The sequence below is a fragment of the Polaromonas sp. P1_H6 genome, from assembly GCF_056405195.1.
In genome coordinates this window covers 1-53819 of sequence record NZ_JBFUCN010000025.1, presented here as the reverse complement: position 1 = coordinate 53819, position 53819 = coordinate 1, and the positions used below count along the sequence as shown (strand labels likewise).

Below are 53819 nucleotides of genomic sequence, written 5' to 3'. Positions count from 1 at the left end.
CATATCCTGGCCGCCGAAGGCGACAGCCAGTGGACCTTCTTCAACGGCAACTACCAGGAGTACGAAGCCGACAAAAAGAAGCGTTTGGGTGAAGAGGGTGCCAAGCCAAAACGCGTCCGTTTCAAAGCCCTGCACTAGGCTTGCGAGCTGTCATGACAGACCAGGAGGTCCTGGACAGGACCCGCCATTGGCTCGAAAAGGCCGTGATCGGGCTCAACCTGTGCCCGTTCGCCAAGGCGGTCTACGTGAAGAACCAGGTGCGCCTGGTGGTGAGCCGTGCCCGGCATGCGGACGACCTGCTTGAAGAACTGGATCGCGAACTGGACTTGCTGGCGGCGACGCCGGCCGAAGAGGTCGACACCACGCTGCTGATCCATCCCACCTTGTTCGAGGACTTCCTGGATTTCAATGACTTCCTGGAAATTGCCGAAGGCGTGGTGGATGAACACGGCCTGGAAGGCGTGATCCAGCTGGCCAGCTTTCACCCGCAGTTCCAGTTTGACGGCACCGAGCCCGACGACATCGGCAATTACACCAACCGCGCGCCCTTCGCCATCCTGCATTTGCTGCGCGAGGAGAGCGTCGAAAAGGCCGTGGAGGCATTCCCCGAGGCCGAGGCCATCTTCGAGCAGAACATCGCGACGCTTGAAAAACTCGGCCACATGGGCTGGAAGGCGCTGGGCCTTTAACCGCGAGTGCCGGCCCTATTTGGGCAAATACTGTTTGAGCACCGCCTGCAGCTGGGCGAAGTTAAAAGGCTTGGTCACATAGCCGCTGGCACCCAGACGCAGGGCTTCTTCGAGCCGCTCCGACTCCGCGCTGGCCGACAGGAACACAAAGGGCACCTGCCTGAGCGCGGGCTCCGCCTGAAGCGCGGCCAGTACTTCCATGCCGTTCATCTGCGGCATCATCACGTCGCAAAAAATCAGGTCCGGCAGCTGCTCCCGGGCCAGTTGCAGGCCGGCTTGGCCGTCCGCGGCGGACAGGCCTTCATGGCCCTCCAGCCGGACGAAGCGCAGCAGGTTGTCCCGTATATGGGACTCGTCTTCAATCACCAGGATGCGCGCCATTTTTCTTTCGCATTGAAGGCCCCGCTGTCATTGTTGGAGGGGCGGATATTCCCTGTGCCGCCAGCCGGCGGGCTGTGCCGCAGCGCCGGTCTGGTGGCCCATCTTATAGCGTTGCCGGGCTTGAATGTTCAAATCGTGACGGTAAAGCGCGTGCCCTGGCCCACGGTGCTGGCAACTTCGATGCGGCCGCCGTGCAGGTCGACGGAATTCTTGACGATGGCCAGGCCCAGGCCCGTGCCCTGGATTTCGCCGACGTTGCTGGCCCGGTGAAACCATTCAAACAGGTGGGGAAGTTCTTCGGCCGGAACCCCTATGCCCTGGTCCGAGACCTCAAAGGCCACCCGTCCTTCCGAAGAAAAGACGCGAAACAGGACTTTCCCGCCCTGCGGCGAATATTTGATGGCGTTGGACAGCAGGTTGCCGAAAATATGCCGCAGCAGCTTTTCATCGAAGAGCCCGATCGCCGGACTGGCCTCGAATTCCAGGGCCAGCTCACAGCCTCCTTCCGAATGCTGGATGCGGGCATCTTCGACCAAGTCCTGGCACAGCGTTTGCAGGTTGACCTCGGCCGGCTGGAACTCCAGCATTTGCGCCTCCACCTTGCCCAGCAGCAGCACGCGGTCCAGCATCTGGGTCATGCGCTGCACGCCGGTTTCTATGGTGGCGATGACTTCGGTTTTTTCGGGTTCGGGCAGGCGGTCGCCATAGTGCTTGAGCAGCTCGGCGGACGACAGGATGAAGGCCAGCGGCGTGCGGAATTCATGCGAAGCCACCGAGATGAAGCGTGACTTCATGTCGTTGAGTTCGGTCTGCCGCTGCAGCGTCTGGCGCTGCGTCAGCTCGGCCTGCAGGCGGGCGGTGGCGTCCACCACGAAGATCAGGGTCGCCTCGCGCTTGCCCCATTCGATCTGCACGGCGGAGAGCTCCAGCGAGCGCACCTCGCCGGCCTGGGTGATCACGCGAAAACCGTACATCGAGTCGACCTCGTCGCCCCGCAGGCGGCGTTCGTGGCGCTCCCGCATCACCGGCAGGTCGTCGGGGTGAACAGTCGCGGTGTAGGGCTGGGACAGCAGGTATTCCCGCGGATGGCCCACGATGCGTTCCAGGCTGGGGTTGGCGAACACCATGCGGCCGTCCTGCACCACCACGACGCCGACGCCGACGTTTTCAATCACCGTGCGGTAGCGCTCTTCCGATTTGCGCAGTTCGTCGAGCGCCTGGTAGCGCTCGATGGCGCTGCTGACGTGATTGGCCACGAAGGAGAGGATGTCCGCGTCCGAATCACTGTAGGCCACGCCCGGTTCATAGCCCTGCACCGCGAGCACGCCGCCTATGGTGCCGCGTATGTGCATGGGAACGCCCAGCCAGGAACTGAAGGTCATGTCGCCGCTGCCTTCCGTCACCTGGCCGCCGGCTTCGAGCAGCTTGAGCCGCGCCGCATCGATGATTTGCGGCCGGCCGGTGCTCAGCACGAACTCGGTCAGCCCGCGACGGTAGGGCACGTCGCTCAACTGCAGGGTGTCGCCGTCGCGCTCGTCCACGTAGTAGGCGAAATTCTTGCGCTGTTTTTGCGCGTCGTAAAGGCAGACGTAGCAGTTCTTCGCATACAGCAGTTCGCCCAGCAGGCCGTGCACCGATTGCAGGAAGTCATAAAAGGACAGGTCGGCCGCGGCGCGCTCGGCGATGCGGTAGAACACCCGCTGCAGGGTTTCGGCTTTTTTCTGCTCCAGCGCCTCGGCCTGCAGCTCGCGGGTGCGCTGCTCCAGCCACAGCGTGGCCGAGGTTTCCTGCTTCTGCTTTTCAAGTTGCAGCTCGCGGTAGTCGGCCTGCAGCGCCTGGTGTTGCTGCTGCAACTGCTTGAGCTGGAGTTGCAGGTCGGCGTCGGACGGCATGGCGCGGCTTTTGTGCTCGGGTGGAGTGACGGGCCGCCGTGCCGGCATCAGGGTGTGCCCAGCCCGTCCACCGTCTGGAACATGGCCTCGCGCGCCTGCGCCACGATCTGCGTGCGCCATTCGTCGGTGTCGACGTAGAACGCGTCCATCATCTGGCGCTTGATCGCCGCGTGCACCTCGGGCGGCGCTTCGGGGTGCTTGTGCAGCCAGTGGTCGGCGCGCAGCGCGCCTATCATTTCGAGGATGGGCAGCGTGCCGTATTCCATGGCCATAGCGGTGTATTCGGCCCGCGGGCACTCGTCGTGCGCGGCGTACGACATCAGGCCCGTGAGTTTGGCCGAGGTCGAGGAGCCGTCGTAGAAAGAGGTCACGGGCGTGGCGCCGCCGCCGTCCCACCAGGCGCGTGCGCGCGCCAGGGATTTAGCGTCGTCGTTGCCGGCAAAGATGCGCTCGCCCAGGCCGCTGGGGCCCAGGCCCGTGTGCAGATCCATCCAGGCGATGCGTGTGGCTTGCTGCGCGAAGGTTTGCAGCACTTCGCGCAGGGTGCGGTTGTTCCAGGTCGGCGCGGTGCCGCCGAAGAACATGCCGTCGGCGTATTCATGCTGCCCCTGCGACACCGCCGCCTGGTAGCGCGTCACGCCGTGGGTGTCTATATAGGCCGCGATGGCGGCCTCATTCGCTGCCGTGGGCGGCCATTGCTCGGGCAGCAGCAGGTCGTGGACTTCGCGGTAGGCTTCGTTCTCGGGCAGGGGCTGGCTGAAGTCATGGAAGTTGCGGTTCAGGTCCACGTTTTCATGCGTGGTGCGCCGCGCGTACGAAAAGCCGTGCGGGTTGAGCGCATGGATGTATAGCACCGCCACGCCGCCCGCGCGGGCCCTGGCGCGCCATTCGGCGTCGTGCGCGGCGTACACCTGCACGCCCGAGCCGCAGTAGCCTTCCACGCCGTGGCAGGCGCTGCTGACCACAAAGAGGCGTTCGGCATCGGGTTCGCCGTCCAGGGCCACGTCCATGGCCAAGGTTTCGCCGTCGCGGCCCTTGAGCGGGTGTTCGTACGAACGCAGCGCCATGCCGGCGGCGCCGGCCGCCTCGAGGAATTTGGCGCGCGCAGCCGCATAGCTGGCCGAAAAAGCCGCATGTATGTTCATGGTGTCGTTGTTGGAGGTCAGGGTCAGGCCCTGGCAGCCGTGCCCAGCCAGCGCGTGGCCAGCTGGACCCAGTAGGTGCCGCCCAGGGGGATCAGGTCGTCGTTGAAGTCGTAGCTCGGGTTGTGCAGTGTGCAGGGCCCCCCGCCGTGGCCCATTTCGCGGTGCGCGCCGTCGCCGTTGGAAATGAAACAGTAGGCGCCGGGTTTAGCCTGCAGCATGTAGGCGAAGTCTTCGGCGCCCATGGTGGGCTCTTGCGCCAGTACGTTGGCCGGCCCCACGATGTCGCCCATCACCCGGCGCGCGAAGTCGGCCTCGGCGGCGCTGTTGACGGTGGGCGGGTAATTGCGCGTGAACTTGAACTCGCAGCGCGCCTCGAAGGCGGCGCAAGTGTGTTCGGCGACTTCCTTCATGCGTCTTTCGATCAGGTCCAGCACCTCGATGCTGAAGGTGCGCACCGTGCCCTGCAGCTCGCAAAAATCGGGCACCACGTTGGTGGCTTCGCCGGCGTGGATCATGGTCACCGAGATGACGCCCGCGTCGACCGGCTTTTTGTTGCGGCTGATGATGTTCTGGAAGCCCTGCACCATCTGGCAGGCCACCGGCACCGGGTCTATGCCGGTGTGCGGCATCGCGGCATGGCCGCCCTTGCCGCGTATGGTGATCTTGAATTCGTTGCTCGACGCCATCACAGGCCCCGCGCTGACGGCGAAAGTGCCGACAGGCGCGCCCGGCCAGTTGTGCATGCCGAAGACGGCTTCGACGGGAAATTTTTCGAAGAGGCCGTCCCTGATCATCTCGCGCGCGCCGCCGCCGCCTTCTTCGGCCGGCTGGAAGATCAGGTAAACCGTGCCGTCAAAGTCGCGGTTCTGCGAGAAGTGGCGCGCCGCGGCCAGCAGCATGGCGGTGTGGCCGTCGTGGCCGCAGGCGTGCATCTTGCCCGGCTGTGTGCTGGCATGGGGGAATTTGTTGAACTCCTGCATGGGCAGGGCGTCCATGTCGGCGCGCAGGCCCACGGCACGGCCGCAAGCGCCGCCGTCGCGCCCATGCACGATGCCGACCACGCCGGTCGTGCCCATGCCGCGGTGAACCGGGATGCCCCAGGACTCGAGCTTTTGCGCGACCACGTCGGCGGTGCGCACTTCCTGGAAACACAGTTCAGGGTGGGCGTGGATGTCGCGGCGCACGGCCGCGATGTCGGCCGCTCCGGCCAGGATGGATTCAATGATTTTCATGATGATGTCCCCTAAGAGTACATATTACCCAAGCCGGTTCCGCTTTGCATGACAGTGCCTGGGTTCCTGGTATTAGTGCCTAAATCCGGCCTTCTTCGACCGCATGGCAGGCCACACGAACGCCTTCGAGCGGCAGGAACTCCGGCCTTTCGCTGCGGCAGCGTTCGTTGGCATGCGGGCAGCGCGGGTGGAAGGTGCAGCCGCCGGGCGGGTTCAGCGGATTGGGCACTTCGCCCGACACCGGGGTGCGGGCGCGGCCGGTGTCGTGCATCTTGGGGATGGCGTCCAGCAGCATGCGTGTATAGGGATGGCGCGGCCTGTCGAACAGGCTGTGCTTGTCGGCCAGTTCCACGAGGCGGCCCAGGTACATCACGCCGACCTGGTCGCTGACATGGCGCACCACCGCGAGGTTGTGCGAGATGAAGAGGTAGGTCAGGCCGCGCGTGCGCTGCAGGTCCTTCATGATGTTGAGCACCTGCGCCTGCACGCTCACGTCGAGCGCCGAGGTGGGTTCGTCGCAGACCAGGAATTCAGGCTCGGTGGCCAGCGCGCGCGCGATGGAGATTCGCTGGCGCTGCCCACCCGAGAACTGGTGCGGGTACTTTGGCATGTCCAGCGGCGACAGGCCGACTGACTTGAGCAGCTCGCCCACGCGCTCCTTGAGCGCGGCGCCGCCCTCCAGGATGCCGTGCTCGCGCAGCGGCTCGGCGATGATGTCTTCGATCGTCCAGCGCGGGTTCAGGCTCGCGTACGGGTCCTGGAAAATCATCTGGATACGGCTGCGCAGTTGCTGCCCGGCCGGTGTCTTGAACACCGCATGGGCGTTCTGGCCGTCAAAGGTCAGGCCGCCGCGCGTGGGTTCATACAGGCCCACCAGCAGGCGCGCCACGGTGCTTTTGCCGCAGCCCGATTCACCGACGAGCGCCAGCGTCTTGCCCTTTTCAATCTCGAAGCTCACGCCGTCAACGGCCTTGAGCAAGAGGCGGGGCTTGCGTTCCAGCACGCGGTTCAACCAGGGAGGCGATACGTCGAAGGTCTTGGCCAGGTCATGCGCCTGGACCAGCGGGGCCTCCGCGCTCGTTGCGCTTTGCAATGTTTCGATATTCGGGATCCCGCTCATGCCACCACTCCCGCATGCGCATCGTGCAGCCAGCACGCGGCGCGCGTGGCGCCGGCCGGCATCAGGTCGGGCCTGTCCTGTCGGCAGCGGTCAAAAGCCTTGGGGCAGCGCGGGTTGAAGGCACAGCCCTGTGGGATGGCGTTCAGGCGCGGCATGGCGCCGTCGATCTGGTAGAGGCGCTCGCGCTCCACCGCGATGTCGGGAATCGCGGCCATCAGGCCTGCGGTGTAGGGGTGCGACGGGTGGTTGATCACCTGGTGCACCGGGCCTATCTCGGCGATACGCCCGGCATACATCACGGCCACGCGGTCGCAGGTCTCGGCGATCACGCCCATGTCGTGGGTGATCAGCATCACGGCGGCGCCGCGCTGCCTGCAGATGTCTTTGAGCAAGGTGATGATCTGCGCCTGGATGGACACGTCGAGCGCGGTGGTCGGCTCGTCGGCCACGATCAGCTTGGGCTCGGCCGCAAGTGCCAGCGCGATCACCACGCGCTGGCGCATGCCGCCGGAGAACTGGTGCGGGTAGTGGTCTATGCGCTGCGCGGCCGCCGGGATGCCGGTGTCGTTGAGCAGCTCGATGGCGCGCGCCCTGGCTTCCCGCGCCGTCACTGGCAGGTGGGCCTGTATGGTTTCCACCAGTTGCCGGCCTATGGTGTAGAGCGGGTTCAGCGAGGTCAGCGGGTCCTGGAAGATCGCTCCTATCTTGCGTCCGCGGATGTGGCGCATGCGCTCGTGCGGCAGGTTGTCGATGCGCTCGCCTTCCAGCAACACCTGGCCGCCGGCCACGCGCCCAGGCGGCTCCAGCAGGCCGATGATGGCGGCGCCGGTCAGCGATTTTCCCGCACCCGATTCGCCCACCACGCCCAGAATTTCACCGGGCGCGATGTCGAAGGAAATGTCGTCCAGCGCGCGCAGCGTGCCGCGCCGGCCGGGGAACTCGACCACCAGGTTCTTGATTTGTAAAAGACTCATTGTGGGATTCGCTTTTACCGGAGACGCGGGTTCAAGGCATCCCGCAGCCAGTCGCCCAGCAGGTTCACGCTCAGCGCGATCAGCACCAGCATCAGGCCCGGGAACACGGTGATCCACCACTCGCCCGAGAACAGGTAGTCGTTGCCCACGCGGATCAGCGTGCCCAGCGAGGGCGAGGTGGGCGGCGCGCCCACGCCCAGGAAGGAGAGGGTGGCCTCGGTGATGATGGCGGTCGCCACCTGGATGGTCGCCAGCACCAGCACCGGCCCCATCACATTGGGCAGCACGTGGCGGCGCATGATGCGCAGCGGCGCCACACCGGTGACGCGGGCGGCCTGCACGTATTCCTTGCCGCGTTCCACCATGGTCGAGCCGCGCACCGTGCGCGCGTACTGGACCCAGCCCGACTGGCCCATGGAGATCGACAGAATCAGCACGCCCATGGCCAGCAACTGGCTGGCGTCGGGAAACACCGCGCGCCCCACGCCCGCAATCAGCAACGCGACCAGGATGGGCGGAAACGAGGACATCACGTCGCAGACCCGCATCAGGGCCGAGTCAATCCAGCCTCCGCGAAAGCCCGCAAGCAGGCCCAGCGAAACGCCGGCCAGCATGGACAGGATGACGGAGGCGAAGCCCACGACCAGCGAGATGCGCGCGCCGTACATCAGCGCCGACAGGATGTCGCGCCCCTGGTCGTCGGTGCCCAGCAGGTATTTGGAACTGCCCTGCGCGCTCCAGGCCGGCGGCAGGCGCGCATCGCTGAGTTCCAGCGTGCTCAGGTTGAACGGGTCATGCGGCGCCACCCAGCCGGCAAACACCGAGCAAAAAATGCAGACCAGCGCAATGGCCGCCGCCACCATCGCAACCGGTGATGTGCGAAAGCTGTGGCCTACATCACTGTCAAGCCAGCGCGCAAGGGTTTTTTTCATCAGAAGGAGCGTGCAGTCAGTGTCATCAAGGGCGAATGAAGCGAGACCCGTGCCAGCCAGCAACAGCGCGGAACCGGCTTTGCCGGGCCGCAGCTGTTGTCCCCTGCAGGGGAGAGGCCGCTACGCGAAGCGAGAAGGCAACAGGGGGGTGGTTACTTGCCCTGTATGGGAGAGGCCGTTACGCGCAGCGAAAAGGCAACAGGGAGTGTTTATTTTTTTATGGTCATCCACTTGAAGAACATGAAGTTGTCGGCCAGCTGGACCAGCTCGATCTTCTTGCTGGTGCCCCAGGCCAGCGACTGCTGGTGCAGCGGCAGGTGGCCGACGTCGGCATTGTGGATGTCGAAGGCTTCCTTGATCATCGCGTTGCGCTTGGTCTTGTCGGTTTCGGACTGGATCTTCTTGGTCAGTTCATCGACCTTGGGGTTGCAATACGCGCCCAGGTTGAACTGGCCGGCGCCCTTGTCGTCCACGCAGGCGACCAGTGCATTGAGCGCGTTGTGCGCGTCATAGGTGGCCGGCGTCCAGCCCAGCAGGTAAAAACTGGTGTCGCGGCGCAGCACCTTGGGGAAGTAGGTGCCCTTGGTTTCGGCCTGCAGGTTGATCTTCACGTTGATGCGCGACAGGTTGGCGGCCACGGCCTGGCAGATGCGGCTGTCGTTCACGTAGCGGTCGTTCGGGCAGTTCATGGCCACTTCAAAACCGTTGGGGTAGCCTGCCTCGACCATCAGTTTCTTCGCTGCTTCCGGGTCGTAGGGCAGGCGCTTGTTCTGCTCAGCCTGGAAGCCGTTGATGCCGGGGCCTATCAGAAGCGCCGTCGGGCTGGAGGCGCCGCGCATCACGGTCTTTTTGATGCCGTCGATGTCGATAGCTTGGTAAAACGCCTGGCGCACGCGCTTGTCTTTGAACGGGTTCTTGCCCTTGATGTTCGAATACAGCAACTCATCGCGTTTCTGGTCCATGCCCAGGAACACGGTGCGCATTTCCGGGCCGACCAGCACCTTGGTGCCGGCGTTGCCGTTGACGCGTTCGATATCCTGCACCGGCACCGGTTCCATCACGTCGACCTCGCCCGACAGCAGGGCGGCGACGCGGGTCGCGTCGTTGCCGATGGGGGTGTAGATCACTTCCTGGACGTTGCCGTCAATCTTGCCCCAGTAGGTGCCGTTGCGGACAAAGGTGGTGCGCACATTGGGCTGGCGCTCGCGTACACGGTAGGGGCCGGTGCCGTTTGCGCGGAAGGACGCCGCGTTTTCGATGCCCTTGCGGCGGTCCACCGGCCGGGTCGCCTGGTTGGTCTCGCACCACTTCTTGCTCATCATGTAGACCAGCGAGATCACGTCCGGCAGGATGGGGAAGGGCGTCTTGGTTTCGATTTCGACCACATGGTCGTTGATCTTGCGCACTTCCTTGAAGTCGTTGGTGTAGCTTTTCATGTCCGAGCCCTCGGCCTGGGTGCGGTTGAAGCTGAACACCACGTCGTCGGCCGTGAACGGCGTGCCGTCATGGAATTGCACGCCCTTGCGCAATTCGAAGCGCCAGACAGTCGGCGAGGTCTGCTTCCACGAGGTGGCCAGGCCCGGGGCCAGGCTCAGGTCCTTGTTGCGGATTACCAGGCCCTCGTAGGCATTGCCGGTCACGCTGAGCTGCAGCGATTCGTTGAGCGAATGCGGGTCCATGGACAGCGAGTCGCCCTGGTTGGCGACCCTCAGGGTCTGCGCGGATGCGACAAAGCTGGTGGCCGCGAAGGCGCACAGCAGGCTGGCCGAGAGCAGTTTGGACTTGAATTTCATCGGGAACTCCTGGTGGAAGGGATGAGGGCTTGCGGGGTAAAAACGGAAAAAAAAGCGGAGGAAAAGGGTGCGGACTGAGGTGTCAGTGGCCCGCCGCGTTGCCGACGCGCAGCCTGGGGTCCACCGCGAAGTACAGCAGGTCGACGACCAGGTTGATGATGACAAAAATCAGCGCGATCAGGCACAGGTAGGCCGCCATCACCGGGATGTCGGCGAAGGTCACCGCCTGGATGAACAGCAGGCCCATGCCGGGCCACTGGAACACGGTCTCGGTGATGATGGCGAAGGCGATCAGGCCGCCCAGCTGCAGCCCGGTGATGGTCATCACCGGGACCAGCGTGTTGCGGAGCGCGTGGCCGAAGTGGATGACGCGGTCGGGCAGGCCGCGGGCGCGCGCGAACTTGATGTAGTCGGTGCGCAGCACTTCCAGCATTTCCGCGCGCACCAGCCGCATGATCAGCGTGAGCTGGAACACCGCCAGCGTTACGGCCGGCAGCACGATGTGGTGCCAGCCGTCGGCCTTGAAGAGGCCGGTGCTCCACCAGCCGATCTGCACGGTTTCGCCGCGGCCGAAACTCGGGAACCAGCCCAGGCCCACGGCGAACACCAGGATCAGCAGGATGCCGATCAGGAAGGTCGGCAGCGATACGCCCAGCAGCGAAATCGTCATGAACACCTGGCTCAGGAAACTGCCGCGGCGCAGCGCCGAATACACGCCCATGGGGATGCCGATCAGCAACGCCATCAAGGCCGCCACCAGGGCCAGCTCCAGCGTCGCGGGAAAGCGTTCGGCGATCAGGCGCGAGACCTTGGCGCCCTGGCGCAGGCTCAGGCCGAATTCGCCCTGCGCGGCATTCACGAGGAAATGCCAGAACTGCACGATGAAGGGCCGGTCCAGGCCGAGGTCGGCGCGCAGTTGGGTGATCTGGGCGGGGGAGGCATCCTGCCCCAGCAGGAACACCACCGGATCGCCGACATACTGGAACAGCATGAAGGCGATCAGTGCGACCACGACCATCACGATCACGGCCTGGATCAGGCGGCGCAGAATAAAAGCAAGCATCGGCCAAAGAAAAAAGTATCGGGCGATACTAGCAGAGCAATTGCTATGCCGACACAGGGGTTTACTTTAGGGTTAAAGAAACTGCGTAGGCCCCGCACTTGCCCTGAATCGGGCTTTTCACTGCCCTTTTAAGGTGCCGCGCGCCTCTTTGCGGCGCGATGGGCGCTAAAGCCGTTGCAGCTTTTTTCGCACCAGGTGGATATTGGCGCGCAGCGCATACAGCTCGTCGGCATAGGACAGCGGCACCGTGATCTTTTCGGCCCGGCGTTCCAGGTCGTTGAGTTCTTCCAGCAGGGCCTGGTTTTTGGCGCTGTTGCGATCGCCATCGCCGTTGCCGTCCACCCGGTTTTCGATGTCGCGCAGCCGGCCGTACCAGCGGAAGATGCGCGAACGCACGCGAAAGGCGTAAAGCGGCGGGATGATGCGCGACAGCGGCAGCATGATGGCGATGATGATGCCCATCACCAGCCACATGCGCTCGACCAGGTTGGCCACCCAGAAGGGGAGGTAGCGCTGCAGCACCGGCGTGCCGTTCTTGATGGCGCGCTCGGCTTCCTTGGAAATGGGCAGCTCGCTGTTGTCGCGGTTGGGGTATTCGCGGGCATTCTTGAACCAGCCGGCCCCGCCGTGGATGTCGTTGCCCGCCTGGGCCAGCAGCTGCTGCAGGGCGGGGTGGGTGCCGGTGCGCGTGATCAGCGAAGTGGTGGACGCCACCAGCCGCACGTCGTCGGGCGGGATGTTGCCGGCCAGGTCCACTACGCCGCGCGGCAGGCGCGTGGGCGTCAGGAAGGCAAAACGCCGGGAATAGGCCTCGCTCTGGGCGAAGTTCATCAGTTTCACGCCGGGCGTCTGCAGCAGCATCTGCACCATCAGCGACTCGGGCGCGGACGCGAACACGATGGCGTCCAGCTCGCCGCCCAGGAAGGCAACGGTGGCGGGCGTCTGCTCCAGCCGGGACAGTTTCAGCGTCGCGGCGTCAATGCGGTTGCTGTCCAGCAGTTTGGCCATCAGGCTGGGAACGCCGCTGCCGGGCGTACCCACGTTGACGCGCAGGCCTTGCAACTGCGTGAGCGATGCCAGGCTGGCGTCCTCCATCGGGTCTGCTTTGGCCGGTCGGCCGCCCGGATTCTTGGCCGCCCGCGCCGCAGCGGCCACCTTGCGCGCGGCGTCCTCGCGGTAGAACAGCCAGAGCGGCTCCACAAACAGGCTGCCGAGAGATGTCAGATCTTCCTCGTCCTGCTCTGTGTAGTCGCTGGTGCCGCCCTGGACAAAACCCACGTCGACCTTGCCTTCGCGCAGCAACTGCAGGTTGGCGGCCGAGCCCTCCGAGGGCTGCAGGACCACCTGGATGCCCTCGGCCGCCAGGGCCCTGGCGTAGCGTTTGCCGAATTCCTCATACGCGCTTTGCGCCGGGCCGGTGGCCAGCGTCACGCGCTTGGGCGGGTTCGGGTCCAGCCACCAGTAGGCCAGCGCCAGCAATGCGATGGCCAGCAGGATGAACGGGCCTGCGGAGACCCACAGGTCGCGCAGCGACAGCAGGGTGTAGCGTATGGTTTTGGACATGCGGGCAACCTTATCACGCTGGCGCAACGTGCTTATTCCACCCTTTTTTCAATCGCGGTCACCGTGAACCGGCCGTCCGCCTTACCGGTGTGGAAGCCAAAGCAGGGTGAGCAGGGCTTGTTTCAGATGTTTCATGAGGAATCCTTTCAGTTCACCGACTCATGCCCTGGCCTATGGATAGGGCGCCGGCAGGGGAATGGCCGCATGGCCGAAAATGGCGAATTGGACGTGAATTTTCTTTTTTGATTTTCAGGGGATCAGGCATTGAAGCTTTTGGCACGCTCTTTGAGCCCGGGTGTCGCGGCCGCGCTGGCATCGGCTTTGCTGTTCGGTGCGGGGACGCCGCTGGCCAAATGGCTGCTCGGCGAGATGAGTCCCTGGATGCTGGCCGGGCTTTTGTACCTGGGATCCGGCCTGGGCCTGTTCGTGTATCGCCGGATGCGGGGCGCCGCCCGCCCGCGCCTGGCCCCCGGCGAGATGCGCTGGCTGGCCGCCGCGGTGCTGTGCGGCGGCGGCATCGCGCCGGTGCTGTTGATGTACGGGCTGTCGGCCATGCCTTCCAGTCACGCCGCCTTGCTGCTCAATGCCGAAGCGGTGTTGACGGCGGTGCTGGCATGGATGGTGTTCAAGGAGAACGTCGATAGGCGGATCGCGCTGGGCATGGCCGCCATCGTGGCGGGCGCGCTGCTGCTCAGCTGGCCCCAGTCGGATCCATCTGATCCATCAACGTCCACATTTACCTTGCTGTGGCCGGCATCCGCGGTGCTGCTGGCGTGTTTTTTCTGGGCCCTGGACAACAACTTCACGCGAAAGGTGTCGCTGACGGATGCTTCATGGATTGCCTGCGTGAAAGGGCTGGCTGCAGGCGTCACGAACCTGTTGCTCGCTTTCCTGGTGGGGGCGGCGTTGCCGGGTCCTGGGAAAACAGCCATCGCCATGGGGGTCGGCCTGCTGGCCTACGGTGTGAGCCTGGCACTTTTTGTCGTCGGCTTGCGGCACTTGGGGACTTCACGGGCCGGCGCGTACTTCTCGACCGCGCCTTTTGTCGGGGCGCTGTTTTCCGTGGTGTTTCTGGCGGAGCCCGTCAGCTGGAAACTGCTGGCGGCCGCCGCGCTGATGGCGTACGGTATCTGGCTGCACCTGACCGAGCACCACGCGCATGTGCACACGCATGAAGTCCTGGAGCATGAACACGCGCACACGCACGACGAGCACCATACGCACGACCATACACCCGCGGTCGCGGGAACGCATTCGCATCCCCACAGGCATGAGCCCGTGACCCACAGCCATGCCCATTACCCGGACGTCCATCATCGCCACGGCCATGATGGCGGCCGTTAACCAACGGAGCTGGATCGCCCGGCAGCTTCAGGTTTTTTGAAGCTGCAGCCGGGCCTTGTCCAGCCACAGTTGCAGGCTGTCCAGCAAGTCCCCACGGCTGAAGGAGCAGCTTTCTTCGGTGAACAGCGCGCTGGACTCGAGCCGGTTCAGCAGCTGTGACAACACCTCACCAAAACGTTCGGGCAGGGCGGTCGCCAGGCTTGCCTGCTGCATCGCGAGCTGCGAAAAAGCGGCCACGCCCAGGGTGTCGTCGCGCAATTGCCGCAGGGCGATTTGCAGTGCGTCGAGCTGGTCCTGGGCTGTCATGGTTCGATTGCAGGAAAAGGTCTAGGCGGCCGCCGATGCCGTCACGCGCGACGGCATGCGGTCAAACACCAGGGTCAGCATGGCCAGCAGGCCGAAGGGCACGCCCACCCAGCCCAGTTGCGCAAAGCCCACCTGATCCAGCAGCGCGCCGCTGATCACCGCGCCCAGCGCCGTGCCCACGTAGAGCATGGAGCCGTTGAGGCTCAGCAGCAGCGGCGCCTGCGCCGGCGAGAGGCTGGCCAGCCGGCTTTGCTGCGGCGCCATCAGGCCGAAGCCCGCGATGCCCCAGGCCACCAGCACGGCCATGGTGGCCGGCACATTGCCGCGCGTGAGCGGCAGCAGGCACATCATCGCGACCAGCACGGCCAGCTGCACGCGCAGGGTGCGCAGCGCGCCGAAGCGGTCCGTCGCCCAGCCGCCCATCAGCGTGCCTCCCACACCGGCCAGGCCGAAGACGGCAAGCGTGGCCGAGAGTTGCGCCGAATTCATGGGGTTGAGCGCCTGCAGCACCGGCCCGACATAGGCAAACACGCTGAAGATGGCGATGAAGTACAGCAAGGTGCGGCCCCACACGCGCAGCACCGCGCCCTGGCGCGCGGCGGCCCGGAAGCCCGCGAAGCTGGTGCCGGCGCTGGCCATGTTGGCGGGAATCAGCCAGCTGGCCGCGACCAGCGCCGTCAGGCTTGCCGCCGCCGACAGCCACACCGGCACGCGCCAGCCGAACTCAAAACCCAGCCAGGCGCCTATGGGCAGGCCCACGGCGTAGCTGATGCTCATGCCCAGGAAGGTGATGGACAGCGCCCGGCCGCGCAGCGCGGGCACCACCATGCTGACGGCCAGCGCCGAGGCGGCGGCGGTGAACATGGCGCCAGCACCCATCAGCACGCGGCCCAGCAGCAGCAAGGGCAGGTTGGGCGCCAGGGCGCACACCAGGCAGCCCGCCGTGAACAGCGCCAGCGCCAGTTGCACCGCGCGTTTGCGGGGCCAGCCGGCCGTGAAGATGATGAGCAGCGGCGCCAGCACGGCGGTGGCCACGGCATAGGCCGTCATGGCCTGGCCGGCAGCCGCCACGCTGATGCCCAGCGAGAGGCTCATGGGCTGCAGGATGCCGCCCAGCACAAAGGCGCCGCTGCCTATGACCAGGTTGCACAGGGCGAAAAAATACAGGATGGGGGGCATGGTGTTCATCAAGGCGGCGTCGGGTCGGCGGGACAGCGCAAGTCGCCCAGGGGTGGCGGGCGCTAGCAGCGATCAAATCAGGAGCGGGTCAGTCTGTCCCCGCCATTGTGCGGGAAGCGGCCCGACCCTGCAGGGCCGGGGGCAAGTTGACGCCAAAAAAAGCCAGGCCTGGGCAAGCCATGGCCCTTTGACGCGCAGCTTTGGTGCGCTTTGCAGAGCCCCGAAGCCGGCCGGGGCGAGCTGGTCGCCCGTGCTTACTGGATCATGCCGAGGAACTGCTTGAGCTCGGCGGTCTGTGGGTTGGAGAACACCTCGTCGGGCGGACCGATCTCGTGCACGCGCCCCTGGTGCATAAAGACCACGCGGTCGCAGACCTTGCGGGCGAAATTCATCTCGTGCGTCACCATCAACAGCGTCATGCCCTCGGCGGCCAGGCTTTCCACCACCTGCAACACCTCGCCCACAAGTTCCGGGTCCAGCGCCGAGGTGATCTCGTCGCACAGCAGCACCGAAGGCTGCATGGCCAGCGCGCGCGCGATCGCCACGCGCTGCTGCTGCCCGCCCGAAAGCTGGTCGGGCCAGGATTCGAATTTTTCGGCCAGGCCCACGCGCTGCAGCAACGCGCGCGCATGCTCGGCGGCGGGGGCGCCGGCCGTCTTCTTGACCAGCGTGGGTGCCAGCATGATGTTCTTGCCGACCGTCAGGTGCGGGAACAGGTTGAAGCTCTGGAAGATCATGCCCACGCGCTGGCGCAGCTCGCGCATGACCTGCGGGTTGTCGTGCAGCAGGTGTTTGCCGTCCACGCGCAGCGTGCCGCTCTGGAAGACTTCCAGCCCGTTGATGCAGCGCAGCAGCGTGCTTTTGCCCGAGCCGCTTTTGCCGATGATGGCGATCACTTCGCCGGCCTTGACTTCCAGGTCTATGCCTTTCAAGACCTCATTGGTACCGAAGCTTTTGCGCAACTGGTTGATTTCGACCAGTGTCCTGTCGGCCGTGGCGGGGGATGGGATAGCTGTGGCGTTAGGGTTAGCGTCCATTTCTGGCTTTCCTCTCAAGCTTGCGGGCATACAGGGATATGGGGAAACACAGCGCGAAGTACATCAGCGCGACGCAGCTGTACACCACAAAAGGTTTGAAGGTGGCGTTGGTGATCATGGTGCCGGCCTTGGTCAGCTCGATGAAACCGATCACCGAGGCCAGCGCCGTGCCTTTGACTACCTGCACCAGGAAGCCGACAGTCGGCGGCACGGCGATGCGCACGGCCTGCGGCAGCACGATGTAGCGCAACTGCTCGCCGAAGTTGAGCGCCAGGCTTTGCGCGGCTTCCCACTGGCCCTTGGGGATCGCGTCGACACAGCCGCGCCAGATCTCGGCCAGGTAGGCGCTGGTGTAAAGCGTGAGCGCCACCGCGGCCGCCACCCAGGCCGGCACGTTGATGCCGAAGAGCGCCAGGCCGAAGTAGGCCAGGAAGAGCTGCATCAGCAGCGGCGTACCCTGAAACAGCAGCACATAGCCGTCGAGCGCGCGGCGTGCGATGCGCGCCGCTTTCTGCGCGCCCGGCACTGCGCGCGTGGCCGACAGCCGGCCCACCAGCAACAGCGCGCCGACAATGCCGCCGCCGATGAAGGCGACCAGCGAGAGAACGATGGTCCAGCGCGCCGCCAGCAGCAGGTTGCGGAAGATGTCCCAGACGGTGAATTCGATCATCGCAATTCCTTTGGATGTAGCGACGGGTAATGAGTGGCCATGGGGGCTTTCCACTCAGCAGGGGCCGCGGAACCGGCTTTGCCGGGCCGCAGGCGCAGCGCCCCCTCGGGGGGCAGAGAGCTACACGCAGTGAGCGAACGTGGGGGCATGTTTATCGACCGAACAGGAACTTCGGCCCCGCCCAGTTGAGAAGTTTGCGGACCGCGACCGACAGCACCAAATAAATCAGCGTGGCAATGATGAAAGCCTCAAACGCCCTGAAGTTGCGGCCCTGGATCAAGTTGGCGGCGTAAGACAGCTCTTGCGTGGAGATCTGCCCGCAGACGGCCGAGCCCAGCATCACGATGATGATCTGGCTCACCATGGCCGGCCAGACCTTCTTGAGCGCTGGCGGCAGCACCACGCGGGTGTAGATTTGCACCCGGTTGAGCGCCAGGCTTTCGGCCGCCTCGACCTGCCCGCGCGGCGTGGCTTCAACGCCGGCGCGGATGATCTCGGTGGCGTAGGCCGACAGGTTGATCACCATGGCCAGCACCGAGGCGGTTTCGGGCGAAAGCTTGAAGCCCGCGGCCGGCAGGCCGAAGAAGATAAAAAACAGCTGCACGATAAAAGGCGTGTTGCGAATCAACTCGACGTAAGCGCCCACCACCCAGCGCAGCCAGGTCGGCCCGCTGGCACGCGCCCAGGCAAAGCCCATGCCCATGAATACGCCCAGCACCGACGAGATCGCCGTCAGGCCCAGCGTCCAAGCGACGCCGATGGCCAACAGCGGCCATTGGCTTAATACGGCCATGAAATCAAGCTCGACACGCATGGGTCACATCCTTTGAAAGATCACCGTCGGTTCTTCCCTACCAGCAGCCGCCGTGGAACCGGCTTCGCCGGGCCACCAGCGGCGCCCCCTGCAAGGGGGGAGGCGGTTACGCGAAGCGAACCGCAACGGGGGTGTACAACTTACTGCGGCAAATCACCGGCGGGACGACCGAGCCACTTCATGGCCAGTTTGTCGAGGTCGCCTGATTTCTTGCCCTCGGCGATGATTTCGTTGACTTTCAGGCGCAGCTTGTCTTCGCCCTTGCCGACCCCGATGAAGTTGGGCGAGTCTTTCAGCAACAGCTTGTATTCGGTGTTGAGTTGCGGGTTCTTGGCCATCATGTTGCCTGCGACCGACGCGCCGGTAGCGATCAGCTGCACCTGGCCGGCGGTGTAGGCCGACACCGTGGTGTTGTTGTCTTCAAAGCGCTTGATGTCCGTGCCGGCAGGCGCGACCTTGCTCAATTCCTGGTCTTCCAGGGCGGCGCGGGTCACGCTGATGGTTTTGCCGTTGAGGTCGGCAAACGATTTGATGCTCATGCTCTTGGGGCCGAAGACGGCCTGGAAGAAAGGGGTGTAGGCGGCGGTGAAGTCGATGACTTTTTCGCGCTCCGGGGTTTTGCCCAGCGTGGAGATCACCAGGTCGGCCTTCTTGGTTTGCAGGTAGGCGATGCGGTTGGCGCTGGTCACGGGCACGAGTTCAATCTTGACGCCGAGTTTTTGCGCGATGTAGCCGGCCATCTCCACGTCCAGGCCCTGGGGCTTGAGGTCGGTGCCGACCATGCCGTAAGGCGGGAAGTCGGTCGGGATGGCGATCTTGATTTCCTTGGCCTTCATGATGTCGTCCAGCGCGGTTTGCGCATGGGCGCCGGAGGCGGCCAGCACGGCGGCTGCGGCGAGGGCGAAAGAGAAAACGCGTTTGCTGGACTTCATAGCAGGGCTCCAAGGTAGGTTGAGGAATCGTCTGGGGTTTTGGCCGAGGCACGGCCGGGCTTGCGAACACGGGAAGGCGGGGAAGACGCCGGTTTTTCGGCCGGGGCTTGCGCGGCCAGGGGGCTCAGCGCGCTGCGCAGTTGTGCCAGCGGATCGCCGCCGCCCGCCTGCAGCTTGAGCGCGGCCTGCACGCTGCCGATGTGCGCCTGCATGAGTTTTTCGGCTTTCGCCAGGTCGCCTTTTTCCAGCGCCTGCACGATGAGCACATGCTCTTCGCAGGACTGCGCCGCGTCGTGCGAGGACTGGTAAAGCATGGCGATCAGGGTGGTGCGCGCGGTGAAGTCGCGCAGGGTGTCGGCCAGCAGGCTGTTGCCCAGGCATTCAGCCAGGCACACGTGGAAGTCGCCCAGCAAAAAGCTGCGCAGGCCCACGTCGTCGCCCTTGATGGCGGCTTTTTCGCGGGTCAGATGGCTTTTGAGCTGCTTGATGGCGGCCTTGCTGACGTCGGTGGTGCAGCGGATCAGGCCCATCTCGATCACGCGGCGCGCCTCAAAGGCCTCGCGCGCTTCTTCCTGGGAGGGTTCGATCACATACCAACCGCGCCGGCTGCTGACAGTGACGATGCCACGCACCGCCAGCCGGGTCAGGGCTTCGCGGACGATGGTGCGGCTGCAGTCAAACAGCAGCGCGAGCTGCTGCTCGCCCAGTCGCGAGCCGGGCGCAAGCTTTTGCGCCATCACGGCTTCGATGATGCGATTGCTGATGTCGGGGGCGGTGGCCATGCACAAGCCAGTGCATATCCCGTGCCAACCCCTTTGTCTGGTTCAGCCAACTGGTATACAAGTTTTGCGCACCTGACTGGCGTGCCGGCGCACCGCCTTGTGGCTTTGTGGTGGCCGGGTGCACCACAAAGGGGAATATGGGGCCGGGTGGCTGCGTCATTTGTCATCTGCATTTATCCGCAGATTACGCAGATTTACACAGATTGAAGAGACGGCGTTTGTACTCAAGACTTCATCCTCACACCCTACGCCGGCTGCATGACTTTTCATCAAGATTGTCTTATCTGTGTAAATCTGCGTAATCTGCGGATATAAATTCTTCCTTAGATGATGATGCGGCTTGAAAACCGGACACTCACATTGTTGGGACAGATTGCTGACACGGGTCGCTCACGCGACAGTGATTTATACGGAGCTTCCCGGATGTGGCCGGCCCGGACTCGGGGTAGGCTGGGGCCCCAAGTCAGCACTTGCCTGGAGCCCTTCTTGATTCCTGATTCCGATACCGGCCAGGCCGTTCCCGCCGCGAACCCGCACACGCTGCACCACCAGGTCTGGCCCAAACGCCTGCCGCACAGCATCACGCCGCCGGCCACCTCGCTGTGGCACAACCTCGCGGTCAGCGCGCTGCGTTTCCCCGACAAGCCGGCGCTGGTCTTCTTCAACCGCGTACTCAGCTATGCCGAAGTGATGCGGCAAGCCGAACGCCTGGCCGCCACACTGCACAGCCTGGGCGTGCGCAGCGGCGATCGCGTGGTGCTCAACATGCAGAACTGCCCGCAGTGGGTGATCGCGCACTTTGCGATCCTGCGCGCCAACGCCGTGGTGGTGCCGGTCAACCCGATGAACCGGGCCGAGGAGCTCAAGCACTACATCACCGACCCCGATGCGAAAGTCGCCATCATCGCGGCCGACCTGGCCGGCGAATTGGCCAAAGCCAACGCGCAGCTGGAACCCGGCGAGCGGCTGGCGCACATGGTGGTCACGCACTACAGCGACGCCTTTGACATCGCCGCGGAAGGCGAGGGCGACGCGGCCATGCCGCCGGCCTGGCGCGACTGGCTGGGCACGCGCCATGCGCCGCCGGTGCTAGCAGGCGTCGGCGTGATGGACTGGGCCGATGCGACGGCGGGTACCGCGCAAGAGGCAGGAGAGCTACCCCCGCACACCGCCACGCCGCAAGACCTGGCCGTGCTGCCCTACACCAGCGGCACCACCGGCCTGCCCAAGGGCTGCATGCACACCCATGCCAGCATCATGCACAACGCGGTGGCCAGCTGCCTGTGGGGCGGCAGCACCTTCGAGAACGTGACGCTGTCCGTGGTGCCCATGTTCCATATCACCGGCATGGTGTCGGTGATGCATGCGTCCATCTACGGCAGCGCGACGCTGGTCATCATGCCGCGCTGGGACCGTGAACTGGCTGGGCGGCTGATCTCGCGCTGGCGGGTGACGCACTGGACCAACATCCCGACCATGGTGATAGACCTGCTGGCCAGCCCGAACTTTGCCGAATTCGATCTGAGCAGCCTGGTCTATATAGGCGGTGGCGGCGCGGCCATGCCGCAGGCCGTGGCCCAGCGCCTCTGGGAGCAATACGGCCTGCGTTTTGCCGAAGGCTACGGCCTTACGGAAACCGCCGCGCCCTCGCACAGCAACCCCTATGACGCCACCAAGCAGCAATGCCTGGGCGTGCCCTTCGTGAGCTGCGACGCGCGCGTGATCGATCCGCTCACGCTCAAGGAAGTGCCGCGGGGCGAGCAGGGTGAAATCGTCATGAGCGGGCCGCAGGTGTTCCAGGGCTACTGGAAGCGCCCCGACGCGACGGAGCAGGCTTTTATCGAACTCGACGGCAAGCGCTTCTTCCGCTCCGGCGACCTGGGCCGCGTGGACGAGCAGGGCTACTTCTTCATCACTGACCGGCTCAAGCGCATGATCAACGCCTCGGGCTTCAAGGTCTGGCCGGCCGAGGTCGAGGCGCTGATGTTCAAGCACCCGGCCATCCAGGAAGCCTGCGTGATCTCGACCCGCGACGCCTACCGCGGCGAAACCGTCAAGGCCGTGGTGGTGCTGCGCCCCGCCGCCAGGGGAAATACCAGCGAGGAAGACATCATCAGCTGGTGCCGGGATAACATGGCGGCATACAAATACCCGCGCGTGGTGCAGTTTGTCGATGCGCTGCCCAAAAGCGGCTCGGGCAAGGTCATGTGGCGCGCGCTGCAGGAAGCCGAGAAGCCCTGAACCTCCCGGCCGCCGCGCCTTGTTTCCGGAGAGTCCGTTTGAAAATCACGATTGGCGCGTAGCACCATGGCCAAAACCCCACCCGCTCCGTCCCCCGCGCAAGACCCGGAAGACAAGCCGCTGTTCGGCTGGCGCCTGCGCCTTTACACCATCATCTTCGAGGCCGACACCCGCGCGGGGCGCTGGTTCGACAAGGCGCTGATCGCCCTGATCCTGGTCAGCATCGCCGTGGTCATGGCCGACAGCGTGCAGGCCATCCATGCCTCGCACGGACGCGCTTTCGCGGTGGTCGAATGGGTCTTCACGCTGCTGTTCACCGCCGAGTACATCGCGCGGCTGGCCTGCGTGCGCAAGCCGCTGCAGTACGCCACCAGCTTTTTCGGCATCATCGACCTGGTCGCCGTGCTGCCGACCTACCTGGCTCTGTTCTTTCCGGAGCTGCATGCCCTCATCGACGTGCGCGTGCTGCGGCTGCTGCGCGTGTTCCGGATCTTCAAGCTCGCGGCCTATGTGGCCGAGTACCAGTCCCTGGGCCGGGCCCTCGCCGCCAGCGGCCGCAAGATACTGGTCTTCCTGTCGGCCGTGGTGATGATGGTGCTGGTCATGGGCACCGTGATGTACGTGGTCGAAGGGCCGTCCAACGGCTTCACCAGCATCCCGACCTCGGTCTACTGGGCCATCAGCACCGTCACCACCGTGGGCTTTGGCGACATCACGCCCAAGACCGACCTGGGCCGGCTGATTTCGTCTTTCATGATGCTGCTGGGTTGGGGCATCCTGGCCGTGCCGACCGGCATCGTGACGGCCGAGATGGCGGCCGAGCGGCGCCTGCAGCACCTCGCCCTGCCCACCACGCGCACCTGCCATGAATGCCTGACCGAAGGCCACCTGCCCGAGGCGGACTTCTGCTTTCATTGCGGTGCGAAGCTGCCGGTGTACCAGCATCAAGGCCAGCACCAGGATGCCAGGGCCGAGCCTTCCCGGGCGCCTTAGTTTTCCTATTCGCCTGCCGTCAGCCGCCGCGGCGTGATCTCTACCGATCCGAGCCCAGTGCTCATCCAAACCGTGCCGTCCTGCACCGTCACCTGCAACTGCATGCTGCGTTCGGCGAGCTTGGCCAGCGCCTGGCTTTCGGCCGCGTCTATCTGCCAGACCACGAGGTTGGCGGCGCGGGTGAGTTTGGTCTCGATGTTTTTCCACCAGACCGGCGTGCTGCTCGCGAAGCTGTAGACGCTGACGCGCTCGGCCCGGCCCGCGGCTTTCATCAGGCGCTTGTCGTCGGGCTGGCCGACGTCGATCCAGTGCAGGATCTGCTCGGTGTAGTCCTTGTGCCAGAGCGCGGCCTCGTCCACGTCCCATAAATCCTTGGCGAATTCGAGGTTGCCTTTCTTGTCGTCGGCCGGCACATTGAGCGCGAAGGCCAGCAGGCGGATCATCATGCGCTCATCGGCCTCCGAGGGGTGGCGCGCAATCGTGACGCTGTGGTCGGCGTAGATATTGCGGTCCATGTCGGATAACGCAAGCTGGGCTTTGTAGATAGTGGCTTTGAGTGCCATAGGGATGTACTTCTTTATCTCGGGTCTGGACGGGAACTAACCCTCTATTGGAACAGAGCCCGCAGTGCCGCCGGCGAAACCCCCGTCAAGCGCGGTTTATCGGCGCTGGCTATAGTCACCCGACCATGATCTCCCTCTCCGTCCTCGACCAGTCCGTCGCCGTCACCGGCCGCACGGAAGACGCCTCCATTCGTGAAACCCTGCAACTGGCCCGCCACTGCGAAGCGCTGGGCTACCGCCGCTTCTGGGTCAGCGAGCACCACAGCCATCCCAGCATCGTGGGCTCGGCGCCCGAGGTACTGATGGCCGCGATTGCTGCCACCACCAGCCGCATCCGTGTGGGCAGCGCCGGCGTGATGCTGCCGCACTATGCGGCGCTCAAGGTGGCGGAGCAGTTCCGCGTGCTGGAAGCGATTGCGCCGGGCCGCATCGACCTGGGCGTGGGCCGCGCGCCGGGATCGGACATGCGCACGGCGCGGCTGCTCAGCAGCGACCCGCGCCAGTCGGCCGAGAACTTTCCCATCCAGGTGCGCGAGCTGCAGGCCTGGCTGGCTGGTATTGATTTGCCTGAAGGCCACCCGGGCCGCGGCGTGACGGCCAACCCCATGGGGCCGAGCACACCCGAGATGTGGATGCTCGGCAGCTCCGATTACGGCGCACAGCTGGCCGCCCACTACGGCCTGCCTTATGCGTTCGCTTACTTCATCACCGACGGGCAGGGTGCCGAACAGGCGCTGGAGCTCTACCGCGCCAATTACCGCCCCAGCCCGCGCCACCCCACGCAGCAAGCCGTGCTCTGCGTCTGGGCGCTGGCGGCCGACACCGAGGCGGAGGCCTGGCACCATTTTTCGGGCCGCGAGCGCTGGAAGATAGACCGCAACCGCGGCGCGCTGGCGGCCCTGCCTTCGCCCGAAGAGGTGGCGTTGCGGCCCTACACACCGGCCGAGCAGCCAGAGGTCGACAGACTCAGGGCGAATGCGCTGGTCGGCAGCGGCCCGCAGGTCGCCGCCAAATTGCGGGCCTTGGCTAATACACTGGAGGTTGAAGAGCTGGTGGTGATCACCTGGGCGCACGACCCCGCCGCCCGCCGCCGCTCTTACGAACTGCTGGCCCGCGAGTTTTTCTGAGACCCCGGGCGGCGACCCACAATGATTGAGACAAGGAAAGAATCCCATGACAACGCCTTCCGCACGGCCGCTTTTCAGCGCCACCATCGCCGGCAGCCTGCCCAAACCCGCCTGGCTCTCCGAAACCAACAAGCTCTGGCCGCAATGGAAGGCCGAAGGCGATGAACTCAAGCAGGCCAAGGCCGACGCCACCTTGTTGTGGATCAAGGCGCAAGAAGACGCGGGCCTGGACGTGATCGGCGACGGCGAGCAGTCGCGCCAGCATTTTGTGCACGGCTTTCTCGAGCAGATCGAAGGCATCGACTTCGAGCACAAGGTCAAGATGGGCATACGCAACAACCGCTACGACGCCATGGTGCCGCAGGTAGTGGCCGCGCTCAAGCTCAAGGGGCGCGTGCATGCCGCCGAAGCGCGCCTGCTGCGCGCGCACACCGATAAAAAAATCAAGTTCACCCTGCCGGGCCCCATGACCATCGTCGACACCGTGGCCGACCAGTTCTACGGCGACAAGGTCAAGATGGCCATGGCCTTTGCCGAGCTGCTGAACCAGGAAGCGCTGGCCTTGCAGGCCGACGGCGTGGACATCATCCAGTTCGACGAGCCGGCCTTCAACGTCTATATGAAGGAAGCCGCCGATTGGGGCGTGAAGGCGCTGGAGCGCGCTGCGCAGGACCTCACCTGCACGACGGCCGTGCACATTTGCTACGGCTACGGCATCAAGGCCAACACCGACTGGAAGGCCTCGCTGGGCGAGGAGTGGCGGCAGTATGAAACCGTGTTCCCAGCGCTGGCCAAAAGCACCATCCGCCAGGTCAGCCTGGAGTGCTACCACTCGCACGTGCCGCCGCACCTGATGGCGCTGCTTGACGGCAAGGACGTGATGGTCGGCGTCATCGACGTGGCCAGCGACGAGATTGAAACGCCCGAGCAGGTGGCCGACACCATCGGTAAGGCGCTGCAGTACGTGCCCAAGAACCGTTTGCTGCCCTGCACCAACTGCGGCCTGGCGCCCATGGACCGGGAAGTGGCGCTCAAGAAACTGCAGGCTTTGGCGCAGGGCGCTGCGCTGGCACGCGAGCGCTACAAGTAAGCCTTATTCGGCATCGAGCAAGGCCAGGCACAGCCGTTCCATCTGGCGCGCCCATTCAAGGCTTTCTGCCTCGCTGAGACCTATCAGCAAGCCGTAGCGGCGTCCGCCCCAGACCGCCAGGTGCATGGCCTGGATTGCGTCGGCGGAAGGCCGCTTCGGCAGGTCGGTGCAAGCGTCAAAGACCCGCGTCCACGCGGCCAGCAATTCCTCGTGCACGCGCCGGTGGTGCTTGCCCTCGGCAATGCCGGTTTCGAGTGCCAGCATGCCGGCGTCAAACCAGGGCAGCTCGGGCGTGTCGGCGCCACAGGCCAGACGCACCAGCGCGCGCAGCCGCTGCTCCGCGCTGAGCCTGGGCGGGGTGACCGCCTGCTGTTCAATCGCCTGCAGCAGCTGCTCCATGCAGTGCCGTACATAACCCGACAGCAGAGCGGCCTTGTTGGGGAAATAGTCGTACAGCGTGCCGATAGCCACGCCGGTTTCCAGTGCGACCGCCCGTGTGCTCACGCCGTCCCAGCCGTCCCGCCGCCAAATCCGAACAAAGGCGTCGTAAATCGCCTGCACGGTGAACACCGCCCTGGCCTGCGTGGGGCGTTTGAGGGGCTTGGCGGCCGGTGGTTTTCCGAACCCGGCAGGAGGGCGGCGGCTATACATTGGTCATCACTCACCGATCAATTTTCCAAAGAAGGAAAGAAGACGCCATGAACAATCCGGCCCTGCTGACGCGGCTGCTCACGCGCAAAAATGCATTGAATCACACCCGGGTGGACCAGCAACAGCGCCCAGGCGACACCGCGGGCGAGGCCGTCCTGAAAATCCGGCGCGTGGCCGTCACCACCAACAACATCACTTATGCGGCCTTTGGCGATGCCATGCAGTACTGGGATTTTTTCCCGACCGGCGAGGCGGACTGGGGCCATATGCCGGTGTGGGGATTTGCCAACGTGGAAAGCTCCAGCGTGCCGGGTGTAGAGGTGGGTGAGCGCTTTTACGGCTACTTCCCCATCGCCAGCCACTTGCGTGTGCGACCCGAGCGTGTGACCGAGCGCGGCTTTTACGATGGCGCCGCGCACCGCAAAACCCTGACTTCGGCCTACAACCAGTACATGCGCTGCAGCGCCGACGCGGCTTACCGTCCGGAAGATGAAAACTACCAGATGCTGGTGCGCCCGCTGTTCATCACGTCGTTCATGCTGGCGGATTTCCTGCAGGACAACGCATTTTTTGGCGCGGAACAGCTCGTGTTCTCCAGCGCTTCGAGCAAGACCGGCTATGGCACGGCTTTTTGCCTGAGGGCCTTTCCGCAGATCAAGCGGATCGCGCTGACCTCGGCGCGCAACAAGGGCTTTGTCGAAGCCTTGGGCTGTTACGGCGAAGTGGCGAGTTATGAAGAGTTGCCGAAGCTGGACCGCGGCACGCCCACGCTGTATGTGGATTTTTCGGGCGACGAGAGCCTGCGCATTGCCGTGCACACGCATTTCGGCGAATCGCTGGTCTATGACTGCTATGCGGGTTCGGCGCAGAACACGCAGTTCCTGCGGCCGCTGGACATGCCGGGCCCCGAGCCGAGGTTTTACTTCGCGCCGGTGCAGATCCGCAAGCGCAACGCAGACTGGGGCCATGCCGTCGTCAACCAGCGTTTTAACGAAGCGCAGCTGGCGTTTATCCGCCGCGTCAGCGATACGGACCGGCCCTGGATGCAACTGCGCGAGCACCATGGTTTCGAGGCGGCGCAGGCCTTGATTGACGACATGCACGGCGGGCGCATGGACCCGCAGCAAGGGCATGTGGTGGTCCTGGACTGAATGCGCGCGGCTGGTGTACGCTGGCGGCATGAGCAACGATCCCACGCTTCCGCACCACCCGCACGACCACGACCATTCCCATGGCCCCGGGCACACGCATCCCCATGCCGAAGGCCAGGTCGACCCGCCGTGGAAACATGACGGCGTGCGCGTGATCGCGGGCAACCAGCTTGACAGCAACACCGCGCAGACGCCGGGCATGGACAGGCGTGCCGCGATCAACTTCGCCCGGGTAGGCGCGCAAAAACTGTGGGCCGGCACCGTCACCATCCATGCCGATGCCAAGACCGGCGCCCACCACCACGGCCACCTGGAAAGCGTGATCTATGTGATTCGCGGAAAAGCCCGCATGCGCTGGGGCGAGCGCCTGGAGTTCACCGCCGAGGCTGGGCCGGGTGACTTCATTTATGTGCCGCCCTATGTGCCGCACCAGGAAATCAACGCCAGCCCGACCGAGGTGCTGGAGTGCGTGCTGTGCCGCAGCGACGGCGAAGCGGTGGCCGTCAACCTCGACATCGAACCGGTCGAAAAACCCGATACCGTGCTCTGGGTGGACCCGACACACCCCCATGGCGGCGTGTAAAGCGCCGGTCAAGCCCTGGTGAGGCGGTCATAAAGCCGCGTTGATGTGCGGAAAACTGCACGGTTTTTGCAAGACGCGGAAAGCTTTCCTTACGAATGTCACCTCGTCCTACAGGATGTATCAAACGGCTTGGTTACAACTGGGGCTCACACAGAAGGAGTCCATCATGGATACCAACAACCAAGTCGTTAATGCCCCCGCTTCCCAACCGGGCCACCCGGGTCTTGCCCAGCGCCTGCAACACAGCAAGGCCCTTGTCGCCATCATCGCCGTGCTCGGCGTGACCGTCATGGCGCTGGCCGCAGCGCTGGTCGTCAACCGCTCCGACGCGCAGCCGGGTGTATCGGATTACGCCCCCGCCAATGAGCCCGCCAAGGTTGCCAAACTGGCAGATTCGCCCAAACCGCAAGCCGCCAAGCCGCACACCACCCCGACCGTCGTCGCGCAAGCCTCGCCACGCGCCAATGTCTGCGCGGCCTGCGGAACGGTGGAAGCCGTGACGCCGGTGCAACGCCAGGGCAAGGTCAACGGCGTGGATGTCGGCAACACCACCATCGGCCTGGGCACCGTCGCCGGCGGCGTGGTCGGCGGCCTGCTGGGCAACCAGGTGGGCGGCGGCAACGGCAAGACCGCCATGACCGTCCTGGGTGTCGCCGGCGGCGCCTTTGCCGGCAACCAGATCGAAAAGAACATGAAAAAGGTCACCGTCTACGAAGTGCGCGTGCGCATGGACGACGGCACGGTCCGCAACATGGAGCTGTCCAGCGCCGTGGCCGTGGGCGCCAAGGTGATTGTTGAGGGCAAGAATCTCCGTCTGGCCTAAATAGAGCCCCCACGTTCGCTCACTTCGTGTAGCTCTCTGCACCCCGGGGGGGCGCTGCGCCTGCGGTCTGGCAAAGCCAGTCCCGCGGCCCCTGCTGGTGAAGAGGGGGTTCCCTCGGAGCGCTGCGCCTGTGGCCCGGCAAGCCGGTTCCGCGGCCCCTGCTTGATGAAAGAGCATCGTCGCGCACGAACTGCTCCTAGAAAAGAAAGAAGACACCCCATGAAAGCACCCAAACCATTCCTGCTGGCCGGTTTTGTCGCGGCCCTGACCCTGTCGGGTGGCGCGGCCATGGCCGCTGGCCCTTATGCCACCGCCACCGTCGAAGGTGCGCTGTCGCCCGGTGTTTACGGCCGCATTGAAATCGGCAACGCGCCGCCCCCGCCGCTGGTCTATGCGCAGCCTGTCATCATCCAGCGCCCGGCGGTGGTGGTGCAGCAGCCGCCGATGTACCTGCACGTGCCTCCCGGCCATGCCAAAAAATGGTCCAAGCATTGCGCAAAGTACAACGCCTGCGGCCAGCCGGTGTACTTCGTGAAAGTCCAGGGCGATGAGGACTACGAGCGCGGCAAGCACAAGAAGAACAAGCACAAGGGGCACGGCGATGACCACGGCCGTGGCGAGAAGCACGGCAAGGGCCACGACTGACGGCCGGGCCCTCCACGCCTGCTCCCCCACGTAAATGCCGGTGCCCGTCACCGGCATTTTTTTGGCCGCCTTCCAGCCGGATTGCGCGCGGGCGGCGAGAATAAACCCCGGGTCCGCAGGGCCTCCTGCCGGGGGCGTAGCATTGGGCCCCTGTTCACCGCTATCCGCATCCGCAGAAAGAAATCCCCATGAAAGCCATCTGGAACGGCGCAGTGATTGCGCAAAGCGACGAGACCGTGGTGGTGGAAGGCAACCACTACTTCCCCGAGAGTTCGCTCAACCGCGACTACGTCACCTTCAGCAACCACCACACCATGTGCTCCTGGAAAGGGCAGGCCAGCTATTACTCGCTGCTGGTCAACGGCGAAATGAACACCGACGCCGCCTGGTACTACCCCGACCCCAAGCCCGAGGCCGACAACATCAAGGGCCACATCGCCTTCTGGAAGGGCGTCAAGATCGAGCCTTGAGGCGGGAGCGCCGGCGCGGCCATAACTCGAGGGCCGGTGATTCATTGAAGAGGGTGGGTTTACCCTTTGTCTTCCGTCGTTTGCCTGGAAAACTCCGAATGTAATATGTATACTTATTAAAAACGCCCTCCCGGTCGTTGCTAATAAGGAGACTCCATGACGCTTCCCGCACCCGATCCCGCACTCGTCGAAAAACTCGTGATGGCCAACCGCATCCTCTATGCCCAGGGTGTGGTGGACGGCTTCGGCCATGTGAGCGTGCGCCATGACAAGTCGCCCGGCCATTTCCTGCTGTCCTGCAACCGGGCGCCCGGCCTGGTTAAAAAAGCCGACATCCTGACCTACGACCTGAATGGCGACCTGGTGGTCGAGTCGACGCTGCGCTCCTACCTCGAGCGTTTCATCCACGGCGAGATCTACCGCGCGCGGCCCGACGTCATGGCCGTGGTGCACAGTCATTCGCCCAGCGTGATTCCCTTCGGCGTCACCGGCCAGCGCCTGCGCCCCATCTTCCACATGAGCGGTTTCCTGGGCAGCGGCTCGTCGCTGTATGAAATCCGCGAATCCAACGGCAACACCGACCTGCTGATCCGCGACATGGGCCTGGGCAAGGACCTGGCCAAGGCCCTGGGCCAGCACACTTGCGTGCTGATGCGCGGCCACGGCTCCACCGTGGTGGCGCCCTCGCTGGAGCGCGTGGTCTACCGCGCCGTGTACGCCGAGGAAAACGCCAAACTGCAGCTCACCGCCAGCGCGCTGGGCCCCATCGAATTCCTGACGCCCGAAGAAGCCGACAAAGCCATGAACACCAACGAAGGCCAGGTCATGCGGCCCTGGGAGCTGTGGAGCAGGGCGATCGGGGCCGTTGAGTAATTTCTTCACCACTCGCAACACCACACGAAAGCGAAAAGGCAAACCATGAAATTCCCCAGACTGCTGGCGCTGGCCGCCGTGATGTCCCTGAGCTGCCTGGGCGCGACCCAGGCGCTGGCGCAGGATTACCCCTCGCGCCCGGTGCGCGTCATCGTGCCTTATGGCACGGGCGGCGGCTCCGACATCCTGGCGCGCCAGATAGGCGCGCGCCTGCAGGCCATCTGGGGCCAAGGCGTCGCGGTGGACAACCGCGCGGGCGCCTCGGGCAACATCGGCACCGAAGCCGTGGTGCATGCGCCGCCGGACGGCTACACGCTGCTGCTGCAGAACAGCACCATGGTGGTCAATCCGGCCGTCAACGGCAAGCTCAACTACGACCCGGAAAAAGACCTGACGCCCATCATGCTGCTGGGCCTCACGCCGATCGCGCTGGTGTCGCACCAGAGCACCAACATCAAGAATCTCAAGGAACTGGTCGCCTATTCCAAGGCCAACCCGACGGCGCTGAACTACGGCTCCTGCGGTGTCGGCACGCCCCAGCATTTCGTGATGGAGCTGGTCAAGCAGAAGTCCGGCGTCGCCGCCACCAACGTGGGCTACAAGGGCTGCGCCCCGGCCCTGACCGATGTGGTGGGCGGCCAGGTGCAACTGGCCATCCTGAGCGCCAACCTCGCCGCGCCGCATCTCAAGACCGGCAAGCTCAACGCCATCGGCGTGTCGACGGCCGCGCGCTACCAGCTGATGCCGGAGGTGCCGACGTTTGAGGAGCAGGGCCTCAAGCCGCTGGATTTCTCCATCTGGTACGCGCTTATGGGGCCGGCCAAGATGAAGCCTGAAGTGGTGGCCAAGATCTATGCCGACGTGCAAAAAGTGCTGGCCGAACCCGCCGTGAAAGAAAACCTTTCGGGCGCCGGTGTCGAGCCGCTGTCCGGCAATGGCGCCGCGCTGTCCAAGCTGATCAAGGTCGACCTCGCGCGCTACGCGCAGCTGGCGAAATCGGCCAATATCAAGGCCGAGTAAGAAAAGCCGAATAGACAAGGCTGCCGTTTTCGGCGTCTTGTCTGACGGCGCCCCCGGGGCGCCCTGATCTATAAATGATGCAAGGCCGTTCCTTCCGGGCCGGCCGAGGCCGGCATTGACCCGGGAGGGGCTGGTGTCTGAGAATCTATCCAGGGTTTCAAGGAGCGCATCATGTACAAGCACATTCTCGTCCCCGTGGATGGCTCGGCAACCTCGCAAAAGGCCATAAGCAACGCGCTGGCCGTCGCGCAGGCGTTCAAGACCGAGGTGACGGTCATCTACGTCATAGACCCCTATGCCTTCACCGGAGTCGGCACCGACTTCGCTTACGGCCAGGCCGAGTACCTGAGCGCGGCCACCGCCGAGGCCAACGAGGCCATCAAGGCCGCCAAGCAGGCTTTCGACGGCGTGGGCATCGCCGCGACCGGCTCCGTTGTCGAAGGCCATGCGGTTTACCGCGGCATCCTGGACACCGCCGAATCGGTCGGCGCCGACCTCATCGTGATGGGCTCGCACGGCCGGCGCGGGCTTGAAAAGCTGGTGCTGGGCAGCGTCACGGCCCAGGTGCTCTCGCATGCCCACTTGCCGGTGCTGGTGGTCAGGGACTAAGCTGTCTTTTCCCCGAGAGATTCCCGCGGCGATCACCGGCCATACAAGGAGCTTCCCAATGGACTTGCTGAATCACGACCTGGCACACGAGTTTCCGGAATACCTGCAGAAAATGCGTAGCCTCAAGGTGTCCGACCCGCACTTTGCCAGCCTCTTCACCCAGTACGACGCCGACAACCACGCCATCACGCGCTACGAGCAGGGCGTGGGCGCCATCACCGATGAAGGGCTGGAAGACCTCAAGAAAAGGCGGCTCAAGGTCAAGGACGAGATCTACGAAATACTCAAAAAAACCTGACCCGATCCGCCGGGCTTTTTCATCAAACTGCCATGGAGGTCCGGTACGCTGGGGTGCGACCGGCTTTCGGTTTTTGGGAGAAACCCTTGAATTCAAGTGACGAAGACCTGATGCGGCGTATCCGCAATGACCTGATCGACAGCTTCGACGAAGAGCTGGAGATGGAAATCGAAGACCGCACGGTGGCCGAACTGATAGGCGAGGACAAAAGCCGCAGCCCGCAGGAACTGGCCAAGGACAAGGAATACCGCCGCCAGTATTTCCGCGAGCTGTTCCGGCTGCAGGCCGAGCTGGTGAAGCTGCAGGACTGGGTGGTCGCCACCGGCCACAAGGTCGTCATCCTGTTTGAAGGCCGCGATGCAGCCGGCAAGGGCGGCGTCATCAAACGCATCACCCAGCGGCTCAATCCGCGCGTCTGCCGCGTGGCGGCGCTGCCGGCCCCGAATGACCGCGAACGCACGCAGTGGTACTTCCAGCGTTACGTGTCGCACCTGCCGGCGGCCGGCGAGATCGTGCTGTTCGACCGCAGCTGGTACAACCGCGCCGGCGTGGAGCGCGTCATGGGCTTTTGCACCGACGAGCAGTACGAGGAATTTTTCCGTACCGTGCCCGAATTTGAAAAAATGCTGGGCCGCTCGGGCATACAGCTGATCAAGTACTGGTTCTCCATCTCCGACGAAGAGCAGCACCTGCGTTTCCTGGGCCGCATCCACGACCCGCTCAAGCAGTGGAAGCTCAGCCCCATGGACCTCGAATCGCGCCGGCGCTGGGAGGAATACACCAAGGCCAAGGAAATCATGCTGGAGCGGACCCACATTCCCGAAGCCCCCTGGTGGGTGGTGCAGGCCGTCGACAAGAAAAAGGCGCGCCTCAATTGCATACACCACCTGCTGCAGCAGATGCCCTACCAGGAAACCGAACACCCGGCCATCGTGTTACCGGACCGCGTGCGACACGAGGACTATGTGCGCAACCCTGTCCCCCAGGACATCGTCGTTCCTGAAATTTACTAAGCCGGGTCCCTGACGTCGGCCACCGGGTTGGTGCCGAAGTCGGGGCGGTCGAGGAAGGCAATGATGCGCGCCGCCGCATCGTCGGGCGAGGTCAGCGAACCACCGGTCTTCAAGCCTACAAACGAAGCGCGGTCGGGGAAGGCCTCGGCCGGCGCTGCGCGCAACTGTTCTTGCATGCCGGTGTCTATCACGCCCGGCGCGAGTGAGCAGACCTTGGCGCCCTGGGGCTTCAGGGCTTCTTCCAGAGCCAGGCAGCGCGTGAAATGGTCCATACCGGCCTTGGCCGCGCAGTAGGCCGTCTGCGAGGCCATGGCCTTGCGGCCCAGGCCTGATGAAATATTGAGGACTTTGCGCGGCGCTTTCCAGTCGCCGGTGGCGCGCAGGAAGGCGGCGGTGACCTGCATGGGCGCCTCCAGCCCGACGCGCAGCGCGCGGGCCAGGTCGCCGGCGTCGATATCACTCAAGGGGGCGATCTGCGGGATCACTCCCGCGTTGTTGATCAGGGTGGCACTGGCCCAGGGGCCTTTAGCCTGCGAATCCTTGAGCCAGCTTTCCAGCTTGCCGTTGAGGGAGCCGCTGTCGGCCAGGTCATGCTCCCACTGGAGCACCGTGGCGCCGACATGCCTGGCATGCGCGTCGAGATCGGGCACCGAAGTGCGGGAGATGCAAAGCACCGTGTGGCCGGCGCTGAGCAACTGGCGCGCCATGGAAAGGCCCATGCCGCGCGAGGCGCCTGTGAGGAGGGTGAGGTGTTTCATGGCTCGATGTTAGCGCCGGGACGCCCGGGCTGCTTGCGCAGCGGCCGGGCCCTAAAAGCCGGGACTGCTTTCAAACGACAAGGCCAGGCTGCTGGCCGGATGCGTGAACTGCAGCGCCGCGGCGTGCAGCAAAAGGCGCGGCGCCTTGGCCTGCACCTCGGCGGGGGCATACAGGGCGTCGCCCAGGATGGGGTGGCCCAGCGCCTGCAGGTGTACACGCAGCTGGTGCGATCGGCCGGTGACCGGTTCGAGCTCCACGCGCGTGGTGTTCGCCGCCGCGTCGAAGGCCAGCACGCGCCAGCGGGTCTGGCTCGGTTTGCCGCGTTCGGCATCGATGATGCGCAGCGGGCGGCGCGGCCAGTCCACGATGATGGGCAAGTCAATCACGCTCCAGGCCAGCGGATCGGCTGGCGCGGGCAGGCGGCCCTCCACCACGGCCACATAGCGCTTGCCGACTTCGCGGCTTTCAAAAGCCAGGCTCAGCGCGCGCTGCATGGCCGCCCCGCGCGCCATCAGCATCAGGCCCGAGGTGGCCTGGTCCAGCCGGTGCACGACCAGCGCGTCGGGGTAAATCGCCTGCACGCGCGCGCTCAGGCAGTCCTGCTTGTCTTCGCCGCGCCCGGGCACGGCGAGCAGGCCTGCGGGCTTGTCCAGCACCAGCAGGCTGTCGTCGGCATGCCTCAGCCCGAAACCGGTGGCCGCGGCGCCATTACCTGCCAGGTCATTGTTCTGCAACGGGCCGGCCTTCATGATTCAGTCATCGACAAAGTTTTTAACCAAGGAGAAAAATCATGACTGACGCAGGTGCCATTGCCATTGCATGTGGATTGATCATAGGCCTGGGCGCCATAGGCGCCTGCCTGGGCATAGGCGCGATGGGCGGGCGCTTTCTGGAGGGCGCCGTGCGCCAGCCCGAACTGATGGAGCCGCTGCAGGTCAAGATGTTCTTGCTGGCCGGGCTGATTGACGCCAACTTCCTGATCGGGGTAGGTATCGCCATGATGCTGCTCTTCGCCAACCCGCTTTGAACTGCTCATAAAACCCTCCTGGCGTTGTTGCGCCGCCTTGCCGCACTGGTGTGCTGTCTGCGGCGACGCGCCTAGCCAGGACCGCTTCGCTGGGTTTTCTGAGCAGCTCTTGAGAGCCGGGTCAGGCCTTGGGCTTGGGCGGCGGAAAATTGTGAACCGGCGGACTGCTGCGTTTGACCTCCCGCAGCATGAAGAGGTAAAGGCTTTCGACCTTCTCGCGCGCCCAGGGCGTCTTGCGTAAAAATTTCAGGCTGGACGCCACGCTGGGTTCGCTGGTGAAACAGCGGATATTGATGCGCTGTCCCAGCTCTTCCCAGCCGTAGTGGTCTGACAGCGCGGTCACGATCGCCTCCAGCTTGACGCCGTGCAAGGGATTGCCCGGCTGTGCCGGAGCAGCGGCCGGGATGTCCGCGGGCAGGTTTGCAGGCGAGTCGCCAGTGCCGGCCATCAAGGCTTATTTGTTCTTCAGCTTGCCGCGCAGCGGCACCTGGGTCACGATGGTCGGGCGCACCGCATCGGGCGACACCGTCTTGGGCGGTGAGGTGTCCTTCTTGGGTTTCTTGACCATCTTGTTGTTGTTCTGCTGTCCTTTTGCCATGGCTTTCTCCGGTGGATTGATAAAGGGGATGCCTGATTATCAGTGCAACTTGATGCGCGGGCGATAGGTCCGGTCCAGCATTTCGGACAGCGTGATCAGCGCGGTCTTCTTGAAACCGCCCAGCGCCAGCTGGTGCTGCTTGTGCAGGCCCCAGTACATCATTTTCGCCAGCTGGCCTTCGATGAAAAAGCTGCCCTTGGTGAGGCTGCCCATCAGGCTGCCGACCGAGGAATATTCGGACAGCGAGACCAGCGAGCCCTGGTCCTTGAACACAAAAGGCGCGACCGGCTTGCCGGCGATCAGGTCGGACAACGAGCGCGCCAGGTACATGGCCTGCTGGTAAGCGGCCTGCGCGCGCGGCGGCACCCAGGTGCCGTCGGGCTGCTGGCAGGCGGCGCAGTCGCCAAAGGCGTAGATACTCGCGTCGCGTGTGGTCTGCAGGTTTCCGTTGACCACCAATTGGTTGAGCTTGCTGGTCTCCAGCGCCTCGCCGCCTTCGGGCGAGCCGCCCAGGGTGCGCAGGAAGTCCGCCGCCTTCACGCCGGCGGCCCACACCGTGATGCTGGAGGAGACCACCTTGCCGCTGGCCATCTTCAGGCCGTCGGCGGTGACTTCGACCACTTTTTCATTGGTGTGCACCTCGATGGCCAGCTTGCGCAGCTCGCGCATGGCCGATTCGCTGAGGCGCTCGGGCAGCTGGGCCAGCAGGCGTGGCGCGGCTTCCACCAATACGATCTGCAGGTCTTTTTCGGGGTGGATGTGGTCGAAGCCGTAGTTGGCCAGCACGCGCGCCGCGGCGTGCAGCTCCGCGGCCAGTTCCACGCCGGTGGCGCCGCCGCCCACGATGGCCACCGTCAGGCGCCCGCTGCCGGCCATGCGCGGCACCGTCTGCGCGCGTATGCAGGCGTTGATCAGCCTGTCGTTAAAGCGCTTGGCCGCCTGCGGGCTGTCCAGCTTGATGGTGTGCTCGGCCGCGCCGGGCGTGCCGAAATCGTTGGTCTGGCTGCCCACGGCAATCACCAGGGTGTCGTAGCCCAGCTGCTGGGCCGGCGTGATCTCGCGGCCCGCCTCGTCGTGGCTGGCGGCCAGTTGCACAGTCTTGCTCTGGCGATCCACGCCGGTCAGGCTGCCCAGGCGGAACTTGAAGTGGTTCCAGCGCGCCTGCGCCAGGTATTCGATTTCTTCGGCATGCGTGTCATAGCTGCCGGCGGCCAGTTGGTGCAGCAGCGGTTTCCAGACATGGGTGCGGGCGGCGTCCACCAGGGTGACTTCGGCCAGGCCTTTTTTCCCCAGGCGCTTGCCCAGTTGCGTAGCCAGTGCCAGCCCTCCGGCGCCTCCTCCAACGATGACGATGCGGTGCATAAAACCTCCTGGGGTTAGCTGTAGTTATGCCGCCATGTTAACTGCCGGGTTTTCAGAAGGTGGAATTGAGCTTGAAGCCCGGAACCGGATTGCCCGGCTGGGAATGCAGCTTTACGAAAAAGGCCGTCCAGGGGGGCGGCAAGCGCCCGATGTCAAGGCAAGTGTCAATCGACTGTCTGGCGATAGCGCTTGAGCGCCACCAGCCCGGCCACCAGCATAAAAAGGGCGATTGGCCACAAGTGTGCCGCCACCTCCACCATGCCGTTGCCTTTGAGCAGGATGCCGCGCACGATACGCAGGAAATGGGTGAGCGGAAGTACTTCGCCGATGGCCTGCGCCCAGGCCGGCATGCCGCGAAACGGAAACATGAAGCCAGTCAGCAGCATGGACGGCAGGAAAAAGAAAAAAGTCAGCTGCATGGCCTGCAGCTGGTTGCGCGCAATGGTGGAAAAGGTAAAACCCACAGCCAGGTTGGCGGCAATAAACACCACCAGTACGACGGAGAGCAGCGCCAGGCTTCCGACCATGGGCACGTCGAACAGCAGCCGCGCGGCCGCCAGGATCACGACCACCTGCACGTAGCCGATCAATATGTAGGGCACGATTTTTCCGAGCATGACCTCCAGCGGCCGCGCCGGCGTGGCCAGCAGGTTTTCCATCGTGCCGCGTTCGCGCTCGCGCGTCATCGCCAGCGAGGTCATCATCACCATGGTCATGGTGAGGATCACACCGATCAGGCCCGGGATCACGTTGTAGCTGGTCAGGCCTTCGGGGTTGTAGCGGCGCTGCACGCGCACTTCAAAAGGCGCCTCGCCCTGCTTTAGCGAAACCAGCGGGCCATACAGTTCGCGGCCTACCGCACGCTGTCCGATACCGTTCAGTGCCGCGATGGCGTTGCCGGTGGCGGCGGGGTCGCTTGCATCGGCGGCCAGCAACATGGCCGGGCGTTCACCACGCATGAGCTTGCGTGAAAAGTCCGGCGGCACAACCAGCACGAATTGCACTTCGCCGGTGGCCAGTAGTTCGTCGCCTTCGGCTTCGCTTTGCAGGCGACGGGTGATGCGAAAGTATTCCGAGTTCTCCAGGCCCGCCACGAAGCTGCGCGAAAACTCGCTCTCGTCGGCCACCACAATGGCGGCGGGCAAATGTTTGGGGTCGCTGTTGATGGCGAAGCCGAACAGCAGCAGTTGCAGGATGGGAACGCCCACCATCATGCCGAAGGTCAAACGGTCGCGGCGCACCTGGCGCATCTCCTTGATCAGGATGGCAAGAAAGCGCGACCAGCTCATGCGGCGGCCCCGGCAAAATTGTCTTGCGCATCCTGCATCAGCGCGATGAAGACGTCCTCCAGGCTGGGTTCAATCGGCTCCGCCGTAAGCCCTTCAAAAGGCAGCGCGGCCAGCGCGTCCTGCACCGCCTGCGTGCCGGAGGCGCTCACGTGCAGCGTAGCGCCGAAGGGCGCCACGGTCCGTATGCCTTCAGCGTCGCGCAGGTGATGCGCCACCTCGATCAGCTTCGGGCCGGAGACAGCCCAGGTCACCAGCCCCGCACCGGCGATCACTTCGGCCACCGTACCGCGTGTGAGCAGCTTGCCATAAGCGATGTAAGCCAGTTCGTGGCAGCGTTCTGCTTCGTCCATGTAGTGGGTGGAGACCAGCACCGTGAGGCCCGCGGCAGCCAGGTCATGAATCTGGTCCCAGAAGTCGCGACGGGCGGCCGGGTCCACGCCGGCCGTGGGTTCATCCAGCAAGAGCAGCCGAGGGCTGTGGATCAGGCAGGCCGCCAGTGCCAGCCGCTGCTTCCAGCCACCCGAAAGCGAGCCGGCCAGCTGCTTGCGCCGTGTCAGCAGGCCGAGGCGTTCCAGCGTTTCAGTCACCTTGCGGGGCCTGTCCTGCACGGCATAGACGCGCGCGATGAAATCGAGGTTTTCCTCGATCGTCAGGTCTTCGTAGAGTCCAAAGCGCTGCGTCATGTAGCCCACTTCCCGCTTGATCAGCGAGGCCTGGGTCCGGATGTCGTAGCCCATGCAAGTGCCTTCGCCCTCGTCCGGTGTGAGCAGGCCGCACAGCATCCGGATGGTGGTTGTCTTGCCGCTGCCATTGGGGCCGAGAAAGCCGTAGATGCGGCCCTTGGGCACGCGCATGTCGAAGTGGTCCACCACGACGCGGTCGCCGTAGCGTTTGGTCAAGCCCTTCACGTCAATCAGCGCGGGCTGCCCGGTGGCCTCGTTCATGAGGCCCGCCCGGAGGGGCTGGCGCCCAGGTGCACTTCAAGCGGCTGGCCCGGGTGCAGGCGGCGTGCATCTTGCAGGCTGGGGCGCGCCTCGACCATGAAGACCAGGTTGGCGCGGTTTTCCTTGCTGTAAATGATGGGCGAGGTGTATTCGGCCTCGCGCGCGATAAAACTGACTTTTGCGGGAATCGGCGCGCCGCAGCCGTCGCACTGCAAGCGCACGTCCTGGCCGATGGCGAGGGCGCCCAATTGTTTTTGCGGCAGGAAAAAGCGCGCCTTGATGTTGGCCGGCGGCAGCAGCGTGAGCACCGCCGCGCCCGCAGGCACCCATTCGCCCTCGCGGTAAAGCACGTCTGTTACTTCACCCGCCACCGGGGTGCGCTGGGTTTTCTGGTCGACCCGCCAGCCCGCCTGGTCGAGCTGCGCCTGCGCGGCCTTGACTTCCTGCTCGGCAGCGCTGATCTCCGGACTGCGCGCGCCTTGCATGGCCTGGCGCAACTGGGCATTGAGCTCGTTGACGCGGCCCTGGTCGCGCGCCACGGCGGCGCGGGCCTGGTCCAGGCTGGCCGGCGAGAGGAATTGCTGCGCCACCAGTCGGTTGCTGCGTGCCAGTTCTGCAGACGACAGCTCGAGCGCTGCCTGGCCCTGCGCCAACTGCGCGCGGATGGCCGCCAGTTCGTCGGGCCGCTTGCCCTGGCGCAGATTGGCCAGGTCGTCCTGTGCCCGCGCCACGCGGTAAGTCGCCTCCTGGCGCGCGGCGCGTTCGCTTTCCTGCTCCAGCACAAAGGCCGCCGCCGATGCCGCGGCCTGGTCGCCGCGGTTCATGTGCAGTTTGGCCAGCGTGCCGCTGATGGGCGCCGCCAGCCGTACGTATTCGGCTTCGACATAACCGGGGAAGGGCGCCTGCGCCTTTTCACCGCACGCGGCCAGCAGGGCGGTCGCAAGCAGGGCGCCGCAACGCAACAGTTTTTTCATGAAGCCTCCTTGGACTTATTTGCAGCCAACCCACGCAAGGCGAATTCAATTCGCTGGGCCAGCGCCTGTTCGGACAGCACCAGGGCCGCGGGGCCTTCGGAGCCCGGGTTTTGCTGCAGGGCCGTGCCCACGAGAATGGGTGCAACCACGGCACCGGCCATGAAAGCGATGACCTGCGGCACGGGCGCCGGCGCCAGGGTGCCTTCCCGCTGTGCATCCTGGATTAGCGAGGCGACCACCTCGATATGGCGCGGCAGGTTGGCTTTGAGGAATTCTGCCGACAGGGGTTCTCCGCCCATCGCATCGCCCAGGATGCGCACCAGCAGGCGCCGGTTCTTGAGGCCGAAACTTCCGAGCACGGCGAGTGCGTCGCGCAGGTTTTGCATGGGCGCGTGCGCCGGGTTGACGCGCAGCGTCAGCACCGAAAACATCTCTTCATAGGTGCGCTGCAGCACCGCCTTGATGAAGTTTTCCTTGGTCTTGAAGTGGTAGTGAAACATGCCGAGGTTGACCCCAGCGTGCTGGGTCAGGCGCCGTACCGAAAGGCCGGCACAGCCTGTCTCCGGCAAAAGCTCCAGGCCGGCATCCAGCAGGAGTTGGTCGATGTATTGGGAAGGGCGCACCATGTTGTTATTATACGAACGACTAATAACTAGTCAAGCCGGATTGGAGACAATCGCCAGGTTCATGCCTCTTCACAGCGTCTCCGATCTCTTTGCCCAGCGCAGTTTCATGCGCATGTGGTTCGCACGGTTGTTCGGCACCACGGGCAACCAGATGCTGATGGTGGCGGTGGGCTGGCAGATGTACGAGCTGACCGGCAACGCCTGGGACCTGGGCCTGGTGGGGCTGTACCAGTTCATGCCGGCGCTGCTGCTCACCCTGGTGGCGGGGCATGTGGCCGACCGCGTGCACCGCGGCCGCATCATCGCCGGTTGCCTGGTCACGCAGGCCACGGTGGCGATGATCCTGGTGTCCGCCACGCAGGGCTGGGGCGCCCACCACAGCTGGGCCTCGCGCGAGCTGCTGCTCGCGGTGTCGGTGTTGCTGGGTGTGGCCCGCGCCTTCCAGATGCCGGCGCAGCAGGCGCTGACCCCGGTGCTGGTTCCGCCTACCATGCTGCCACGCGCCATGGCCTTCAGCTCGGCCGGCATGCAGGCGGCGGTCATCGGCGGGCCGGCCCTGGGCGGCGTGATTTTTGTGGCCGGCGCCACGGCGGTTTACGCCACCTGCGCTTTCCTTTTTGCCACCGGCTGCGTGCTGATCGCGGTGCTGCGCTACGACCATGCGCCGCCGCCGCGCGAACCGGTGACCTTGCGCACGCTGCTGGCCGGCGTGGAGTTCGTGTGGCAGCGCAAGGCCTTGCTGGGCGCCGTGTCGCTGGATCTTTTCGCCGTGCTGCTGGGCGGCGCCACGGCGCTGCTGCCCATGTTCGCCAAAGACATCCTGCACGTCGGGCCCTGGGGCCTGGGCCTGCTGCGCGGCGCGCCGGCCGCGGGTGCCTTGCTGATGTCGGCGCTGCTCACACGCTGGCCGCTGGAGCGCCGCGTCGGGCCGACCATGCTGTCGGCGGTGGCGCTCTACGGCGCCTGCATGGTGGTGTTCGGCCTGTCGACCAGCTTTGTGCTGTCACTGCTGGTGCTCGCCGTTTCAGGCGGGGCCGACATGGTCAGCGTGGTGGTGCGCCAGACCCTGGTGCAAATTGAAACGCCCAATGAGATGCGCGGCCGCGTCAGCGCCGTCAACTCGGTGTTCATAGGCGCTTCCAACCAGCTTGGTGAGTTTGAATCCGGTGCCACCGCCGCGCTGCTCGGGCCGGTGGGCTCGGTGGTGGCCGGTGGCGTGGGCACGCTGCTGGTGGCGGCGGCCTGGTTCAGGATGTTTCCGTCGCTGTCGCGGCGGGACAGGATGGTGACGCCGCGCGGCGTTGGTTGACATGAGCGACTCGACCCGATCCGTCCGGAAGAGCCTTCTTGAGAAAAGGGCTTGGATACCTCTAGGGCGGCTGGCGAAAGGTCTTCGTGGGTGCGCCGACACATTGGGGCAGCTCGACTCGAATCGGCAACAAGAATGGGTGCTCTTCCATCGTTAAGTTGAATGGCGACCTCTTTTTGCACGGAGGGTCGGTGTTAGCGGGCTCGCCCGCTCTCTCTCCATCACTCACTGAATGTGCATCTCGTCAAAAAATTGGGGTTTCCGCTCGGTCGCGGGTAGCAGCGACTTCTTCTGAAGCACAACCCGCCTTTTGACTGTCTTGCTCTCGATGACATTGCCCGTCAGGTAGTTCGTGCTGGTCGAGTATTCGGGGTTGGCTGGGTCGTCCGACGTTGCCGCCCGCCACGACTCCGAACCGATCAACCTTATTCGGCCATCGCGCACGGCAAACTGGTATGTCCAGTTCGAAGACATTGACCGGTCCACGCTGTGGAAGCAATGCACGTACAGCGATTTCTTTTGTATCCAGATCTCGCGGCCATGGTGGCAGTGAGAGATAGGCTTGGACACGGAAACAGGCTCAATACCGCCATTGGGTTTTGTGCCGACGATGAGCAGCCGTTGCATGCTTTCATCGGCATTCAAGAGAAGCACATGTTCGTCAACGCCGTCACCGTCGAGGTCTCCGGCCTCCGCTCCAACGATTTCCGAAAAAGGGTAGAAGTCGGCAACAAATTGGCGAACGTCCTGTGGGACGGACTTGGCGTTCTCTGCGGGGTTCGAAGCAACCCCGGTGCAAGCCAGGGCCGTGACCAGCAGCAAGCGAACGGATGCGGTGTGCATTTGAACCAGGCGCAATGGATATTGCCAGACCTGCGACATCGCCCGGCGGCTGTTGTTAAAAGACTTGCTGTCCATGTCCGGCCTTTGTCAACTTTGTCGGTTCAATAAAAACTCCCACAAATGATTCTAGGTGTGCAGCCCGCAGACTGCCTCCTCAAAATGAACGGGCGCTGGTATGTCAGCGGCCTCTGTTGCGTTCACATGACGGCCGGCACGCCCGCCTACCGTCCCGTACTCGCCCGTATCCGGTTCACATCCAGCGGCGTGATTTCACTCGCCCGGTTGCCCCAGGACTGGCGGACGTGCGTGAGCACCAGCGCCATGTCGGCGTCATTGAGCACCAGTACAAAAGGCGGCATGCCGAAGGGCCGCGGGTTGCCGGCCGTGGACGGCGCGTAGCCGCCGTTGAGCACGATCTGCACGAGGTTGACGGCCTGGCTCATGGTCACGGCGCGGTTGCCTGCCAGTGCCGGGTAGGCGTTGGCGATGCCTTCGCCTTTGGCGCCGTGGCACTGCGCGCAGTGCTGCTCATAGAGTTTTGCGGCGCGTTCCACCGACTCGCCTCCGGTCCTGATGGCGGCAGGTTCAGGCGGCGCCGTGTGCGAGGCGGGCAGTTCTTTCAGGAACTGCGCCATCGCGCCCAGGTCGGCGTCGCTTAAATACTGGGTGCTGCGCTGCACGACTTCAGCCATGGGGCCGGTGACCGAGGCGCGCGGCGAGACACCGTTTCTGAGCAGGCTCACGATGTGCTGTTTGTCCCAGTCGCTGACGCCCGCCTCATAGGGCGAGGCCAGCGAGGGCGCATACCAGTTCTGCATCGGGATCAGGCCGCCGGCCAGGTCCAGGCCCTGGTTGCTCGCGCCCAGCGCGTTGCGCGCCGTGTGGCAGGCCGCGCAGTGGCCCAGGCCTTTGACCAGGTAGGCGCCGCGGTTCCACTCGGCGCCGCGCGCCGTGTCGGCCTCATACACGCCGGGGCTGAAGAAGAGCGCGCGCCACACCGCCAGCGCCGCCTGCGACTGGTAGGGAAAGCGCAGCGCGTGCGGCAGGTTGGGCGCCACCGCGGGGGGCAGGCTGCCCAGGTAGGCGAACAACGCGTCCGAGTCCTCGCGTGTGACCTGGGTGTAGCTGGTGTAGGGAAAGGCGGGGTACAGCAGCCGGCCGTTCTTGGAGCGGCCGTTGTGCATGGCGCGCCAGAAATGGGCCGACGACCAGGTGCCCAGGCCGGTCTTGTCGTCGGGCGTGAGGTTGGAGGTGAAAACGGTGCCGAAGGGCGTGGCGATGCCGCGCCCGCCCGCATAGGCCTGTCCGCCCGGCGCGGTATGGCAGGTCTGGCAGTTGCCGGCCCGCGCCAGGTAGGCGCCACGCGCGATCAGGTCGTCGCTGGGTGCGGCGTTGGCCACCGGCGCCTTCACGTCGATCTCGTCGCGCACATTGAGGGCCCAGACCAGCGCGCCGGCGCCGACGGCCAGGATCAGCAGGGCCAGCACGATTTTGAAGAGTTTTTTCATCGCCGGGCCGCCCCAAGATGAAAAGCGCCCCCTCGGGGGGCAGCGACCACACGTAGTGAGGGAGCGTGGGGGCTATTTTTCATTTCTGCGCCTTCGCGGGAAGCACAGGTGCAACAGGTGCGGGCGCGCTGCCGCAGGTGATGGCGGTCGCGCCGGCTGGCAATGGTGGCAGGCTGGTAGCCGGCTTGGTGCTGGCGGGCAGGGGTTGCGCGGCCGCCCAGCTGGCCACGGCGTTGATGTCTTCGACGGTGAGGCGGGCCACCACTTCCTTCATGCAGTCGGGCGCGTGCGCGCGGCGCGTGCCGGCCTTCCAGGCGCCCAGCTGCGCGTTGAGGTAGTCGCGCGGCAGGCCCAGCAGGCCGGGAATGCCGGGTGCCACGCCGGTCATGGCCTGGCCGTGGCATTGCACGCAGGCCGGAAGCTGGCGCGCGGCGTCGCCTTCAAGCACAAGCTGCCGGCCGTGGCGCATCGCTTCGGGCGCGGCGGCGGCGGGCAGGGGCACCGGGTAGGGCAGCTCCAGCTGCGAGAAATAGGTGGCAATCTCCATCAGGTAGGCGTCGCTGAGCGGTTCAATCAGTTGCGTCATGAGGCCGTAGTGGCGGCGCCCGTCGCGAAAGTTGAGCAGCTGGTTGTAGAGGTAACCCGCCGGCTTTCCGGCCAGGCGCGGATAGTAGCCGTCGGGCGCGGCACGGCCCTGCTGCCCGTGGCAGGCGGTGCAGGCCATGGCGCGCTGGGCGATGCTGTCTTCAAAAGGGGGTGGCGCCGCCGCCGCGGGGCCGGCCGCCGCCCAGGCCAGGACGGCGGGCAACGTCAGCAGGCGTAGGGGGCGCAGCAAAAGGCGTCCAAAACAGGTCTGTTCCATGCGGCCATCATGCCGCACATGGGCCGTCGGCGTAAGCATCAGTTGCCGTCGAAAAAAGCGTATCAGATGAAAAACAGCGGAAAATTGCAATATCAGATGGCCCATCCATGAAACGCTACGAACAACTGGTCGAACTGCTGGCCGCCGACATCCGCGGCGGGCGCCTGGCGCCCGGCACACGCCTGCCGTCGATACGCACGATCACGGCGCAGCACGGCCTGAGCGCCTCCACCGCCTTCAAGGCCTATTACCGGCTGGAAGAAAAAGGCCTGGTGCGCGCGCAGCCGCGCTCGGGCTATTACGTGACGGCCTCGGCCGTGCAGCAGCTGGCGGCGCCGGCGCGCGGGGCCGCCGATGGCAAGGCCGGCAAAACGGCCCGGGTGGCGCCGCGGCCGGACGTCAGCGAACTGGTGTTCGCCGTGCTGGGTGCGGCGCAGGACCCGGCCATCGTTCCCCTGGGCTCGGCCTTCCCGGCGCCAGGACTGTTCCCGCTGCAGCGCCTGGGCAAGTCGCTGGCCCGCAGTTCGCGTTTTATCCAGGGGCCGGACACCGTGGCCAGCCTGCCGTGCGGTGATGAGGGCTTGCGCCGGCAGATCGCGCTGCGTTACCTGGCCATGGGCATGGCGCAGCCGGCCGAGGAGCTCATCGTCACGCACGGCGCGCTGGAGGCGCTCAACCTGTGCCTGACGGCCGTGGCCCAGCCCGGCGACCTGGTCGCGGTCGAGTCGCCCGGCTTTTATGCCAGCCTGCAGGCGCTGGAGCGGCTCAAGATGAAAGCACTGGAGATTCCGGTGCACCCGCAGGACGGCCTGGACCTGGCGGCGTTGGCCGATGCGCTGCAGCGCCACCCGGTCAAGGCCTGCTGGTTCATGACCTCTTTCCAGAACCCCACGGGCGCCAGCCTGCCGCTCGAGAAAAAGAAAGCGCTGGTCGCGCTGCTGGCGGCCCGCGACATCCCGCTGATCGAAGACGATGTGTATGCCGAGCTCTATTTCGGCCACCGCGGCTTCCTGCCCGCCAAGGCCTTTGACCGCAAGGGCCTGGTGATGCACTGCAGCTCTTTCAGCAAGACGCTGGCGCCCGGCTACCGCGTGGGTTGGGTGTCGCCCGGCCGCTTCGGCCAGCAGATCGAGCGGCTCAGGCTCATGACCACGCTGTCGGCCAGCCTGCCCGCGCAACTGGCGATCGCCGACTACCTGCAGCACGGCGGCTACGACAAGCATTTGCGCAAGCTGCGGCATGCGATGGAGTCGCAGCTGTCCAGCCTGCTGGCCGCGCTGGCCCGCCATTTCCCGTCGGACGTGCGCGTGTCGCGTCCCGCGGGTGGGTATTTTGTGTGGGTGGAATTCGCCGAAGGCTTTGATGCGCTGGCTTTGCACCAGGCGGCGCTGGAGCAGGGCATAGGCGTGGCGCCGGGGCCGGTGTTTTCAGCACGCCGCAATTTCCGCCATTGCCTGCGGCTGAACTATGGGCATCCGTGGAGCGAGCGTTTTGAGGCGGCGATGCAGACTTTGGGCGCGCTGGCGCGGCGGCAGAGTCCCTACGCCCAGGCTTCGCGCTGATCGTCTACCTGTGTCTGTCCGGCAAGGCGCGCACGCAGGCGACAAAGTGTTCCCAGCTGGCCTCGACTTCCTTGACGCGCACGCCCTTGTCGAGCACCGCGCCGCAGGCGGCTTCTGCGCGCCGCACGACCTTGGTCAGGGCGCTGGCCGGCAGGGGCGGAATCTTCGCGCGCAGGCTGTCCGCCTTGTTGCGCATCTGGGCGATGGCGTCCTTGGCCAGTGTCTTGTTGCCGGCGCAGGCGATCATGCCGATCATCTCGGCCATTTCGCCGAAGGCCGGGTCCAGGTTCCAGAGCGCCGCGGTGCCCAGCGCCAGCGCCCACATGCGTTTGTTGCGCACCGGTGTAGCGGCCTGGCCGCCATCACTGGCGGGCAGGCCGGCGAGCTGGGATTCGGGAGGAATGGGGTTCTTCATGGAAGGCGTGTCTTGTATAGACAAGGGATGATTTTGCCTGAGTCGGTTTGCCGCGTCGGGCCACCCGGCCAAAACCCGGTTTTCCGCCAAGGGCACCCTTGACAGCCCGCGATGCGGAAAAAGAGCGGGTTCAGCCGCCCTCGATCCAATCGGCAATGCGCCGGCAGACCCAGTCCGCATCGTCATGCGGCAGGTCGTGCCCGGCCCAGGGATGCTCGTGGTGGGTGGCCTGCCAGGCCTGGGCCAGCCGGGCCGAGCAGCGCGGGTGCACCAGGTGGTCGGCGGCCGACGACAGCACCAGGACCGGGCAGGCGGGTGGGGCTGCCACCGTGAACGCCGCGGCGGCCTTGAGCTGGCGCCAGGCATTGGCGGCACTGACGGGCGCGTCCTGGCGGATGCGGGTCCACGCGGCTAGGTCTTGCTCCCGCGAAGTGCTGCGGTTGCAGGTGATGCGGTGGATCACGCGCTCGGCATGGGCCGCATCGCGCCAGCGCGCGGCCACCAGCGCCAGCGGCAGCCAGGTGGTGGGGCGCAGGCGTTCGCGGGCGCGGCCCAGCGGCCGCATGCTGGTGTTGACCAGCACCAGCCCGTCCACCTCCTCCGGATGGCGCAGCGCCCAGTCGGTAGCCACCATGCCGCCCAAGGACATCGCCACCAGGCGATAGGGCGGCGCGAGCTTGCGGGCCCGCAATTGTTCGCGCGCGAAGTCCGCCATGGCGCGCACCGTGGCCGGCGAGTCTTCACGGCAATACACACCGTTGCCCGGCAGGTCCAGCGCCACTACCCGGGTGGCCGCGCTGGCCGAGCCCGGCAAGGCGCGCGCGAGCCGATCCGCGAAGTCGCCCCAATGCCGCGCCTCGCGGGTCAGGCCCCTGAGCAGCACCCAGGTCATCAGGGCACCCGCCTGGGCCGCCAGTGCGCCGTGGCCAGCTGCGTGAGCTGCGCGCGCCGCGCGCCCAAGGGCAGCCAGTTCGGCGCGGCGAATGCGGCGCGCGTGAGGAAGTCCAGCAGATCCGCGTGGCGGCGCAGCACGCGTTTGGTGCGGTGCGCCTTCATGGGATTGAAGATGCCGTGCCGCGAGAACAGCTGGCGCGGGTTCTTGCGTATCCACAGCCAGGAGCCCAGCTCCAGCGTCATCGGCAGGAACACGTGGCGCGGCGGCGCGTGGTCGTAGGCGTGGTCCCAGAGGTCGCCGTGCAGCAGGTACTGGTTGCTTTGCGGCTCGAAGCTGTAGGCGTGGTGCGGGTGCGACTGTTCCAGCATGGTCCGCAGCGCGAACATCTCGGGCAGGTGCGGCATCAGCCGGCGCGTCTTGGCATAGGGAAACCACAGGCTGTCGTCAAAACCGTAGCCCGAGTGGCAGTCCAGCGCCAGGCTGAAAGGGCGGCTGGCGAGCTGCTCGTGCACCACGCGCAGCAGCGCGGCGCTTTCGGCCTCCATGGGCATGCCGGGCCGGCCGCAGTACCAGGGCAGCGAGGGGCTGATGCTCTGCCCGCCGGCCAGGAAAGGAACATGGCCCTCGGCCCGCTGCGGCGCGTTGCGCATCAGGTCCACGCCCTGCGGGTTGGCGCGCTTGTGCGCCCACATGCCGCCGGGATTGACGATGGGCATGAACACCAGCCGGATTTTTTCGAGCTGGCGGTGCAGCAGCTCGTCCCACTCCAGGCGAAACAGCAGCGCGCGCAGGTAATGCAGGATCAGCTGCGTGCCGATGCGCTCCAGCCCGTGGATGCCGCCGAAGAAGCCGACGGCCGGCGCCTGCGGGTCGCGCGAGCCTATGCTGGCGGTGTAGAGCGGAAACGAGGGCCCGGCCGTGTGCGCCTCGGCCACGACGTCGACCTCAAAGTGGGCGCTGCCCGCCAGCAAGATGGCCTTGAGCTCCTCGAGTTCCGCGAAACTCGCGGCCGCGTCGCGCGCCGGCGTGAGGCTGTAGGGGCTGTGAAGGCTGCGGGGACTTTCCACGGCGGCGGTCGGCGGCAGGATTTCCATCCTGACATGCTGGCACAGTTGTTTGACAGCGCGCTACATGGCCGGCGGGTTTTTTGTGTCGAATGTTGGCAGGGGCTTGCAACGCTCAGTTCCCCGTCCGCTGCTCGATCGCGGAAATCACCTGGCGCATGGCCTTGTTGACCGGCTTGTCGCTGCGCATGACGAGCGCCAGTGTTCTTTGCAGCCGCGGGTACAGCGGGTGAACGGCGAGTTCGGGATGCTGGCCGGGGCCGGTCACGGCCATGGCCGGCAATATGCTGCAGCCCAGGCCCGCGGCCACCATTTCCTTGATGGCCTCCACGCTGCCCAGTTCCATGACGGGCCTGGGGGCATGGCCCGCGTCCTGGAACCACTGGTCGATGATCACGCGGGTATTGGCCGCCGGCTCGAACAGCACAAGTTCGCGCCTGGCCAGGAAAGCCGGGGTTATGCGGGCGGGCAGCCCCGCCTCCCGCCTGGGAATCACCGCCACAAATTCGTCGTTCAACATCGGCGTGGTGACCAGCGCGCGGCGCTTGACGGGCAGGGTCACCAGCGCCATGTCCATGGTGTTGCCTTCAACCGCCTTGACGAAGTCGGCGGTATTGCCGGTGCTGACCAGCACGCTGAGGTTGGGAAAACGCACCCTCAGCGAACGCAGGATGTGCGGCAGCAGGTAGAGGCAGGCCGTGGCGCCGGTTCCCAGTGTCACGCGGCCAGTGACGTCGGCCGAATGCGAGGCCATGGCCGTCAGCACGCCTTCCACCGCCGCGTCCACGTGGCGGATCTGCGCCAGGAGATCCAGGCCCGCCGGCGTGGGGGAGGCCCGGCGCGCCACGCGCTCGACCAGGCGCACGCCCAGCCGCTGCTCCAGCTGACGGATCTGTAGGCTGACAGCCGGCTGCGACAGGCCCAGTCTTTCGGCCGCGCCCGAGAAGCTGCCGGTTTCGACGATGAGCGCATAGGTGCGCAGGTGGTCCAGGTTGAGCATGCAAAGAAATTCTAATCAAAACCATAAGTTTCAACATATTTACTTATGGGTGACCTTGCGCAACCATGGCGGCATGCAGCATTTTTCACAAGCTTCCCCCGCGTCACCATCACCGTCCGCGCCCGATGCGGCCGGTGCACTTTCCATCCACCCTTGCGCCGAGGGGGACATCGAGGCAATACAGGCCATCTATGCGCACTACGTGGCGACCAACCTGGCCACTTTTGAGCTGGAGCCGCCCAGCGCGGCCCAGATGCTTTTGCGCCGCGCCGACATCCTGCGCGGCGGCTACCCCTACCTGGTGGCGCGCCAGGGCGGGGTGCTGGCGGGTTATGCCTATGGCAGCGCTTACCGCTCGCGGCCGGCTTATCGCCATACGGTGGAGGATTCGATTTATGTCGCGCCCGGCATGCGCCAGGCCGGCGTCGGCGGCGCCTTGCTGCGCGCCTTGATCCACGAGTGCGAGCAGCGCGGTTTCCGGCAGATGGTGGCCGTGGTCGGCAACAGCGCCAACACCGGCTCGCTGCGGGTGCATGAGGCGCAGGGCTTTACGCGCGTCGGCACGCTGGGCTGCGTCGGCTACAAATTCGGCCAGTGGGTGGACACGGTGCTGATGCAGCGCGCGCTGGGCGAGGGCGCTTCGTCGCCCGGGGACCTGCCGGTGGCGCCGGCCGTTCAGTCGGCCGCCGCGATCACCAGGTCCGACAGCGGGTACGCCACGCAGGGCAGGATGTAGCCCGCCTTCTTTTCCTCGGCGCTCAGGCCAGGCCATTCGATGCGGTAGGCCACCTGCCCGCTGACCAGCTTGCGGATGCAGGTGCGGCAAGTGCCGTTGCGGCAGGAGCTGTCCATCACCACGCCGGCCACTGATGCCGACTGCAGGATGGGCAGGGATGGCGAGGCGCTGAACTGTACGCCCTCCGCGTCCAGCCGGATGCTGAACACGGGTGCGGCGGCGGGGCTGCCGGGCGGGGTGTCGTCGTCCATGGCCATACGTCTCCGCGACTGTTGTGCCCGCCTTAGCCGCGCGTGCGCTCCAGCAACAGCACGGTCATCAGGGACAGCAGCAACTGCTGCTCTTCGCGCTCGCTGACAGGGGCCATCTGTTCGGCGGTGAAGAGTCCCTCAAACAGGGCCGGCCGCTTGGTGAGCTCGGCCACCAGCGTGCCGTCGGGCCGCGTTACCTGGTAGGCGGGATGGAAGATGTAGCCCGACAACAGCCCGATCAGGGGAATTTCGCTAAAGAGGCCATCCAGAAAACGTGTCATCACGCTTTTTTCGTTGATGCTGAAATGTGTGACGCCGTTGTCCAGCACGTCAAAACCGGCCCTCCAGATGGAACGCATGCCGCGCCGCTTGATGCCTCCCAGCGCCACGCCCTGCGGATCGGTGAAGTGGTACAGCGCCGAAAAATCGATGATCCGGTCGGCCTTGATCTCATACAGCAACTGGTCCTGCTTCTCATTGGAAAAAACCGTGATGGCTTCCTTGAGCTTGAAGAGTTTTTGCTTGACATAGGCCACCGGCTGGTTATGCGCGTCCTTGACCAGGAACTGTGGCGCAACGGCCATGAGCTTGAAGGACATTTGCAGGGGAAACTGGAGGCGTTGGGCCATGATGTGAGCGCGCTTGTAAGGGTTATGGTGCGCCGAATGTACCCGACACCCGTGCCGCTTCCGGGCACCGGCCCGCCGTTCGGCGGCTTTGGCGCGAATCTATTGCCGGCAGGGAGGCAATCTGGGCGACAATTCCGCTCCGCCGGATTATTTTCCGACTCCAAGAACAACCCTCCCGATTTTCCATGTCCAGCTATTCCGTCCGCCCCGCCACGCCCCGCGATGCCAAAACCATCGCCGAGATCCATGTTGCCACCTGGCAAGCCGCCTACAAAGACCTCATGCCCGAGGACTACCTCGCCAAGATCACCGTCGAAAAACGCCAGGCCTACTGGCGCGAAGCCATCGAGTTCAGCGAACCGCAACTGCTGGTGGCCACCGAAGGCGAGCAGATCGTCGGTTTTGTCGGCTTTGACCGCTCCCGCGATGCCGGCACCAAATCCACCGTCGGCGAAATCTGGGCCCTGTACGTGCTGCCCGAACACTGGGGCAAGGGCGCGGGCCTGGCCCTCTGGGACGGCGCGCGCGAAGGCCTGAAGGAAGAGGGTTGCACACAGGTCACGCTGTGGGTGCTGTTGCGCAATGAACGTGCGCTTCGGTTTTATGAACAGGCTGCGGGGTTCAAGCGGGAGATGCCCTCGCTCAAGACTGTTGCGTTTGGCAGCGTCAAGCTGGAAGAGATTCGGCTTAAACGATCGGTTGATTAGGGCCGGTTCTTGCTCCGGCCTTTGCGCTCTTTGCTGAGGACGGCTGGCCGGGGGTAGCCCGGCGGCTACTCACTTTTCTTTTGCTTCGCCAAAAGAAAAGTAAGCAAAAGAAAAGGCGACCCTGGTGTCTGCGTCCCTTCGCTTCGCTACGGGCAGCCTGCGGTGCTCGGTCCAGTCGGGGTCAAAAACAACTCGCCTGCGGCTCAAACAAGTTTTTGCCCTGATCCGTCTGGACCTCCGCTCCTCGGCGCATACACAAGGGGTGGAGAGGGAATACCAAGTCCCAATACTGAAAACCACAAGGACTCGCCAAGGCGAGTCCTTGTTTGTCTTGGTTTGTTTCTTTGTCTTTTGTCCCCGCTCCCGATTGCCCCGTCCTGGCTGGGCCGAGGAGCGCAGACGTAGGCGGATCAGGGATCGCGCTTGTCTGAGCGAAGCGAGTTTGCGCGAGACCCCGCCGT

The 53819-nt window shown here is 65.0% G+C and carries 59 protein-coding genes (1 of these 59 running past the window's edge); 22 read left to right on the top strand and 37 right to left on the bottom strand.

Going from position 1 to position 53819, the window contains the following annotated elements; all coding sequences use genetic code 11:
* Together ettA and AC1D1F_RS19850 are read left to right on the top strand one after the other, a co-directional pair.
* A protein-coding gene (gene ettA, locus AC1D1F_RS19855) for an energy-dependent translational throttle protein EttA (RefSeq protein ID WP_477677777.1) crosses the window boundary here: on the top strand, positions 1-138 show its 3' end. The gene continues 1524 nt to the left of window position 1, outside the view; 138 of the gene's 1662 nt are visible here — the last part of the coding sequence; its start codon lies off the left edge, out of view; its stop codon occupies positions 136-138.
* Between the two features lie 14 nt (positions 139-152).
* The gene (locus tag AC1D1F_RS19850; RefSeq protein ID WP_477677778.1) at positions 153-689 is read left to right on the top strand and encodes a DUF1415 domain-containing protein; all 537 of its coding nucleotides are present in this window, start codon (positions 153-155) and stop codon (positions 687-689) included.
* Between the two features lie 15 nt (positions 690-704).
* Here the strand turns inward: AC1D1F_RS19850 and AC1D1F_RS19845 are convergent, their stop codons facing one another.
* The 10 genes from AC1D1F_RS19845 to AC1D1F_RS19800 all read right to left on the bottom strand — a co-directional run bounded on the left by AC1D1F_RS19845 (position 705) and on the right by AC1D1F_RS19800 (position 12784).
* Positions 705-1070 carry a response regulator gene (locus AC1D1F_RS19845; RefSeq protein ID WP_477696699.1) on the bottom strand — a complete coding sequence of 122 codons (366 nt, stop codon included), beginning with the start codon at positions 1068-1070 and terminating at the stop codon, positions 705-707.
* Between the two features lie 128 nt (positions 1071-1198).
* Positions 1199-2962, bottom strand: a complete 1764-nt coding sequence (locus AC1D1F_RS19840; RefSeq protein WP_477677780.1) for a sensor histidine kinase — start codon at positions 2960-2962, stop codon at positions 1199-1201.
* 47 nt (positions 2963-3009) lie between these two features.
* Positions 3010-4107 carry a M14 family metallopeptidase gene (locus AC1D1F_RS19835; protein WP_477677781.1) on the bottom strand — a complete coding sequence of 366 codons (1098 nt, stop codon included), beginning with the start codon at positions 4105-4107 and terminating at the stop codon, positions 3010-3012.
* A 23-nt stretch (positions 4108-4130) separates the two neighbouring features.
* Positions 4131-5339: a M20 aminoacylase family protein gene (locus tag AC1D1F_RS19830; RefSeq protein WP_477677782.1), complete on the bottom strand. Its 1209-nt coding sequence runs from the start codon at positions 5337-5339 to the stop codon at positions 4131-4133.
* A gap of 79 nt (positions 5340-5418) precedes the next feature.
* Positions 5419-6459, bottom strand: coding sequence for an ABC transporter ATP-binding protein (locus tag AC1D1F_RS19825; protein ID WP_477696700.1), 1041 nt, complete (start codon positions 6457-6459; stop codon positions 5419-5421).
* Positions 6456-7433, bottom strand: coding sequence for an ABC transporter ATP-binding protein (locus tag AC1D1F_RS19820; RefSeq protein WP_477696701.1), 978 nt, complete (start codon positions 7431-7433; stop codon positions 6456-6458). The genes AC1D1F_RS19825 and AC1D1F_RS19820 overlap by 4 nt, the downstream gene beginning before the upstream one ends.
* Before the next feature lie 14 nt (positions 7434-7447).
* Positions 7448-8365 carry an ABC transporter permease gene (locus AC1D1F_RS19815; RefSeq protein WP_436153721.1) on the bottom strand — a complete coding sequence of 306 codons (918 nt, stop codon included), beginning with the start codon at positions 8363-8365 and terminating at the stop codon, positions 7448-7450.
* A gap of 209 nt (positions 8366-8574) precedes the next feature.
* Positions 8575-10158: an ABC transporter substrate-binding protein gene (locus AC1D1F_RS19810; protein WP_477696702.1), complete on the bottom strand. Its 1584-nt coding sequence runs from the start codon at positions 10156-10158 to the stop codon at positions 8575-8577.
* Between the two features lie 82 nt (positions 10159-10240).
* The gene (locus tag AC1D1F_RS19805; RefSeq protein ID WP_477696703.1) at positions 10241-11221 is read right to left on the bottom strand and encodes an ABC transporter permease; all 981 of its coding nucleotides are present in this window, start codon (positions 11219-11221) and stop codon (positions 10241-10243) included.
* Positions 11222-11386: 165 nt separating this feature from the next.
* Positions 11387-12784 carry a TAXI family TRAP transporter solute-binding subunit gene (locus tag AC1D1F_RS19800; protein WP_477678598.1) on the bottom strand — a complete coding sequence of 466 codons (1398 nt, stop codon included), beginning with the start codon at positions 12782-12784 and terminating at the stop codon, positions 11387-11389.
* 273 nt (positions 12785-13057) lie between these two features.
* Between AC1D1F_RS19800 and AC1D1F_RS19795 the strand changes: the two genes are divergently transcribed.
* Positions 13058-14128: a DMT family transporter gene (locus AC1D1F_RS19795; RefSeq protein ID WP_477678599.1), complete on the top strand. Its 1071-nt coding sequence runs from the start codon at positions 13058-13060 to the stop codon at positions 14126-14128.
* Between the two features lie 27 nt (positions 14129-14155).
* Here the strand turns inward: AC1D1F_RS19795 and AC1D1F_RS19790 are convergent, their stop codons facing one another.
* The 7 genes from AC1D1F_RS19790 to AC1D1F_RS19760 form a co-directional block, all read right to left on the bottom strand.
* Complete coding sequence (locus AC1D1F_RS19790; RefSeq protein ID WP_477678600.1) at positions 14156-14434, bottom strand: hypothetical protein; 279 nt, start codon at positions 14432-14434, stop codon at positions 14156-14158.
* A gap of 21 nt (positions 14435-14455) precedes the next feature.
* On the bottom strand, positions 14456-15622 hold the full coding sequence (locus AC1D1F_RS19785; protein ID WP_477696704.1) for an MFS transporter: 1167 nt from the start codon (positions 15620-15622) through the stop codon (positions 14456-14458).
* Positions 15623-15867: 245 nt separating this feature from the next.
* Positions 15868-16650 (bottom strand): amino acid ABC transporter ATP-binding protein, encoded by a 783-nt coding sequence (locus tag AC1D1F_RS19780; RefSeq protein ID WP_477700808.1) that lies wholly within the window; start codon positions 16648-16650, stop codon positions 15868-15870.
* Positions 16640-17320 carry an amino acid ABC transporter permease gene (locus AC1D1F_RS19775; protein WP_477677273.1) on the bottom strand — a complete coding sequence of 227 codons (681 nt, stop codon included), beginning with the start codon at positions 17318-17320 and terminating at the stop codon, positions 16640-16642. The genes AC1D1F_RS19780 and AC1D1F_RS19775 overlap by 11 nt, the downstream gene beginning before the upstream one ends.
* Before the next feature lie 151 nt (positions 17321-17471).
* Complete coding sequence (locus tag AC1D1F_RS19770) at positions 17472-18134, bottom strand: amino acid ABC transporter permease (RefSeq protein WP_477677272.1); 663 nt, start codon at positions 18132-18134, stop codon at positions 17472-17474.
* A gap of 140 nt (positions 18135-18274) precedes the next feature.
* Positions 18275-19066, bottom strand: a complete 792-nt coding sequence (locus tag AC1D1F_RS19765) for a transporter substrate-binding domain-containing protein (protein ID WP_477677271.1) — start codon at positions 19064-19066, stop codon at positions 18275-18277.
* Positions 19063-19848 (bottom strand): GntR family transcriptional regulator, encoded by a 786-nt coding sequence (locus tag AC1D1F_RS19760; protein WP_477677270.1) that lies wholly within the window; start codon positions 19846-19848, stop codon positions 19063-19065. Before AC1D1F_RS19760 ends, AC1D1F_RS19765 begins: the two co-directional genes overlap by 4 nt.
* Positions 19849-20334: 486 nt before the next feature.
* Here AC1D1F_RS19760 and AC1D1F_RS19755 point away from each other — a divergent pair, with 486 nt between their 5' ends.
* Both AC1D1F_RS19755 and AC1D1F_RS19750 read left to right on the top strand, forming a co-directional pair.
* On the top strand, positions 20335-22089 hold the full coding sequence (locus AC1D1F_RS19755) for a long-chain fatty acid--CoA ligase (RefSeq protein ID WP_477677269.1): 1755 nt from the start codon (positions 20335-20337) through the stop codon (positions 22087-22089).
* Positions 22090-22155: 66 nt separating this feature from the next.
* Positions 22156-23082 carry an ion transporter gene (locus AC1D1F_RS19750; RefSeq protein ID WP_477677268.1) on the top strand — a complete coding sequence of 309 codons (927 nt, stop codon included), beginning with the start codon at positions 22156-22158 and terminating at the stop codon, positions 23080-23082.
* Positions 23083-23087: 5 nt separating this feature from the next.
* On the opposite strand, the gene AC1D1F_RS19745 is transcribed toward AC1D1F_RS19750, so the two are convergent.
* On the bottom strand, positions 23088-23645 hold the full coding sequence (locus AC1D1F_RS19745; RefSeq protein ID WP_477677267.1) for a YaeQ family protein: 558 nt from the start codon (positions 23643-23645) through the stop codon (positions 23088-23090).
* 128 nt (positions 23646-23773) lie between these two features.
* Here AC1D1F_RS19745 and AC1D1F_RS19740 point away from each other — a divergent pair, with 128 nt between their 5' ends.
* The gene (locus AC1D1F_RS19740) at positions 23774-24772 is read left to right on the top strand and encodes an LLM class flavin-dependent oxidoreductase (protein WP_477655289.1); all 999 of its coding nucleotides are present in this window, start codon (positions 23774-23776) and stop codon (positions 24770-24772) included.
* A gap of 46 nt (positions 24773-24818) precedes the next feature.
* Positions 24819-25862: a methionine synthase gene (locus AC1D1F_RS19735; RefSeq protein ID WP_477655259.1), complete on the top strand. Its 1044-nt coding sequence runs from the start codon at positions 24819-24821 to the stop codon at positions 25860-25862.
* 3 nt (positions 25863-25865) lie between these two features.
* On the opposite strand, the gene AC1D1F_RS19730 is transcribed toward AC1D1F_RS19735, so the two are convergent.
* Positions 25866-26513 carry a TetR/AcrR family transcriptional regulator gene (locus AC1D1F_RS19730; RefSeq protein ID WP_477677266.1) on the bottom strand — a complete coding sequence of 216 codons (648 nt, stop codon included), beginning with the start codon at positions 26511-26513 and terminating at the stop codon, positions 25866-25868.
* A 47-nt stretch (positions 26514-26560) separates the two neighbouring features.
* Between AC1D1F_RS19730 and AC1D1F_RS19725 the strand changes: the two genes are divergently transcribed.
* The 10 genes from AC1D1F_RS19725 to ppk2 all read left to right on the top strand — a co-directional run bounded on the left by AC1D1F_RS19725 (position 26561) and on the right by ppk2 (position 33998).
* Positions 26561-27664 carry a DUF2855 family protein gene (locus AC1D1F_RS19725; protein ID WP_477677265.1) on the top strand — a complete coding sequence of 368 codons (1104 nt, stop codon included), beginning with the start codon at positions 26561-26563 and terminating at the stop codon, positions 27662-27664.
* A gap of 28 nt (positions 27665-27692) precedes the next feature.
* The gene (locus AC1D1F_RS19720) at positions 27693-28247 is read left to right on the top strand and encodes a cupin domain-containing protein (RefSeq protein WP_477697495.1); all 555 of its coding nucleotides are present in this window, start codon (positions 27693-27695) and stop codon (positions 28245-28247) included.
* Positions 28248-28413: 166 nt separating this feature from the next.
* Positions 28414-29070 carry a glycine zipper 2TM domain-containing protein gene (locus AC1D1F_RS19715; protein ID WP_477679184.1) on the top strand — a complete coding sequence of 219 codons (657 nt, stop codon included), beginning with the start codon at positions 28414-28416 and terminating at the stop codon, positions 29068-29070.
* A gap of 219 nt (positions 29071-29289) precedes the next feature.
* The gene (locus AC1D1F_RS19710; protein ID WP_477679183.1) at positions 29290-29715 is read left to right on the top strand and encodes a hypothetical protein; all 426 of its coding nucleotides are present in this window, start codon (positions 29290-29292) and stop codon (positions 29713-29715) included.
* 188 nt (positions 29716-29903) lie between these two features.
* Entirely contained in the window at positions 29904-30185 is a 282-nt protein-coding gene (locus AC1D1F_RS19705) for a DUF427 domain-containing protein (RefSeq protein ID WP_477655265.1), read from the top strand.
* A 156-nt stretch (positions 30186-30341) separates the two neighbouring features.
* Entirely contained in the window at positions 30342-31058 is a 717-nt protein-coding gene (locus tag AC1D1F_RS19700) for a class II aldolase/adducin family protein (protein ID WP_477678908.1), read from the top strand.
* A gap of 45 nt (positions 31059-31103) precedes the next feature.
* Positions 31104-32078 (top strand): Bug family tripartite tricarboxylate transporter substrate binding protein, encoded by a 975-nt coding sequence (locus tag AC1D1F_RS19695; RefSeq protein WP_477678907.1) that lies wholly within the window; start codon positions 31104-31106, stop codon positions 32076-32078.
* Positions 32079-32249: 171 nt separating this feature from the next.
* Positions 32250-32687 (top strand): universal stress protein, encoded by a 438-nt coding sequence (locus AC1D1F_RS19690; protein ID WP_477678906.1) that lies wholly within the window; start codon positions 32250-32252, stop codon positions 32685-32687.
* Between the two features lie 58 nt (positions 32688-32745).
* On the top strand, positions 32746-32985 hold the full coding sequence (locus AC1D1F_RS19685; RefSeq protein WP_477678905.1) for an HP1242/YdcH family protein: 240 nt from the start codon (positions 32746-32748) through the stop codon (positions 32983-32985).
* Positions 32986-33095: 110 nt separating this feature from the next.
* Positions 33096-33998: a polyphosphate kinase 2 gene (ppk2, locus tag AC1D1F_RS19680; RefSeq protein ID WP_477655290.1), complete on the top strand. Its 903-nt coding sequence runs from the start codon at positions 33096-33098 to the stop codon at positions 33996-33998.
* On the opposite strand, the gene AC1D1F_RS19675 is transcribed toward ppk2, so the two are convergent.
* Together AC1D1F_RS19675 and AC1D1F_RS19670 are read right to left on the bottom strand one after the other, a co-directional pair.
* A complete protein-coding gene (locus tag AC1D1F_RS19675; protein WP_477679316.1) occupies positions 33995-34756 on the bottom strand; it encodes an SDR family NAD(P)-dependent oxidoreductase in 762 nt (253 codons plus the stop codon). The two genes, ppk2 and AC1D1F_RS19675, sit on opposite strands and share 4 nt — an antisense overlap.
* Before the next feature lie 51 nt (positions 34757-34807).
* Entirely contained in the window at positions 34808-35506 is a 699-nt protein-coding gene (locus tag AC1D1F_RS19670; RefSeq protein WP_477697203.1) for a pseudouridine synthase, read from the bottom strand.
* Positions 35507-35547: 41 nt separating this feature from the next.
* On the opposite strand from AC1D1F_RS19670, the gene atpE reads away from it, so the two are divergent.
* On the top strand, positions 35548-35784 hold the full coding sequence (gene atpE / locus AC1D1F_RS19665; protein WP_436153757.1) for a F0F1 ATP synthase subunit C: 237 nt from the start codon (positions 35548-35550) through the stop codon (positions 35782-35784).
* A gap of 121 nt (positions 35785-35905) precedes the next feature.
* Here the strand turns inward: atpE and AC1D1F_RS19660 are convergent, their stop codons facing one another.
* From AC1D1F_RS19660 to AC1D1F_RS19630, 7 genes are all read right to left on the bottom strand, one after another.
* On the bottom strand, positions 35906-36232 hold the full coding sequence (locus tag AC1D1F_RS19660; RefSeq protein ID WP_477676058.1) for a VF530 family protein: 327 nt from the start codon (positions 36230-36232) through the stop codon (positions 35906-35908).
* Positions 36233-36238: 6 nt separating this feature from the next.
* Positions 36239-36382 (bottom strand): hypothetical protein, encoded by a 144-nt coding sequence (locus AC1D1F_RS19655; protein ID WP_164483755.1) that lies wholly within the window; start codon positions 36380-36382, stop codon positions 36239-36241.
* Positions 36383-36421: 39 nt separating this feature from the next.
* The gene (locus tag AC1D1F_RS19650) at positions 36422-37744 is read right to left on the bottom strand and encodes an NAD(P)/FAD-dependent oxidoreductase (RefSeq protein ID WP_477676042.1); all 1323 of its coding nucleotides are present in this window, start codon (positions 37742-37744) and stop codon (positions 36422-36424) included.
* A 164-nt stretch (positions 37745-37908) separates the two neighbouring features.
* Complete coding sequence (locus AC1D1F_RS19645; RefSeq protein ID WP_477676043.1) at positions 37909-39033, bottom strand: ABC transporter permease; 1125 nt, start codon at positions 39031-39033, stop codon at positions 37909-37911.
* The gene (locus AC1D1F_RS19640) at positions 39030-39977 is read right to left on the bottom strand and encodes an ABC transporter ATP-binding protein (RefSeq protein ID WP_477676044.1); all 948 of its coding nucleotides are present in this window, start codon (positions 39975-39977) and stop codon (positions 39030-39032) included. The genes AC1D1F_RS19645 and AC1D1F_RS19640 overlap by 4 nt, the downstream gene beginning before the upstream one ends.
* Positions 39974-40951, bottom strand: coding sequence for an HlyD family secretion protein (locus tag AC1D1F_RS19635; protein WP_477676045.1), 978 nt, complete (start codon positions 40949-40951; stop codon positions 39974-39976). The genes AC1D1F_RS19640 and AC1D1F_RS19635 overlap by 4 nt, the downstream gene beginning before the upstream one ends.
* The gene (locus AC1D1F_RS19630; protein ID WP_477676046.1) at positions 40948-41577 is read right to left on the bottom strand and encodes a TetR/AcrR family transcriptional regulator; all 630 of its coding nucleotides are present in this window, start codon (positions 41575-41577) and stop codon (positions 40948-40950) included. The genes AC1D1F_RS19635 and AC1D1F_RS19630 overlap by 4 nt, the downstream gene beginning before the upstream one ends.
* A gap of 61 nt (positions 41578-41638) precedes the next feature.
* Between AC1D1F_RS19630 and AC1D1F_RS19625 the strand changes: the two genes are divergently transcribed.
* Entirely contained in the window at positions 41639-42886 is a 1248-nt protein-coding gene (locus AC1D1F_RS19625) for an MFS transporter (RefSeq protein ID WP_477676047.1), read from the top strand.
* 225 nt (positions 42887-43111) lie between these two features.
* Here AC1D1F_RS19625 and AC1D1F_RS19620 read toward each other — a convergent pair whose 3' ends face one another.
* The 3 genes from AC1D1F_RS19620 to AC1D1F_RS19610 form a co-directional block, all read right to left on the bottom strand.
* Positions 43112-43804, bottom strand: coding sequence for a hypothetical protein (locus tag AC1D1F_RS19620; protein ID WP_477697202.1), 693 nt, complete (start codon positions 43802-43804; stop codon positions 43112-43114).
* Between the two features lie 146 nt (positions 43805-43950).
* The gene (locus tag AC1D1F_RS19615) at positions 43951-45237 is read right to left on the bottom strand and encodes a c-type cytochrome (RefSeq protein ID WP_477676049.1); all 1287 of its coding nucleotides are present in this window, start codon (positions 45235-45237) and stop codon (positions 43951-43953) included.
* Positions 45238-45316: 79 nt separating this feature from the next.
* Positions 45317-46099 (bottom strand): c-type cytochrome, encoded by a 783-nt coding sequence (locus AC1D1F_RS19610; protein ID WP_477676059.1) that lies wholly within the window; start codon positions 46097-46099, stop codon positions 45317-45319.
* A 107-nt stretch (positions 46100-46206) separates the two neighbouring features.
* Here AC1D1F_RS19610 and AC1D1F_RS19605 point away from each other — a divergent pair, with 107 nt between their 5' ends.
* Complete coding sequence (locus AC1D1F_RS19605; RefSeq protein WP_477676050.1) at positions 46207-47661, top strand: aminotransferase-like domain-containing protein; 1455 nt, start codon at positions 46207-46209, stop codon at positions 47659-47661.
* Positions 47662-47665: 4 nt separating this feature from the next.
* Here AC1D1F_RS19605 and AC1D1F_RS19600 read toward each other — a convergent pair whose 3' ends face one another.
* From AC1D1F_RS19600 to AC1D1F_RS19585, 4 genes are all read right to left on the bottom strand, one after another.
* A complete protein-coding gene (locus AC1D1F_RS19600) occupies positions 47666-48076 on the bottom strand; it encodes a hypothetical protein (RefSeq protein ID WP_477676051.1) in 411 nt (136 codons plus the stop codon).
* A gap of 130 nt (positions 48077-48206) precedes the next feature.
* Positions 48207-48968, bottom strand: coding sequence for an alpha/beta fold hydrolase (locus tag AC1D1F_RS19595; RefSeq protein WP_477676052.1), 762 nt, complete (start codon positions 48966-48968; stop codon positions 48207-48209).
* Entirely contained in the window at positions 48968-50065 is a 1098-nt protein-coding gene (locus AC1D1F_RS19590; RefSeq protein WP_477676053.1) for a M14 family zinc carboxypeptidase, read from the bottom strand. The genes AC1D1F_RS19595 and AC1D1F_RS19590 overlap by 1 nt, the downstream gene beginning before the upstream one ends.
* A gap of 85 nt (positions 50066-50150) precedes the next feature.
* Positions 50151-51035 (bottom strand): LysR family transcriptional regulator, encoded by an 885-nt coding sequence (locus tag AC1D1F_RS19585; RefSeq protein ID WP_477676054.1) that lies wholly within the window; start codon positions 51033-51035, stop codon positions 50151-50153.
* A 49-nt stretch (positions 51036-51084) separates the two neighbouring features.
* Here AC1D1F_RS19585 and AC1D1F_RS19580 point away from each other — a divergent pair, with 49 nt between their 5' ends.
* Complete coding sequence (locus AC1D1F_RS19580; protein ID WP_477700807.1) at positions 51085-51771, top strand: N-acetyltransferase family protein; 687 nt, start codon at positions 51085-51087, stop codon at positions 51769-51771.
* Here AC1D1F_RS19580 and AC1D1F_RS19575 read toward each other — a convergent pair.
* A complete protein-coding gene (locus tag AC1D1F_RS19575; RefSeq protein WP_477676056.1) occupies positions 51711-52022 on the bottom strand; it encodes a 2Fe-2S iron-sulfur cluster-binding protein in 312 nt (103 codons plus the stop codon). The two genes, AC1D1F_RS19580 and AC1D1F_RS19575, sit on opposite strands and share 61 nt — an antisense overlap.
* A gap of 32 nt (positions 52023-52054) precedes the next feature.
* On the bottom strand, positions 52055-52651 hold the full coding sequence (locus tag AC1D1F_RS19570; protein WP_477676057.1) for an LURP-one-related family protein: 597 nt from the start codon (positions 52649-52651) through the stop codon (positions 52055-52057).
* Between the two features lie 185 nt (positions 52652-52836).
* On the opposite strand from AC1D1F_RS19570, the gene AC1D1F_RS19565 reads away from it, so the two are divergent.
* Positions 52837-53358, top strand: a complete 522-nt coding sequence (locus AC1D1F_RS19565; protein WP_477655286.1) for an N-acetyltransferase family protein — start codon at positions 52837-52839, stop codon at positions 53356-53358.
* The last annotated feature ends 461 nt before the right edge of the window (positions 53359-53819 follow it).

Excerpts from the sequence above, each read along its gene's own strand:
- AC1D1F_RS19605 (WP_477676050.1), top strand. The coding sequence starts at position 46,207 with ATGAAACGCTACGAACAACTGGTCGAACTGCTGGCCGCCGACATCCGC.
- AC1D1F_RS19735 (WP_477655259.1), top strand. The coding sequence starts at position 24,819 with ATGACAACGCCTTCCGCACGGCCGCTTTTCAGCGCCACCATCGCCGGC.
- atpE (WP_436153757.1), top strand. The coding sequence starts at position 35,548 with ATGACTGACGCAGGTGCCATTGCCATTGCATGTGGATTGATCATAGGC.
- AC1D1F_RS19845 (WP_477696699.1), bottom strand. The coding sequence starts at position 1,070 with ATGGCGCGCATCCTGGTGATTGAAGACGAGTCCCATATACGGGACAAC.
- AC1D1F_RS19785 (WP_477696704.1), bottom strand. The coding sequence starts at position 15,622 with ATGAACACCATGCCCCCCATCCTGTATTTTTTCGCCCTGTGCAACCTG.
- AC1D1F_RS19840 (WP_477677780.1), bottom strand. The coding sequence starts at position 2,962 with ATGCCGTCCGACGCCGACCTGCAACTCCAGCTCAAGCAGTTGCAGCAG.
- AC1D1F_RS19585 (WP_477676054.1), bottom strand. The coding sequence starts at position 51,035 with ATGCTCAACCTGGACCACCTGCGCACCTATGCGCTCATCGTCGAAACC.
- AC1D1F_RS19590 (WP_477676053.1), bottom strand. The coding sequence starts at position 50,065 with ATGGAAATCCTGCCGCCGACCGCCGCCGTGGAAAGTCCCCGCAGCCTT.
- AC1D1F_RS19775 (WP_477677273.1), bottom strand. The coding sequence starts at position 17,320 with ATGATCGAATTCACCGTCTGGGACATCTTCCGCAACCTGCTGCTGGCG.
- AC1D1F_RS19565 (WP_477655286.1), top strand. The coding sequence starts at position 52,837 with ATGTCCAGCTATTCCGTCCGCCCCGCCACGCCCCGCGATGCCAAAACC.
- AC1D1F_RS19805 (WP_477696703.1), bottom strand. The coding sequence starts at position 11,221 with ATGCTTGCTTTTATTCTGCGCCGCCTGATCCAGGCCGTGATCGTGATG.
- AC1D1F_RS19720 (WP_477697495.1), top strand. The coding sequence starts at position 27,693 with ATGAGCAACGATCCCACGCTTCCGCACCACCCGCACGACCACGACCAT.
- AC1D1F_RS19830 (WP_477677782.1), bottom strand. The coding sequence starts at position 5,339 with ATGAAAATCATTGAATCCATCCTGGCCGGAGCGGCCGACATCGCGGCC.
- AC1D1F_RS19730 (WP_477677266.1), bottom strand. The coding sequence starts at position 26,513 with ATGTATAGCCGCCGCCCTCCTGCCGGGTTCGGAAAACCACCGGCCGCC.
- AC1D1F_RS19600 (WP_477676051.1), bottom strand. The coding sequence starts at position 48,076 with ATGAAGAACCCCATTCCTCCCGAATCCCAGCTCGCCGGCCTGCCCGCC.
- AC1D1F_RS19725 (WP_477677265.1), top strand. The coding sequence starts at position 26,561 with ATGAACAATCCGGCCCTGCTGACGCGGCTGCTCACGCGCAAAAATGCA.
- AC1D1F_RS19570 (WP_477676057.1), bottom strand. The coding sequence starts at position 52,651 with ATGGCCCAACGCCTCCAGTTTCCCCTGCAAATGTCCTTCAAGCTCATG.
- AC1D1F_RS19800 (WP_477678598.1), bottom strand. The coding sequence starts at position 12,784 with ATGTCCAAAACCATACGCTACACCCTGCTGTCGCTGCGCGACCTGTGG.
- AC1D1F_RS19615 (WP_477676049.1), bottom strand. The coding sequence starts at position 45,237 with ATGAAAAAACTCTTCAAAATCGTGCTGGCCCTGCTGATCCTGGCCGTC.
- AC1D1F_RS19675 (WP_477679316.1), bottom strand. The coding sequence starts at position 34,756 with ATGAAACACCTCACCCTCCTCACAGGCGCCTCGCGCGGCATGGGCCTT.
- AC1D1F_RS19690 (WP_477678906.1), top strand. The coding sequence starts at position 32,250 with ATGTACAAGCACATTCTCGTCCCCGTGGATGGCTCGGCAACCTCGCAA.
- AC1D1F_RS19750 (WP_477677268.1), top strand. The coding sequence starts at position 22,156 with ATGGCCAAAACCCCACCCGCTCCGTCCCCCGCGCAAGACCCGGAAGAC.
- AC1D1F_RS19660 (WP_477676058.1), bottom strand. The coding sequence starts at position 36,232 with ATGGCCGGCACTGGCGACTCGCCTGCAAACCTGCCCGCGGACATCCCG.
- AC1D1F_RS19635 (WP_477676045.1), bottom strand. The coding sequence starts at position 40,951 with ATGAAAAAACTGTTGCGTTGCGGCGCCCTGCTTGCGACCGCCCTGCTG.
- AC1D1F_RS19770 (WP_477677272.1), bottom strand. The coding sequence starts at position 18,134 with ATGCGTGTCGAGCTTGATTTCATGGCCGTATTAAGCCAATGGCCGCTG.
- ppk2 (WP_477655290.1), top strand. The coding sequence starts at position 33,096 with ATGCGGCGTATCCGCAATGACCTGATCGACAGCTTCGACGAAGAGCTG.
- AC1D1F_RS19850 (WP_477677778.1), top strand. The coding sequence starts at position 153 with ATGACAGACCAGGAGGTCCTGGACAGGACCCGCCATTGGCTCGAAAAG.
- AC1D1F_RS19695 (WP_477678907.1), top strand. The coding sequence starts at position 31,104 with ATGAAATTCCCCAGACTGCTGGCGCTGGCCGCCGTGATGTCCCTGAGC.
- AC1D1F_RS19815 (WP_436153721.1), bottom strand. The coding sequence starts at position 8,365 with ATGAAAAAAACCCTTGCGCGCTGGCTTGACAGTGATGTAGGCCACAGC.
- AC1D1F_RS19630 (WP_477676046.1), bottom strand. The coding sequence starts at position 41,577 with ATGGTGCGCCCTTCCCAATACATCGACCAACTCCTGCTGGATGCCGGC.
- AC1D1F_RS19625 (WP_477676047.1), top strand. The coding sequence starts at position 41,639 with ATGCCTCTTCACAGCGTCTCCGATCTCTTTGCCCAGCGCAGTTTCATG.
- AC1D1F_RS19705 (WP_477655265.1), top strand. The coding sequence starts at position 29,904 with ATGAAAGCCATCTGGAACGGCGCAGTGATTGCGCAAAGCGACGAGACC.
- AC1D1F_RS19715 (WP_477679184.1), top strand. The coding sequence starts at position 28,414 with ATGGATACCAACAACCAAGTCGTTAATGCCCCCGCTTCCCAACCGGGC.
- AC1D1F_RS19710 (WP_477679183.1), top strand. The coding sequence starts at position 29,290 with ATGAAAGCACCCAAACCATTCCTGCTGGCCGGTTTTGTCGCGGCCCTG.
- AC1D1F_RS19765 (WP_477677271.1), bottom strand. The coding sequence starts at position 19,066 with ATGAAGTCCAGCAAACGCGTTTTCTCTTTCGCCCTCGCCGCAGCCGCC.
- AC1D1F_RS19700 (WP_477678908.1), top strand. The coding sequence starts at position 30,342 with ATGACGCTTCCCGCACCCGATCCCGCACTCGTCGAAAAACTCGTGATG.
- AC1D1F_RS19620 (WP_477697202.1), bottom strand. The coding sequence starts at position 43,804 with ATGGACAGCAAGTCTTTTAACAACAGCCGCCGGGCGATGTCGCAGGTC.
- AC1D1F_RS19655 (WP_164483755.1), bottom strand. The coding sequence starts at position 36,382 with ATGGCAAAAGGACAGCAGAACAACAACAAGATGGTCAAGAAACCCAAG.
- AC1D1F_RS19760 (WP_477677270.1), bottom strand. The coding sequence starts at position 19,848 with ATGGCCACCGCCCCCGACATCAGCAATCGCATCATCGAAGCCGTGATG.
- AC1D1F_RS19685 (WP_477678905.1), top strand. The coding sequence starts at position 32,746 with ATGGACTTGCTGAATCACGACCTGGCACACGAGTTTCCGGAATACCTG.
- AC1D1F_RS19835 (WP_477677781.1), bottom strand. The coding sequence starts at position 4,107 with ATGAACATACATGCGGCTTTTTCGGCCAGCTATGCGGCTGCGCGCGCC.
- AC1D1F_RS19670 (WP_477697203.1), bottom strand. The coding sequence starts at position 35,506 with ATGAAGGCCGGCCCGTTGCAGAACAATGACCTGGCAGGTAATGGCGCC.
- AC1D1F_RS19650 (WP_477676042.1), bottom strand. The coding sequence starts at position 37,744 with ATGCACCGCATCGTCATCGTTGGAGGAGGCGCCGGAGGGCTGGCACTG.
- AC1D1F_RS19610 (WP_477676059.1), bottom strand. The coding sequence starts at position 46,099 with ATGGAACAGACCTGTTTTGGACGCCTTTTGCTGCGCCCCCTACGCCTG.
- AC1D1F_RS19640 (WP_477676044.1), bottom strand. The coding sequence starts at position 39,977 with ATGAACGAGGCCACCGGGCAGCCCGCGCTGATTGACGTGAAGGGCTTG.
- AC1D1F_RS19595 (WP_477676052.1), bottom strand. The coding sequence starts at position 48,968 with ATGACCTGGGTGCTGCTCAGGGGCCTGACCCGCGAGGCGCGGCATTGG.
- AC1D1F_RS19780 (WP_477700808.1), bottom strand. The coding sequence starts at position 16,650 with ATGGACGCTAACCCTAACGCCACAGCTATCCCATCCCCCGCCACGGCC.
- AC1D1F_RS19810 (WP_477696702.1), bottom strand. The coding sequence starts at position 10,158 with ATGAAATTCAAGTCCAAACTGCTCTCGGCCAGCCTGCTGTGCGCCTTC.
- AC1D1F_RS19790 (WP_477678600.1), bottom strand. The coding sequence starts at position 14,434 with ATGACAGCCCAGGACCAGCTCGACGCACTGCAAATCGCCCTGCGGCAA.
- AC1D1F_RS19575 (WP_477676056.1), bottom strand. The coding sequence starts at position 52,022 with ATGGACGACGACACCCCGCCCGGCAGCCCCGCCGCCGCACCCGTGTTC.
- AC1D1F_RS19745 (WP_477677267.1), bottom strand. The coding sequence starts at position 23,645 with ATGGCACTCAAAGCCACTATCTACAAAGCCCAGCTTGCGTTATCCGAC.
- AC1D1F_RS19645 (WP_477676043.1), bottom strand. The coding sequence starts at position 39,033 with ATGAGCTGGTCGCGCTTTCTTGCCATCCTGATCAAGGAGATGCGCCAG.
- AC1D1F_RS19825 (WP_477696700.1), bottom strand. The coding sequence starts at position 6,459 with ATGAGCGGGATCCCGAATATCGAAACATTGCAAAGCGCAACGAGCGCG.
- AC1D1F_RS19820 (WP_477696701.1), bottom strand. The coding sequence starts at position 7,433 with ATGAGTCTTTTACAAATCAAGAACCTGGTGGTCGAGTTCCCCGGCCGG.